Origin of the sequence: Nocardia sp. GCM10030253 (assembly GCF_042675075.1) — a bacterium.
In the GTDB taxonomy this organism is placed as follows: domain Bacteria; phylum Actinomycetota; class Actinomycetes; order Mycobacteriales; family Mycobacteriaceae; genus Nocardia.
Map to the genome: position 1 here is coordinate 74938 of NZ_JBHTDL010000016.1, position 54388 is coordinate 129325.

General features: G+C 65.0%; 61 protein-coding genes, 1 tRNA gene and 1 pseudogene (1 of these 63 cut by a window edge). 28 read left to right on the forward strand and 35 right to left on the reverse strand.

Annotation, left to right across the window (positions count from 1 at the left end; genetic code table 11):
* The first annotated feature begins 55 nt into the window (after window positions 1-55).
* The 8 genes from ACFQZZ_RS32320 to ACFQZZ_RS32355 all read left to right on the forward strand — a co-directional run bounded on the left by ACFQZZ_RS32320 (window position 56) and on the right by ACFQZZ_RS32355 (window position 8224).
* The gene (locus ACFQZZ_RS32320) at window positions 56-742 is read left to right on the forward strand and encodes a response regulator transcription factor (protein ID WP_378688368.1); all 687 of its coding nucleotides are present in this window, start codon (window positions 56-58) and stop codon (window positions 740-742) included.
* Window positions 743-753: 11 nt separating this feature from the next.
* Window positions 754-2229, forward strand: a complete 1476-nt coding sequence (locus tag ACFQZZ_RS32325; RefSeq protein ID WP_378688371.1) for an ATP-binding protein — start codon at window positions 754-756, stop codon at window positions 2227-2229.
* A 111-nt stretch (window positions 2230-2340) separates the two neighbouring features.
* A complete protein-coding gene (locus ACFQZZ_RS32330) occupies window positions 2341-3786 on the forward strand; it encodes a S1C family serine protease (RefSeq protein WP_378688374.1) in 1446 nt (481 codons plus the stop codon).
* A 122-nt stretch (window positions 3787-3908) separates the two neighbouring features.
* Window positions 3909-4403: a molybdenum cofactor biosynthesis protein B gene (locus ACFQZZ_RS32335; protein ID WP_378688601.1), complete on the forward strand. Its 495-nt coding sequence runs from the start codon at window positions 3909-3911 to the stop codon at window positions 4401-4403.
* A 687-nt stretch (window positions 4404-5090) separates the two neighbouring features.
* Window positions 5091-5765 carry an MspA family porin gene (locus tag ACFQZZ_RS32340; protein WP_378688376.1) on the forward strand — a complete coding sequence of 225 codons (675 nt, stop codon included), beginning with the start codon at window positions 5091-5093 and terminating at the stop codon, window positions 5763-5765.
* Between the two features lie 62 nt (window positions 5766-5827).
* Window positions 5828-6496, forward strand: a complete 669-nt coding sequence (locus ACFQZZ_RS32345) for an MspA family porin (protein ID WP_378688379.1) — start codon at window positions 5828-5830, stop codon at window positions 6494-6496.
* Window positions 6497-6818: 322 nt separating this feature from the next.
* Window positions 6819-7493 (forward strand): MspA family porin, encoded by a 675-nt coding sequence (locus ACFQZZ_RS32350; RefSeq protein WP_378688381.1) that lies wholly within the window; start codon window positions 6819-6821, stop codon window positions 7491-7493.
* A gap of 62 nt (window positions 7494-7555) precedes the next feature.
* Window positions 7556-8224 carry an MspA family porin gene (locus tag ACFQZZ_RS32355; protein ID WP_378688384.1) on the forward strand — a complete coding sequence of 223 codons (669 nt, stop codon included), beginning with the start codon at window positions 7556-7558 and terminating at the stop codon, window positions 8222-8224.
* A gap of 87 nt (window positions 8225-8311) precedes the next feature.
* Here ACFQZZ_RS32355 and mscL read toward each other — a convergent pair whose 3' ends face one another.
* The 4 genes from mscL to ACFQZZ_RS32375 form a co-directional block, all read right to left on the reverse strand.
* Window positions 8312-8716, reverse strand: a complete 405-nt coding sequence (gene mscL / locus ACFQZZ_RS32360; protein ID WP_378688387.1) for a large conductance mechanosensitive channel protein MscL — start codon at window positions 8714-8716, stop codon at window positions 8312-8314.
* A 110-nt stretch (window positions 8717-8826) separates the two neighbouring features.
* Window positions 8827-9531, reverse strand: a complete 705-nt coding sequence (locus ACFQZZ_RS32365) for an SAF domain-containing protein (protein ID WP_378688389.1) — start codon at window positions 9529-9531, stop codon at window positions 8827-8829.
* A gap of 79 nt (window positions 9532-9610) precedes the next feature.
* Window positions 9611-9907 (reverse strand): FmdB family zinc ribbon protein, encoded by a 297-nt coding sequence (locus ACFQZZ_RS32370; protein ID WP_378688391.1) that lies wholly within the window; start codon window positions 9905-9907, stop codon window positions 9611-9613.
* A 69-nt stretch (window positions 9908-9976) separates the two neighbouring features.
* On the reverse strand, window positions 9977-10567 hold the full coding sequence (locus ACFQZZ_RS32375) for a 5-formyltetrahydrofolate cyclo-ligase (protein WP_378688604.1): 591 nt from the start codon (window positions 10565-10567) through the stop codon (window positions 9977-9979).
* A gap of 111 nt (window positions 10568-10678) precedes the next feature.
* On the opposite strand from ACFQZZ_RS32375, the gene ACFQZZ_RS32380 reads away from it, so the two are divergent.
* The 5 genes from ACFQZZ_RS32380 (at window position 10679) to ACFQZZ_RS32400 (ending at window position 15458) form a co-directional block, all read left to right on the forward strand.
* Window positions 10679-11650: a UTP--glucose-1-phosphate uridylyltransferase gene (locus ACFQZZ_RS32380; protein WP_378688393.1), complete on the forward strand. Its 972-nt coding sequence runs from the start codon at window positions 10679-10681 to the stop codon at window positions 11648-11650.
* 130 nt (window positions 11651-11780) lie between these two features.
* Complete coding sequence (glp, locus tag ACFQZZ_RS32385) at window positions 11781-13040, forward strand: gephyrin-like molybdotransferase Glp (protein ID WP_378688395.1); 1260 nt, start codon at window positions 11781-11783, stop codon at window positions 13038-13040.
* A 12-nt stretch (window positions 13041-13052) separates the two neighbouring features.
* Window positions 13053-13703 (forward strand): GNAT family N-acetyltransferase, encoded by a 651-nt coding sequence (locus tag ACFQZZ_RS32390; RefSeq protein WP_378688398.1) that lies wholly within the window; start codon window positions 13053-13055, stop codon window positions 13701-13703.
* 450 nt (window positions 13704-14153) lie between these two features.
* Window positions 14154-15299, forward strand: coding sequence for a gephyrin-like molybdotransferase receptor GlpR (glpR, locus tag ACFQZZ_RS32395; RefSeq protein ID WP_378688401.1), 1146 nt, complete (start codon window positions 14154-14156; stop codon window positions 15297-15299).
* Between the two features lie 86 nt (window positions 15300-15385).
* Window positions 15386-15458 (forward strand) — tRNA-Ala (locus ACFQZZ_RS32400).
* Between the two features lie 358 nt (window positions 15459-15816).
* Here ACFQZZ_RS32400 and ACFQZZ_RS32405 read toward each other — a convergent pair.
* The 6 genes from ACFQZZ_RS32405 to ACFQZZ_RS32430 all read right to left on the reverse strand — a co-directional run bounded on the left by ACFQZZ_RS32405 (window position 15817) and on the right by ACFQZZ_RS32430 (window position 20606).
* Window positions 15817-16767 (reverse strand): sigma-70 family RNA polymerase sigma factor, encoded by a 951-nt coding sequence (locus ACFQZZ_RS32405; RefSeq protein ID WP_378688404.1) that lies wholly within the window; start codon window positions 16765-16767, stop codon window positions 15817-15819.
* Between the two features lie 10 nt (window positions 16768-16777).
* On the reverse strand, window positions 16778-17773 hold the full coding sequence (locus ACFQZZ_RS32410) for a hypothetical protein (RefSeq protein WP_378688407.1): 996 nt from the start codon (window positions 17771-17773) through the stop codon (window positions 16778-16780).
* 2 nt (window positions 17774-17775) lie between these two features.
* Window positions 17776-18003 (reverse strand): hypothetical protein, encoded by a 228-nt coding sequence (locus ACFQZZ_RS32415; protein WP_378688410.1) that lies wholly within the window; start codon window positions 18001-18003, stop codon window positions 17776-17778.
* 25 nt (window positions 18004-18028) lie between these two features.
* The gene (locus ACFQZZ_RS32420; RefSeq protein WP_378688413.1) at window positions 18029-19210 is read right to left on the reverse strand and encodes an NAD(P)/FAD-dependent oxidoreductase; all 1182 of its coding nucleotides are present in this window, start codon (window positions 19208-19210) and stop codon (window positions 18029-18031) included.
* 204 nt (window positions 19211-19414) lie between these two features.
* Entirely contained in the window at window positions 19415-20155 is a 741-nt protein-coding gene (locus tag ACFQZZ_RS32425; RefSeq protein WP_378688415.1) for an SDR family oxidoreductase, read from the reverse strand.
* A gap of 70 nt (window positions 20156-20225) precedes the next feature.
* Window positions 20226-20606 (reverse strand): DoxX family protein, encoded by a 381-nt coding sequence (locus ACFQZZ_RS32430; protein ID WP_378688418.1) that lies wholly within the window; start codon window positions 20604-20606, stop codon window positions 20226-20228.
* 76 nt (window positions 20607-20682) lie between these two features.
* Between ACFQZZ_RS32430 and ACFQZZ_RS32435 the strand changes: the two genes are divergently transcribed.
* On the forward strand, window positions 20683-21546 hold the full coding sequence (locus ACFQZZ_RS32435; RefSeq protein ID WP_378688419.1) for a sigma-70 family RNA polymerase sigma factor: 864 nt from the start codon (window positions 20683-20685) through the stop codon (window positions 21544-21546).
* A 981-nt stretch (window positions 21547-22527) separates the two neighbouring features.
* Here ACFQZZ_RS32435 and ACFQZZ_RS32440 read toward each other — a convergent pair.
* The 3 genes from ACFQZZ_RS32440 to ACFQZZ_RS32450 all read right to left on the reverse strand — a co-directional run bounded on the left by ACFQZZ_RS32440 (window position 22528) and on the right by ACFQZZ_RS32450 (window position 24517).
* Window positions 22528-22773 carry a hypothetical protein gene (locus ACFQZZ_RS32440; RefSeq protein WP_378688422.1) on the reverse strand — a complete coding sequence of 82 codons (246 nt, stop codon included), beginning with the start codon at window positions 22771-22773 and terminating at the stop codon, window positions 22528-22530.
* Window positions 22774-22954: 181 nt separating this feature from the next.
* Entirely contained in the window at window positions 22955-23338 is a 384-nt protein-coding gene (locus ACFQZZ_RS32445; protein ID WP_378688424.1) for a hypothetical protein, read from the reverse strand.
* Between the two features lie 228 nt (window positions 23339-23566).
* Window positions 23567-24517, reverse strand: a complete 951-nt coding sequence (locus tag ACFQZZ_RS32450) for a helix-turn-helix transcriptional regulator (protein WP_378688426.1) — start codon at window positions 24515-24517, stop codon at window positions 23567-23569.
* 63 nt (window positions 24518-24580) lie between these two features.
* Between ACFQZZ_RS32450 and ACFQZZ_RS32455 the strand changes: the two genes are divergently transcribed.
* The 3 genes from ACFQZZ_RS32455 to ACFQZZ_RS32465 all read left to right on the forward strand — a co-directional run bounded on the left by ACFQZZ_RS32455 (window position 24581) and on the right by ACFQZZ_RS32465 (window position 28185).
* Complete coding sequence (locus ACFQZZ_RS32455; protein WP_378688428.1) at window positions 24581-25741, forward strand: epoxide hydrolase family protein; 1161 nt, start codon at window positions 24581-24583, stop codon at window positions 25739-25741.
* Window positions 25738-26856 (forward strand): winged helix DNA-binding domain-containing protein, encoded by a 1119-nt coding sequence (locus ACFQZZ_RS32460; RefSeq protein ID WP_378688430.1) that lies wholly within the window; start codon window positions 25738-25740, stop codon window positions 26854-26856. The genes ACFQZZ_RS32455 and ACFQZZ_RS32460 overlap by 4 nt, the downstream gene beginning before the upstream one ends.
* A gap of 843 nt (window positions 26857-27699) precedes the next feature.
* Window positions 27700-28185 carry a hypothetical protein gene (locus ACFQZZ_RS32465; protein ID WP_378688433.1) on the forward strand — a complete coding sequence of 162 codons (486 nt, stop codon included), beginning with the start codon at window positions 27700-27702 and terminating at the stop codon, window positions 28183-28185.
* A 146-nt stretch (window positions 28186-28331) separates the two neighbouring features.
* Here ACFQZZ_RS32465 and ACFQZZ_RS32470 read toward each other — a convergent pair whose 3' ends face one another.
* Complete coding sequence (locus ACFQZZ_RS32470) at window positions 28332-28859, reverse strand: ArsI/CadI family heavy metal resistance metalloenzyme (RefSeq protein ID WP_378688436.1); 528 nt, start codon at window positions 28857-28859, stop codon at window positions 28332-28334.
* Between the two features lie 98 nt (window positions 28860-28957).
* Between ACFQZZ_RS32470 and ACFQZZ_RS32475 the strand changes: the two genes are divergently transcribed.
* Window positions 28958-29311 carry an Rv2640c family ArsR-like transcriptional regulator gene (locus tag ACFQZZ_RS32475; protein ID WP_378688438.1) on the forward strand — a complete coding sequence of 118 codons (354 nt, stop codon included), beginning with the start codon at window positions 28958-28960 and terminating at the stop codon, window positions 29309-29311.
* Window positions 29312-29654: 343 nt separating this feature from the next.
* Here ACFQZZ_RS32475 and ACFQZZ_RS32480 read toward each other — a convergent pair whose 3' ends face one another.
* From ACFQZZ_RS32480 to ACFQZZ_RS32490, 3 genes are read right to left on the reverse strand one after another with little or no spacing between them, the layout of a single operon-like run.
* Entirely contained in the window at window positions 29655-30332 is a 678-nt protein-coding gene (locus ACFQZZ_RS32480; RefSeq protein WP_378688441.1) for an arsenate reductase ArsC, read from the reverse strand.
* Window positions 30329-31078, reverse strand: a complete 750-nt coding sequence (locus tag ACFQZZ_RS32485; protein ID WP_378688443.1) for an aquaporin — start codon at window positions 31076-31078, stop codon at window positions 30329-30331. The genes ACFQZZ_RS32480 and ACFQZZ_RS32485 overlap by 4 nt, the downstream gene beginning before the upstream one ends.
* Entirely contained in the window at window positions 31075-31455 is a 381-nt protein-coding gene (locus ACFQZZ_RS32490) for an ArsR/SmtB family transcription factor (RefSeq protein ID WP_378688445.1), read from the reverse strand. The genes ACFQZZ_RS32485 and ACFQZZ_RS32490 overlap by 4 nt, the downstream gene beginning before the upstream one ends.
* A gap of 360 nt (window positions 31456-31815) precedes the next feature.
* On the opposite strand from ACFQZZ_RS32490, the gene ACFQZZ_RS32495 reads away from it, so the two are divergent.
* Window positions 31816-31983 (forward strand): hypothetical protein, encoded by a 168-nt coding sequence (locus tag ACFQZZ_RS32495; protein ID WP_378688447.1) that lies wholly within the window; start codon window positions 31816-31818, stop codon window positions 31981-31983.
* 31 nt (window positions 31984-32014) lie between these two features.
* Entirely contained in the window at window positions 32015-32872 is an 858-nt protein-coding gene (locus ACFQZZ_RS32500; protein WP_378688449.1) for a GNAT family N-acetyltransferase, read from the forward strand.
* Between the two features lie 1025 nt (window positions 32873-33897).
* Here ACFQZZ_RS32500 and ACFQZZ_RS32505 read toward each other — a convergent pair.
* Window positions 33898-34560, reverse strand: a complete 663-nt coding sequence (locus ACFQZZ_RS32505; RefSeq protein WP_378688451.1) for a DUF4386 family protein — start codon at window positions 34558-34560, stop codon at window positions 33898-33900.
* Between the two features lie 181 nt (window positions 34561-34741).
* On the reverse strand, window positions 34742-35692 hold the full coding sequence (locus ACFQZZ_RS32510; RefSeq protein WP_378688454.1) for an NAD-dependent epimerase/dehydratase family protein: 951 nt from the start codon (window positions 35690-35692) through the stop codon (window positions 34742-34744).
* A 151-nt stretch (window positions 35693-35843) separates the two neighbouring features.
* Between ACFQZZ_RS32510 and ACFQZZ_RS32515 the strand changes: the two genes are divergently transcribed.
* Entirely contained in the window at window positions 35844-36533 is a 690-nt protein-coding gene (locus ACFQZZ_RS32515) for a TetR/AcrR family transcriptional regulator (protein ID WP_378688458.1), read from the forward strand.
* A gap of 243 nt (window positions 36534-36776) precedes the next feature.
* On the opposite strand, the gene ACFQZZ_RS32520 is transcribed toward ACFQZZ_RS32515, so the two are convergent.
* The 11 genes from ACFQZZ_RS32520 to ACFQZZ_RS32570 form a co-directional block, all read right to left on the reverse strand.
* Window positions 36777-37349: a DUF3558 domain-containing protein gene (locus tag ACFQZZ_RS32520; RefSeq protein ID WP_378688460.1), complete on the reverse strand. Its 573-nt coding sequence runs from the start codon at window positions 37347-37349 to the stop codon at window positions 36777-36779.
* Between the two features lie 99 nt (window positions 37350-37448).
* The gene (locus ACFQZZ_RS32525; protein ID WP_378688463.1) at window positions 37449-38042 is read right to left on the reverse strand and encodes a DUF3558 domain-containing protein; all 594 of its coding nucleotides are present in this window, start codon (window positions 38040-38042) and stop codon (window positions 37449-37451) included.
* 68 nt (window positions 38043-38110) lie between these two features.
* The gene (locus ACFQZZ_RS32530; RefSeq protein ID WP_378688607.1) at window positions 38111-38623 is read right to left on the reverse strand and encodes a DUF3558 domain-containing protein; all 513 of its coding nucleotides are present in this window, start codon (window positions 38621-38623) and stop codon (window positions 38111-38113) included.
* 381 nt (window positions 38624-39004) lie between these two features.
* Window positions 39005-39775 carry an ESX secretion-associated protein EspG gene (locus tag ACFQZZ_RS32535; RefSeq protein ID WP_378688465.1) on the reverse strand — a complete coding sequence of 257 codons (771 nt, stop codon included), beginning with the start codon at window positions 39773-39775 and terminating at the stop codon, window positions 39005-39007.
* Window positions 39776-39963: 188 nt separating this feature from the next.
* Complete coding sequence (locus tag ACFQZZ_RS32540; protein ID WP_378688467.1) at window positions 39964-41124, reverse strand: WXG100 family type VII secretion target; 1161 nt, start codon at window positions 41122-41124, stop codon at window positions 39964-39966.
* A gap of 15 nt (window positions 41125-41139) precedes the next feature.
* Entirely contained in the window at window positions 41140-41619 is a 480-nt protein-coding gene (locus tag ACFQZZ_RS32545) for a hypothetical protein (RefSeq protein ID WP_378688470.1), read from the reverse strand.
* A 37-nt stretch (window positions 41620-41656) separates the two neighbouring features.
* Window positions 41657-42232, reverse strand: coding sequence for a DUF3558 domain-containing protein (locus ACFQZZ_RS32550; protein WP_378688473.1), 576 nt, complete (start codon window positions 42230-42232; stop codon window positions 41657-41659).
* A 213-nt stretch (window positions 42233-42445) separates the two neighbouring features.
* Window positions 42446-42742: a hypothetical protein gene (locus tag ACFQZZ_RS32555; RefSeq protein WP_378688476.1), complete on the reverse strand. Its 297-nt coding sequence runs from the start codon at window positions 42740-42742 to the stop codon at window positions 42446-42448.
* Between the two features lie 47 nt (window positions 42743-42789).
* On the reverse strand, window positions 42790-43698 hold the full coding sequence (locus ACFQZZ_RS32560) for an alpha/beta hydrolase (protein ID WP_378688478.1): 909 nt from the start codon (window positions 43696-43698) through the stop codon (window positions 42790-42792).
* Between the two features lie 496 nt (window positions 43699-44194).
* Complete coding sequence (locus ACFQZZ_RS32565) at window positions 44195-45202, reverse strand: HEAT repeat domain-containing protein (protein ID WP_378688481.1); 1008 nt, start codon at window positions 45200-45202, stop codon at window positions 44195-44197.
* A complete protein-coding gene (locus tag ACFQZZ_RS32570; RefSeq protein ID WP_378688484.1) occupies window positions 45196-45882 on the reverse strand; it encodes a HEAT repeat domain-containing protein in 687 nt (228 codons plus the stop codon). The genes ACFQZZ_RS32565 and ACFQZZ_RS32570 overlap by 7 nt, the downstream gene beginning before the upstream one ends.
* A 218-nt stretch (window positions 45883-46100) precedes the next feature.
* On the opposite strand from ACFQZZ_RS32570, the pseudogene ACFQZZ_RS32575 reads away from it, so the two are divergent.
* A pseudogene (locus ACFQZZ_RS32575) lies at window positions 46101-46571 on the forward strand (transposase); the annotation flags it as partial.
* A 73-nt stretch (window positions 46572-46644) separates the two neighbouring features.
* Window positions 46645-47193, forward strand: coding sequence for an Imm21 family immunity protein (locus tag ACFQZZ_RS32580; RefSeq protein ID WP_378688486.1), 549 nt, complete (start codon window positions 46645-46647; stop codon window positions 47191-47193).
* A gap of 257 nt (window positions 47194-47450) precedes the next feature.
* On the opposite strand, the gene ACFQZZ_RS32585 is transcribed toward ACFQZZ_RS32580, so the two are convergent.
* The 4 genes from ACFQZZ_RS32585 to ACFQZZ_RS32600 are packed head-to-tail and all read right to left on the reverse strand — an operon-like array spanning window position 47451 to window position 49087.
* Window positions 47451-47663 carry a DUF397 domain-containing protein gene (locus ACFQZZ_RS32585; protein WP_378688488.1) on the reverse strand — a complete coding sequence of 71 codons (213 nt, stop codon included), beginning with the start codon at window positions 47661-47663 and terminating at the stop codon, window positions 47451-47453.
* 56 nt (window positions 47664-47719) lie between these two features.
* Complete coding sequence (locus tag ACFQZZ_RS32590; RefSeq protein WP_378688491.1) at window positions 47720-47932, reverse strand: DUF397 domain-containing protein; 213 nt, start codon at window positions 47930-47932, stop codon at window positions 47720-47722.
* A gap of 58 nt (window positions 47933-47990) precedes the next feature.
* Entirely contained in the window at window positions 47991-48200 is a 210-nt protein-coding gene (locus tag ACFQZZ_RS32595) for a DUF397 domain-containing protein (RefSeq protein ID WP_378688494.1), read from the reverse strand.
* Window positions 48197-49087, reverse strand: a complete 891-nt coding sequence (locus tag ACFQZZ_RS32600) for a helix-turn-helix domain-containing protein (protein WP_378688497.1) — start codon at window positions 49085-49087, stop codon at window positions 48197-48199. Before ACFQZZ_RS32600 ends, ACFQZZ_RS32595 begins: the two co-directional genes overlap by 4 nt.
* Window positions 49088-49420: 333 nt before the next feature.
* On the opposite strand from ACFQZZ_RS32600, the gene ACFQZZ_RS32605 reads away from it, so the two are divergent.
* From ACFQZZ_RS32605 to ACFQZZ_RS32615, 3 genes are all read left to right on the forward strand, one after another.
* On the forward strand, window positions 49421-49804 hold the full coding sequence (locus ACFQZZ_RS32605; protein ID WP_378688500.1) for a hypothetical protein: 384 nt from the start codon (window positions 49421-49423) through the stop codon (window positions 49802-49804).
* The gene (locus tag ACFQZZ_RS32610; RefSeq protein WP_378688503.1) at window positions 49804-50142 is read left to right on the forward strand and encodes a hypothetical protein; all 339 of its coding nucleotides are present in this window, start codon (window positions 49804-49806) and stop codon (window positions 50140-50142) included. The genes ACFQZZ_RS32605 and ACFQZZ_RS32610 overlap by 1 nt, the downstream gene beginning before the upstream one ends.
* Before the next feature lie 393 nt (window positions 50143-50535).
* Entirely contained in the window at window positions 50536-50697 is a 162-nt protein-coding gene (locus ACFQZZ_RS32615; RefSeq protein WP_378688505.1) for a hypothetical protein, read from the forward strand.
* Window positions 50698-51002: 305 nt separating this feature from the next.
* On the opposite strand, the gene ACFQZZ_RS32620 is transcribed toward ACFQZZ_RS32615, so the two are convergent.
* Window positions 51003-52199 carry a glycosyltransferase gene (locus tag ACFQZZ_RS32620; RefSeq protein ID WP_378688508.1) on the reverse strand — a complete coding sequence of 399 codons (1197 nt, stop codon included), beginning with the start codon at window positions 52197-52199 and terminating at the stop codon, window positions 51003-51005.
* Window positions 52200-52454: 255 nt separating this feature from the next.
* Here ACFQZZ_RS32620 and ACFQZZ_RS32625 point away from each other — a divergent pair, with 255 nt between their 5' ends.
* Together ACFQZZ_RS32625 and ACFQZZ_RS32630 are read left to right on the forward strand one after the other, a co-directional pair.
* Window positions 52455-53150, forward strand: coding sequence for a DNA polymerase beta superfamily protein (locus ACFQZZ_RS32625; RefSeq protein ID WP_378688511.1), 696 nt, complete (start codon window positions 52455-52457; stop codon window positions 53148-53150).
* Between the two features lie 109 nt (window positions 53151-53259).
* A protein-coding gene (locus ACFQZZ_RS32630; protein ID WP_378688609.1) for a M15 family metallopeptidase crosses the window boundary here: on the forward strand, window positions 53260-54388 show its 5' portion. The gene runs 614 nt beyond the window's last position; 1129 of the gene's 1743 nt are visible here — the first part of the coding sequence; it begins with the start codon at window positions 53260-53262; the stop codon falls past the right edge of the window.

Genomic DNA, 54388 nt, shown 5'->3' on the forward strand with positions numbered 1-54388 from the left:
GTGTCGGAGGCTGCCCTCTCAGTCGACTCTCAGTCGGTGCGGTCAAACTGGTGGCATGCGCATTCTGGTAGTCGACGACGATCGCGCCGTCCGTGAATCACTGCGCCGGTCGCTGACCTTCAACGGCTACTCCGTCGATCTCGCGGTAGATGGCGTCGACGCGTTGGAGAAAGCAACCGCGCAGCGACCCGATGCACTCGTGCTCGATGTGATGATGCCGCGGATGGACGGGCTCGAAGTTTGCCGACGCTTGCGCAGTACCGGTGACGACCTTCCGATTCTGGTTTTGACGGCGCGGGATTCGGTTTCCGAGCGGGTTGCCGGACTCGATGCCGGTGCCGACGACTATTTGCCGAAACCATTCGCGCTGGAGGAATTGCTGGCTCGGTTGCGGGCGTTGTTGCGCAGGCGGGCCACCGACCCCGACGAGCTGTCGGAGACGATGACGTTCGCTGACCTGTCGCTGGATCCGGTGACACGGGAGGTGTCCCGTGGCGAGCGCGCGATCAGCCTGACCCGCACCGAATTCTCATTGCTGGAAATGCTGATGGCCAACCCGCGCCGGGTGCTGACCCGTAGCCGCATCCTCGAGGAGGTCTGGGGCTACGACTTCCCGACCTCCGGCAACGCGCTGGAGGTCTACATCGGATACCTGCGCCGCAAGACCGAGGCCGAGGGCGAATCACGACTCATCCACACGGTGCGTGGCGTCGGCTACGTACTCCGCGAAACACCTCCGTAGGCCGCCGGCTCATGGCGCGAACAATTCCCAAGCGACCCGCGGTCGCCGCACTCGGCCCGCCGGACTCGGCGGAGATGCGCCCGCCCATGCCGTTGACAAGATCGGTCTCGCTGCGGTGGCGCGTGACGTTGCTCGCGGCCTCGGTGGTCGCCATCGCGGTCGCGGTGACCTCCATCGCGGCCTACGCGATGGTGGCGCGCGCGCTGTATGCCGATGTCGACGCGCAGCTGAAAGCCCGCGCCGCCACCATGATCGACAACAATTTCGAGAGCCTCGGTTTCCAGTCGATCGTGCTGGCCGGCCTGTACTCCAACGATGTCGGCGTCGCGCTGGTCTTCCCCGACCACAAGCCGTACATGCCGCCGCAGCATACGATTCCGCCGGTCGGCAGCGAGGAACTCGCCGTCGCCGACGGCAAGCTGCCCTCGTCGCTGCGCACCGTCAGCAATCAGCGGGTACTCGCCATGCCGACGCATTCCGGTGCGACGCTGATCATTTCGCAGCGGCTGCAACCGACCCGCGAGGTGCTCGACCGGCTGGCGTGGTTGCTGTTCGTGGTGGGGGGATGCGGCGTCGTACTCGCCGCGGCGGCGGGCACCGCGGTCGGCAGGACCGGACTTCGTCCGATCGCGCGGTTGACCGCGGCGACCGAACGTGTGGCCCGCACCGACGACCTGACGCCGATACCCGTCACCGGTGACGACGAACTCGCCCGGCTGACAGAGAGTTTCAACACCATGCTGCGCGCGCTGACCGAGTCGCGCGACCGCCAGCGCCGACTGGTCGCCGACGCCGGGCACGAATTGCGCACCCCGCTCACCTCGCTGCGCACCAACATGGAACTGCTGATCGCCTCCAGCCGCCCCGGCGCGCCCGCGATCCCGGAGGAGGACATGGCAGGGCTCCGTTCGGATGTGATGGGGCAGATCGAGGAGCTGTCCACCTTGGTCGGCGACCTGGTGGATCTGGCGCGTGAGGACGCACCCGAAACCGTCTACGACCGAATCGATCTCGGCGAGGTGGCCGAGCGCGCGCTGGAACGGGCGCGGCGGCGTCGCGGCTCGATCGAGTTCGTCGCCGAGCTACGACCGTGGTTCGTCTACGGCCACGAGGCGGGTCTGGAGCGGGCGATCCTCAACGTCCTCGACAATGCCGCCAAATGGAGTCCGGCCGGGGCACAGGTGAATGTCACCATGCGCGAGGCAGGAAGGGGGCTGCTCGAACTCGCCGTCGACGACGCGGGTCCAGGCATTCCGGCCGACGAGCGCGAGCTCGTTTTCGAGCGGTTCTACCGGACCACGGTCTCGCGCTCGATGCCCGGCTCCGGGCTCGGCCTCGCCATCGTCAAACAGGTGGTGACCAAGCACGGCGGGACGATCACCATCGATACATCTCCGCGCGGCGGCGCGCTGATCCGTATCGTGTTACCCGGTGAAGGTGGTGCGCCCGGGACGAGCGCCGCCGCCGAAGAAGGACGCGATCAGTAGCCGAATAGATCCCCCGGTGGGAAAGATCTCGGACAACTGATAGCAGGGTCTCAGTCCGCTCTAAGCCGTCGCCGCCAAGCTGGTCGGAGACGTGAGGAGAAACGAGAAACCATGACCGAGGATTCCAAGCACCGGCCGGGGGAGCCGGGCGCTGCGAGTGCCGCCCCCGGCCCGCATTCGACAACGCAGATCCCGGCCGCGGGACAGCAGGGGCCGTATGCGCCGCCGCCCGGGTTGGGCGCGCAGCAGCCGCCCTACTACCCCGTCGGGCCCTATCAGGGCGCCGTTCACCACACCGCCCCCCATCAGACCGCTTCTCATCAGACGCAACCCTTCCCCGGCTATGAATCGGGCCAGGAGTACAACGCGTCATCGTTCGATCCGCCGATCCCGCCCGGCGGAATGCCGGGCGCGGCCTTCGGCCCGCAGCCAGGACCGGCGCGGCGTCCCGTCCGGATCGGGCTCGTCGCGGGTGCGGTGGCGCTGGCTCTGGTCAGCGGTGGCGTCGGCGGCGCGGTCGGTGCGCTGGCCACCCGGTCGGATTCCGGGCACTCCGCGGTGACCAATGCCCTCGATGCCCCGAAGCCCAACGTCAACAACGTGGCCAATGCCCCGGCGGGCACCACCCAGGCGGTGGCACAGAAGGTGCTACCGAGCGTGGTGATGATCAAGGTGGCAAGCAATCGGGCCGAGGGCGAGGGCTCCGGCGTGGTGCTGTCCTCCGACGGCCTGATCCTGACCAACAATCACGTAGCCGCGGGCGGTGGCGCCAACGCCAAGATGGAAGTGGTCTTCTCCGACGGCAGCACCGCGCCCGCGACCGTGGTCGGCGCCGATCCGGTATCGGATCTGGCCGTCATCAAGGTCACCGGCAAGAACGGGCTCACCCCGATCGAGCTCGGCGCCTCCTCGGGCCTCCAGGTCGGTCAGTCGGTCATCGCCATCGGCTCGCCGCTCGGCCTGGCGGGCACGGTCACCACGGGCATCGTCTCCGCGCTGAACCGGCCGGTTTCCACCAGCGGTGAGGGCACCCCCGATCCGTCGGTGAATCCGGTGATCGACGCCATTCAGACCGACGCGGCGATCAACCCTGGCAACTCCGGCGGTGCGCTCGTCGATGGCAGCGGAAAGCTGATCGGCATCAATACCGCCATCGCGAGCCTGGGCGCGGGTGAGCAGAGCGGCCAGCAGAGCGGTTCGATCGGCCTCGGCTTCGCCATTCCGGTCGATCAGGCCCGCCGGGTCGCCGACGAGCTGATCAAGACCGGCCACGCGACCTACGCACAGCTCGGCGTCAAGCTGCGGCCGCAGGACACGGTGGCACGTGTCCTGGAGTCGACCCCGGACGGCCCGGCCGCCAAGGCCGGCATCCCCGCGGGCGCTGTCGTGACCAAGCTCGACGACCGGCCCATCGATTCGGGCAACGCGCTCATCGCGGCGGTCCGCTCACATCAGCCAGGAGACAAGGTGAAGGTGACATACACCGACGAACAGGGAAACAACACCAAGACCGTCGAGGTGACCCTCTCCGGCGCGCCCGCGGACGGTGGCCGGTGATGCGCGTGCTGCCCGGGGGCTGGACGCCCCGGCTCGGTGTGGACGCCGAGCTGCTCGCGATGGACGCCGAGCTTGTAGGCGCGGGCGCCCGGCTACTCGAGGCGGACGCTACGGTGAGCACCATGGAAATCGATGCTCCTGTGGCTGGGCGCGCACTTGTGGTTGTCGTCGACGATCGAACGGCGCATGGAGGTGTGGATTCGCTCGGCCCACTGGTTACCGAGCTGCTGACCGAGGCGGGTTTCCTCGTAGACGCTTCGGTCACGGTGCAGGCCGACGAGGTGGAGATACGCAACGCGCTGAACACTGCGGTGATCGGCGGCGTCGACCTGGTCATCTCCGTCGGTGGCACCGGAATGTCCCCGCGTGATGTCACGCCGGAGGCAACCTCTCAGGTGCTGGACCGGGAACTGCCCGGCATCAGCGAGGCACTGCGCTCCTCCGGCCGGGTGGCCGGCTCGCTCGACGCGGGTCTGTCGCGTGGTCTCGCCGGTATCTCGGGCAGCACCTTGGTGGTGAACCTGCCGGGTACCCGGTCGGCGATCCGCGACGGTATGGCCACCCTCGGACCGCTCGCCAGCCGAGTGATCGGCGAGCTGTCCGGATTGGCCGAATAATTCCGGCCCCGGACTCATCCGAAGACCCTCGCCCGGCCGTGCGCCGGGCGAGGGACTCCGCGCGCCTGAACAAAATTTTCGGTGACACTCTGCCGGACACCACGCGCGACGAACGCGACCATGATTCCGAGGTGGGTTCGCCCTCCGATGATTGGTTACGTGCCCAGGTGCCGCCGCACCACGGCTGAGGCTCATCTACTGCCCAGCTACGTATAACGGGCCATTGATGCCGTTATTTATCTGTGATTTCTTTGGGCTGAAAAAATTCCGGCCGATACTTACGGCCTTGTCCCGTATTTGACGGATGTCCTCTATGCGACGTGGGCACCCATTCGCACCCAAGTCGGTCATTTTTCAGCTATTCATGCACGTCAAGCTACGTGTGCATAGCAACGATTGTGATTTACATCACATTGATATTTACGATTCTTTACGTTGCCTCACCGTTACCGAACGTTTAGTGTTCGCCGGGAGCCACCACATGCTGGACTTTGCAGGCCCGGAGCGGCGCGAATGCGCCGAACTAATGGAACCTGGCTCCGGTTCCTGGCCAGCTAGAGCTTTGCGCCGAGATAACAGCCGGTTACATATCGGCAACAAACGAAGCACACACTGAGCTGGGCCTGAGAGGACCACCGTCCAGCCTCGATGGTCGAGGTTGACTGTTTGAACCTGATGAGGGGAAGTATGAGCGAGAACCGCACCAACGGTCTGCGCCGCGGTGTCCGCGTCGCGGGCGTCGGCGCTGCCGCTGCCGTGGCCATGGGCCTGTTTTCTACCGGCGCTGCCAACGCCGACACCTTCGTACCGTTGCCGGACGGTCAGAAGGTCGGTCAAGGCGTCACTGTCAGCCGCACGGGTGAGCGCGCCCTGATTTCGCCGTCGCTGAGCGCCAATGGCGCCGGCCGTGTTGTCTGGGTTTCCGGCAACGCCATTGCCGACGTGACCGTCACTCCGGAAGGAGAGGTCGGACCCTACAACGGCGCAACCAACGCCCCGGGCACCAACAACTCCTCGACCCACGGCGCCTCGGCGCTCACCACGGGCTACATCGTCGGTTGCCAGGTCAGCATCGCCAGCGACGCGATCTCCGCCGGTGTCTCCGGCGGCGTCAACCTCAGCGGTGGCAGCCTCGGTGGTTCGATCGGCCTCAACCTCGGCCCCGGTGAAGTCAAGTTCGTCACGATCGACTCGAAGGACATCCTGAAGCCGGGCGTCTACTCGGTCGAGTACCAGGATGCGGAAATCGAGATCCAGGGCTGCGCGGGCTACGCCCAGGCGCGTTCCTACACCGTCGTCGAGATCATCGGTGACCACTACTCGAAGACCACCCTCTATGGTGCGCCGTTCAGCATCGGCTGACGTCGGTCGAATCCAACGAACATTCTTCTCGCTGAAGCGAACTCAACCCCTGAGGGAAAAACATGATCAACCGTAAGAACGTGGCGCGGATGGCCGGTGTCGGTGCCGCCGCCACCATCGCCATGGGCCTGTTCTCCACTGGCGCCGCGAATGCCGATACCTTCGTTCCGCTGCCGGGTGGCGAAATCAGCAAGACGCTGTCCGACGGCACTGTCGTCACCATCAAGCTGGTCGGCGAATCCGCCAACATCAACCCGTCCCTCGGCTCCACCCCGGTGCACCGCAACGCGTGGGTCTCCGGTAGTGCTCAGGTCGAGGTGTCCGGCGATGCCGGTGGCGCGATCTTCCCGGGCTACACCGTCGGTTGCCAGGTGAACATCGCGGGTGGCGGCGCCTCCGGTGGTGTCGAAGGCACGGCCGACTGGAGCGGCGATACCGTCACCGGCGGCGTCGGCGCCAACAGCGGTGGCAACCTGACGCTCGGCCCCGGCCAGTCGAAGTCGTTCTACATTCTGGACCTGGAACAGGCCGACGACTTCGGCAGCGAGGTCCACAAGAAGCGCAACAAGTTCAAGGGTGGCAGCGGCTCGGTCACCTGGGCCGATTCGACCATCGGCCTGACCGGCTGTGGTGGCTACGCACAGGCGCGCGCGTTCGTCAGCGTCGAGGTCGAGACCGACAACGTCATCACCTGGGTGACGCTGTGGGGCAAGCCTTTCAGCCTCGGCTGAGTCTTTGCAGGCCGATGGCCTGCGGCACACGAAACGGGTCCGTTGCTTTCGCAACGGGCCCGTTTCGCGTGTAGACCCCTTGTTGCCCAACATGATCGCCGATCGTATCGGGCGACGGCCTAGTTGCGGCGTAACTTGGGCGAATTTCCTGAGAGAAGTGAAGGAAACAAATAACATTGAAACCCCAAGATCGTTCATCAACGAGATGGTCGGCAGTTCCTATGGTGGACAGTCCATTCCAGCAAGGCCGTCTGACCTGAAAGGGAGATTTTCGGCCTCGGCAAACCCCGAGGCCGACCGCTAGAACCTGATGAGGGGAAGTATGAGCAACAACCACCCCGCCCTGTTGCGTCGCGGTGCCCGTATCGCGGGCGCCGCTGCCACCGCAACTGTGGCAATGGGACTCATGTCGAGCGGCGCTGCCAACGCCGATACTTTTGTGCCGTTGCCGGACGGTCAGAAGGTCGGTCGGGGCGTGACCATCACGCACACAGCCGAGCGCGCGCTCATTTCACCATCGTTGGCCGCCAACGGCGCAGGTCGCGTCGTCTGGGTATCGGGCAACGCCATTGCCGATATCTCGGTCACCCCGGAAGGGGAGGTGGGCCCGTACAACGGCGCCACCAACGCTCCGGGCACCAATAACTCCTCGACACACGGCGCTTCGGCGCTCACTACCGGTTACATCGTCGGTTGCCAGGTCGCCATCTCCGATAACGCGATTTCCGCGGGCATCTCGGGCGGCATCAACCTCAGCGGTGGCAGCCTAGGCGGCTCGATCGGTCTGCAGTTGGGTCCGGGCGATGTCAAGTTTGTTTCGATCGATTCGAAGGATGTCCTGAAGCCGGGCGTCTATTCCGTCGAGTATCAGGATGCCGAAATCCAGATCCAGGGCTGTGCGGGTTATGCGCAGGCGCGTTCCTACACGGTCGTGGAGATCATCGGTGACCACTACTCGAAGACCACCCTCTATGGTGCGCCGTTCAGCATCGGCTGACGTCTGTCGAATCCAACGAAAACTCTTCTCGCTGAAGCGAACTCAACCCTCGAGGGAAACCAATGATCAATCGTAAAAGCATGGCGAAGGTGGCGGGTGCCGGTGCCGCGGCAACCATTGCCTTCGGTCTGTTGTCCACCGGAGCGGCGCACGCCGATACCTTCGTTCCGCTACCGGGTGGCGAAATCAGCAAGACGCTGTCCGACGGCACCGTCGTGACGATCCGCCTTGTCGGCGAATCCGCCAACATCAACCCGTCCATGGGCTCTACGCCACTGCATCGCAACGCCTGGGTCTCAGGTACTGCCCAGGTCGAGGTTGCCGGTGCCACCGGTGGCGCGATCTTCCCGGGCTACACCGTCGGCTGCCAAGTGAACATCTCAGGCGGTGGCGTCAGCGGTGGTGTCGAAGGCACGGCGGACTGGAGTGGCGACACCATCAAGCCGGGTGTCGGCGCTTCCAGCGGTGGCAACCTGTCGCTCGGTCCGGGTCAGTCGCAGTCGTTCTACATCCTGGACCAGGAAGTGGCCGACGACTTCGGCAACGAGGCGCATAAGAAGCGCAACAGATTCAAGGGCGAGAGCGGCTCGGTTACCTGGGCCGATTCGACCATCGGCCTGACCGGTTGTGCCGGTTACGCACAGGCGCGGGCGTTCGTCAGCGTCGAGGTCGAAACCGACACCGTCATCACCTGGGTGACGTTGTGGGGCAAGCCGTTCAGCCTCGGCTGAGCGTAGGAGCCACCAACTCCGCACACCCGAACGGGCCCGTCGTCACCACGGCGGGCCCGTTTGCGTTTTCGCGGAAAGGCATTCGGTTCAGGATTCGTGCCGCCCGCCCGCGCTGTCCTTGCCCTCGGCGAGCAGGTCGCGGATTTGGCGCAGCACATCGGAATCGGTCAGGTCCGCCTCGCTGGTAGCGAAGCGCTTCTTGACGTGCATGGCGGGCAGCACCACCACGAAGTACAGCACCGCCGCGATGATCGCGAAATTGAGGGCCGCGGTGATGATAGGGCCGACCTGCACGAAGGTCGCTGGCTTATCGGCTACCAGGTGGAAACCGAGGCCGAGCTCGGTGTCGCCACCGAATACGGCCAATATCGGGTTGATGATGCCGTTGCTGAACGCGGTGACGACTGCGACGAACGCGGTACCGATCACCACTGCTATGGCCAGGTCAATGATGTTTCCGCGGAACAAGAAGTCCTTGAAACCCTTGAGCATTGCCGATATCTCCTCTTCGGATGGGGAGCTTTCCAGTCACGCTCGGCGGTTCATGCTGCCGGTCCGACCGATGCTAGTTGACCTTGTTGGCAAATGCTTGGCGAACATTCTCAATGGAAGATGACGGTGAGTGCGGTCCGCAGTGAGGCGCCCGCGACCGTGGTGGCATGCTCGGCATCCATCGCGACCAACACAATCCGTTCTGGGCTGCCGCGTCGATCGCCCGGCCCGGACACCAAGACCACGGCGGCATCGGTCGCCAGGGTTCGAGCCGGGCGGGCGGTAGGGCAGGCCGTTTCGATCGACCTGCAAGCAGTCGCTAGCGGGGGCTGTTCCTCGGCGCCGACGACATCGACGCGGTCTCCGGCCCGGAGGATCTCCGCGACCGCGGTGTCGGCGAGGCGGATGGGCACGATCCGGGCGTCGCGGCCTCCGGTGGCCACGGCGGCCAAGCGCGGGCCGACGGTGCGCAGGTCGGTAAAGACCTCACCGGTACGCATTGCCGCGGTCAGCGTCGCTCCGACAAGGCTGGACATGTCGGTGACAATGCCTGCCGGCAAGGCATCGGATTCGCGGGCGGCCGAGCGCAGGTCATCGGCCTGTATGAGATGGCCGGGTGGCAGGTCACGGCCCGCGATGACGATCTGGGTGCGTTCGGCGCCTGGATCACCGCGAATGAAGAGCGCCGCGGCGAGTGCGGTGAGGATGGCGGCGAGCAATCGCCTGGCCAGGAGGCTATCGGCCCATGGTGGCCGATTCCACAGCGCGAAGCGCAGTGCGCCGCCGCGACCGAGGTCGCCGAGTGATCGAGTCATGGCCGGATCCTATGGCCACAATCACACCTGCTCGGCCGCCTGAACGGCTAGCTGGGGACAGTTACGGGCTGTGGATAACTCAGCTGGCGACGGCCGTGCTCGTCGAGGTCGAGCTGCTGGTGGACGAGCTGGAATCCGAGCTCGTCGAGCTGCTGGATCCGCTGTCCGATTTCGCGGGCTCACTCGCCGTCGAGGCGCCGCCACGGCTGTCGGTGCGGTAGAAACCGCTGCCCTTGAACACAATTCCGACCGAGTTGAACAGCTTACGCAGCTTCCCGGAGCACTCCGAGCAGACGCTCAGCGCCTCATCGGTAAAGGACTGAACGATGTCGAAGCGGTTGTCACACTGGGTGCACGCGTACGAATAAGTTGGCACAGGATCCTCCGCAGGGTTCGTCAATCTGGCACTCTACAGCCGACACTGCCAACGCCGCCAATCGGTGTTTCATTCCGTGCTCTGATCTTCACCGAGTCGATGCAGGCCGCCGTGTGGTGTGAGAGCCCAGCCCATGCGCAGGTCATGCGGTTCCTCGGGCAGCCGGTCGACGAGTTCGTCGTCACGAACCACCGCGACCAGCCGTGCGTCCGGGTCGGCACCGGCCAGCGTCCGGTCGTAGTAGCCCGCGCCCTGCCCGAGGCGGACGCCGCGACGGTCCACCGCGAGCGCGGGCACCAGGATCAGTCCGGCCCTGCCGACCGCGGCTGTGGGCAGCATCTCGCCGGTCGGCTCCAGCAGTCCGAACTTCGCGGGCCGAAGGCACTCGACGCCGGTGTATTCGGCCCAGCTCAGCGGCCCAGGGGGGCCGGTGACGGGCAACAGCACGCGGGCTCCCGCGGCGCGTAGGGCCTCGAGCAGCGCGGTGGAACCGGGTTCCCCGCGCATCGGCACGTAGGCGCACACCCAGTCCGGAAGATCCATACCCGCGACGGCATCGGCCAGCGCGTGCGCCTCCGACTGCTGGTCAGCGGTTGTTATCGCGGCCCGTCGAGCGCGAATTTCGACGCGCAACGCATGTTTGTCACGCTGACCGGGCATCTCCACGGTGATCACCTTAAGCTCACCGGGACCCGGGTCGGCCTGACGGCCGTTTCCGGTGCTGCGCCTGACGGGCGTCGGGACGCCGCGATGGATGGATAGGGTATGCGTATGACAGCAGTGCCGGAGAATAAGACGGCCGGACAGACCGCGAATGACACGGTGGTGTCGTGTTTCCGCACGGCAGTGGTGCCCGCGGCCGGGCTCGGGACGCGGTTCCTGCCTGCGACCAAGACGGTGCCCAAGGAATTGCTGCCGGTGGTTGATACCCCCGGCATCGAGTTGGTGGCGGCCGAAGCGGCCGACTCCGGCGCGGACCGGCTGGTGATCGTGACCTCGCCGGGCAAGGACGGCGTGGTCGCACACTTCGTCGAAGACCTGATGCTCGAGAGCACGCTGGAAGAGCGCGGCAAGTTCCATCTGTTGGAGAAGGTGCGCAAGGCGCCGGGCCTGCTCGATGTCACCTCGGTCGTCCAGGAGGAACCTCTCGGCCTCGGCCACGCGGTCGCGCAGGCCGAGTGCGTCCTCGACGACGACGAGGACGCCATCGCCGTGCTGCTGCCGGACGATCTGGTGCTGCCCTGCGGTGTGCTCGATGTGATGAGCCGGGTGCGGCGCAAGCGCGGCGGCACCGTGCTCTGCGCCATCGATGTCCCGAAAGACGAGGTCAGCGCCTACGGCGTCTTCGATGTAGCGCCGGTGCCCGATGCGGTGAACCCGAATGTGCTGCGCGTCAACGGCATGGTGGAGAAGCCAGCACTGGCCGACGCGCCCTCCACGTTCGCGGCCGCGGGCCGATACCTGTTGGACCGCGCCATTTTCGACGCGCTGCGCCGGATCAAGCCGGGTGCGGGTGGAGAGTTGCAACTCACCGACGCGATCGCGCTGCTCATCGAGGAGGGCCATCCGGTCCATGTGGTGGTGCACCGTGGGTCGCGCCACGATTTGGGCAACCCGGGCGGCTATCTTCGTGCTGCGGTCGATTTCGCTTTGGAACGAGAGGAATACGGCCCCGCCTTGCGGGAGTGGCTGCAGCATCGGCTGAGTTCGGATTGGGATCCGCAGCTGACAACGTACGACTAACGCGGGCGGGCGTCGGGTTTCGCCGATAGTGGACCGTCGGGTACGAATGATGGTTCACCGTCGTGCGCACCGAACCCAGTTGCGCTGATGCGGAATCCGGGTTGGGTGCGAAGAGATCAGGAAGGGCTGGATGCGCTCGGTTGAGGATCAGCAGATCAAGGTGACCGCCGCGGCGGTAGCGCCCCGGCCGGTCCGGGTCGCGATCTCCGAGGCCCAGGGCCTGCTGTGTGCCGAGGACGTCGTCACCGAGCGGCCGCTGCCCGGCTTCGATCAGGCCGCGATCGACGGCTACGCGGTGCGCAGCGTCGATGTGGCCGCCGCCGGTTCCGATATCCGCAACGAGGACGGCGAATTGGTCGATCTCACGTTGCCGGTGGTCGGCGAGGTGGTCGCGGGCTCCAAGCAGCCGAGCAGGCTGCAACCGCGCCAGACCGTGCGGGTCGATACCGGTGCGCCGCTGCCGACATTGGCGGATGCCGTTCTGCCGCTGGACTTCACCGATGGCGGCCGGGCCAGGATCAAGGTGTACGAACCGGTGCGCTCCGGCGACTACGTGCGGCGCATCGGCGACGATGTGCAGCCGGGCGATGTCGCGGTGCGTGCGGGAACCATCATCGGTGCTGCGCAGGTCGGGCTGCTCGCGGCCGTCGGGCAGGACAAGGTACTCGTGCATCCGCGGCCGCGGCTTTCGGTGATTTCGGTCGGCGGCGAGCTGATCGACATCGACCGTACGCCGGGCCCCGGCCAGGTCTACGACGTGAACTCCTACGCATTGGCCGCGGCCGCCCGTGACGCGGGCGCCGACGTGAATCGGGTCGGCATCGTGAGTGCCGATCCGCGGCGACTACGCGATGTGGTCGAAGGTCAGCTGGTTCGTTCCGAGGTCGTGGTGATCGCGGGCGCCATCGGCGGCTGGGCATCTGACCAGGTCAGGGAGGCCCTCGAAGGTCTCGGCGAGCTGGAGATCGCGCGGGTCGCCATGCATCCTGGTTCGGTCCAGGGCTTCGGGCGGCTCGGCCGCGACGAAGTGCCCACCTTCCTGCTGCCTTCGAATCCCGTTGGCGCACTGGTGGTTTTCGAGGTGATGGTGCGTCCGTTGATTCGGATCGCGCTCGGTCGTCGGCATCCGATGCGGCGGATTATCCGGGCAAGGACCATCACGCCGATCACCTCGATGGCCGGACGCAAGGGCTATCTGCGCGCCCAACTCATGCGCGACGAAACGACGGGCGACTACCTCGTGCAACCACTGGGTGGCGGCGCCGGCGCCTCCTCGCATCTGCTGGCCACGCTGGCCGAGGCCAACAGTCTGATCGTGATCGATCCGGACGACACCGAGATCCGCACCGGTGACGAGGTCCGCGTCGCCTTTCTCGCGCAGCGTGGCTGAGGCGTGGAGACGATGAACGTTTTCCGGGTAACACAGCATCCGGGATGGCCCGCGCATCTGGGACCGGTGCGCGTCGCGGCCGGACAGGTGTCGCTGCGGCCGGTGCGGTTGCGCGACGCCGCGGCATGGAGCCGGATTCGACTGCGCGACCGGGCGCACCTGGAGCCGTGGGAGCCAACCGGACGCGGCGCTTGGGAGGCGCGCAACCACGCGTCGAACTGGCCGTCGCTGTGGTCGAGCCTGAAGGCGGAAGCCCGTCGGGGCGCGATGATTCCATTGGTCATCGAGGTGGACGGCACTTTCAGCGGTCAGCTGACCATCGGCAATATCGTGCGCGGGGCACTGCGCTCGGCCTGGATCGGCTACTGGGTAGCCAAGGATCTCAGCGGCCAAGGCGTGGCGACGGCCGCGCTCGCGCTCGGCCTCGATCACTGCTTCGGGCCCGCCGGGCTGCATCGGATAGAGGCGACTGTCCGCCCGGAAAACCTGGCCAGCCAGGCTGTGCTTCGCAACGTGGGGTTCCGCGAGGAAGGTCTGCTCGAGCGGTACCTCGATGTCGACGGGGCATGGCGGGATCACCTGCTCGTCGGCATCACCGTCGAGGAGGTGGCCGGAACGGTCATCGATCGACTGATCCGTGACGGTCGAGCGACCTTGCCGTGAAACGGCGTCAATAAATCCTTTTGCGCAACGCAACAACTGATTTCGTGACTACATGGGTAACTCATCGGGCACGCCCAAAACTCACCTTGCACCTGACTTCCGGCCCGGTACGAAGCTCCCAACCCACCTACGACCGGCAAAAGACGCGGAGAGGCGGGGGAGTGAGGCGGACTAGCGAGCTTGTGACAGGTGTGGCAGATGTGCACGGCGCGCCTGACGGATCTCGCCGCGACACGGAATTAACCTACGGACGTCGGTGGTGCGTCTTGCGCTATCGGCAGGGAGCCTGCGAGGCGTCCGGCGAACCCGCCGAAACGCTTGGTGGCGACCGGGGACGTCCGTCCGTCCGAGTGCGTTTTGCGGCGAGCGAACGCACCGCGATGGGGAGCGGAGCGCACCGGTCGAAGGCCGAACGGACAACCCAGGCGGGGACGGAGGTGCTGAGGCGAGATGCCCAATTCGATTCTGTGGATCGGCCTGGTCATTCTCTGGGTCTTCGTCCTGTTTCCGATACTCGCCGACCGGCACCCGAGAATCCGGCAGACGACCGACGCGGCGCTGGCGACCCGCGTATTGCACCGCGGTGGTTCCAAGCGGCGCACGAAGAGTGGACCGGCCGCGGGGCATGAGAGTGACCCCGATTATCGGCCGACCCGCGTGCAGAGAAAGCATCCCCATAGCAATGATCCGGAGGACCGGATGACAACACCGGCCGACGAGCCCGTCACCGAGATCGATGACGAAATGCCTCTTCGGGGCGCAACACTGGAGCTCGAGGGTGGCGACCCACCTGATTCCCGTTCTGCTGCATCCGATTCCGATATCACCGATGCCGACATCGACGAACTCGAGGACGTGGCGGCCGAATTCGATAGTGCTGAGCCCGAATCCGATGACGTCGACGGTGAACTCGATACCGAAACGGACAGCATCGACGTTGCCGCGGCTCGAATCGCTGCGAACGCCGACGCGGCGGCCGATGATGACCTCGTGGCCGAAGAGCGCACCGATCCGGCAGATGCCAGGATCCCCCCGGCGCGGTCCGCGGCGCCCGCACGCTACGTCGACACCGATGACGATTCCGAAACCGATTCGGCCGACCCGGACTTCGTCCCGACCCGGCGCGGCCGCGGCGGCTTCGACCCGGAGGCCGACGCGATCGCCCGCGCGGCCCGCTACACCTTCCGTCAGCGCGCCGTACTCGGCCTGATCCTGAGCGCCATCCTGTTCGGCGGCCTCGGCGTCGCGGTGACATCGCTGTTCTGGTGGGCCTGCGGCCTGTCGGCCGTCGTGCTGGTGATCTACCTGGCGTACCTACGCAAGCAGGTCCGCATGGAAGAGGAGATCCGCCGCCGCAGGGCCGCCCGCCTCGGCCGCGGCCGCGAGCACGCCTACGACCTGCCGCCGCACACCGAGCAGCAGACCTGGCAGCAGGCCATGGACCGCGACACCGCCCGCGCCCTGCGCCGCCGCTCCGCCCTGCTGGAGGCCGACGACGAAGACCCCATGTTCGAACACCTGGAAACCTTCGACGCCGCCACCGCCCGCGCACTCCGCAACCGCACCAGCGACATGCGGCGGGCCGCCGGTGAGTAACGGCATCTGCCCAGGTCAACCCACCGATTCGGAGTCTGCGCCGATCGCCTGATACAGTGTCACAGCGCGGTTCCCCGGAGCCGCACGGGGCTATAGCGCAGTTGGTAGCGCGTCTCGTTCGCATCGAGAAGGTCAGGGGTTCGATTCCCCTTAGCTCCACTCAAGGCAGAGCCTGCATGTAAGTACTGGCAGTCCCGAGGTCGATTTCACCATGGCCTCGGGATTTTTCTCTTGGCAGCGGCTTTCTGCCTGAATCCGGCGAAGTCAAACCCTAGGAGCCTCGGCAGGCTCCTGCTCGCAAACCATGATGCTTGAGCGCGGGTCGCGGCATGTCAGTGCGTTACCGGCTGAGATGACCTCTGCCCGTTGATCTTCCGCAGGCCCGCGCTTACCGCTTCAGACAGCGCGGGTCGCGGCTATTACGGTGCGTTCGAACCTATTGCCGACTGGCCGCAGCGCTTGCCGAATCGTTCGACGGGAACAGTCGAACGAACACAAGATCGAATGCCGAACGGCGCTACCACGATTCGATCAGCGGGATCTCGTGCTCGTGCCGCTGCCATTGCTCGGTGAGGCGAGCGAGCCGGTCCGGGTCGGTGATGCCGAGCACGCCTGCGATCTTGTCGTCGCGGATCTCCAGGATCGTGACGCCCACGACCCGGTCGTCGAGCGTGACGAGCATGGCCGGGCAGCCGCTGACCACGGTGGCGTGGATCGAGGGTGAGCCGCCGACGAGTTTGCGTTTGGCCGGCGACGGTTTGAAGGCCCGCATCGCGTCGGCGAGGCGCTGCGGGGTGGAGTACCGGATCAGCTTCTCGGCCAGGCCCAGCCCGAGGCCGGCGCCGTCGGAGATGCCGGTCGCGTCGTCGGTCAGCAGCGCGATCAGTTGTTCGGTCCGGCCGGAGGCGGCGGCGGCGACGAACGCCTCGACGATTCGACGCGCGGAGGCGGGGTCGATGTCATTGCTGTTGCGAGCGACGGCGATTCGACGGCGGGCTCGGTGGGTGTGTTGCTGACTCGCGGATTCGGTGATGCCGAGAATCTCGGCGATCTCGGAGTGGCTGTAGGCGAAGGCCTCGCGTAGTACGTAGGCGGCTCGTTCGACGGGCGAGAGCCGCTCCATGAGCGTCAGTACCGCGAGGGTCACCGATTCGCGTTGCTCGGCGGTATCGGCCGGACCCAGCATCGGGTCGCCGTCGAGGAGCGGTTCGGGCATCCAGGCGTCGACTGCGCGTTCGCGTCGCATCTTCGCTGACCGGAGCCGGTCCAGGGCAAGATTGGTGACGACTTTGGTCAGCCAGGCCTCGGGCACCTCGATGTATTCGCGGTCGGCGTCCTGCCACCGCAGGAACGCGTCCTGCACCGTGTCCTCGGCGTCGGCGGCTGAGCCGAGAAGACGGTAGGCGATCGCGGCCAGTCGATTCCGGCTGGCTTCGAAATTCGCCACGGTGGCGGTGTCCATGAGCATAGGCATGACCTTATGCAGAGTTGGCGGCCCGGCTTGCGCGAAGGCCACCAACCAGGCAGAGCACTGCACCGAGCACGATCCAGGCGACCAGGACGGTGACGGCCTGGGTGGCGCCGCGTCCGTCGAAGAAGGCGGTCGATCGCAGCAGTCGGCCGCCAGCGCCGGGGGGGAGTAGTTGGCCGAGCGTGCCGGACCAGCCAGGCAGCATTTCGGGTGCGGTTGCAGTGCCCGAGAGTGGGTTGCCGATGAGCATCATGGCGACGGCGCCGATCCCGATTCCGGCGATGCCGAGCATGGATTCGAGCCCGAGGACGGTCAGGGAGGTGGCCGCGATGGTCAGGGCGACAGCTCCGACGTTGGCCGGGTAGGACCCGCTCAGTGAGCCGAACCAGAATTGCAGGATCGCTGTCACGGTCAGGCCGCCGGTGACCGCGAAGGCGAGTGCTCCGGCGATTCGGCGGCCGGTGCCGTGGACGAGCCTGATCAGCAGCACTGCGGCCAGCAGACCGCCCATGACCAGCGGCAGTGCGCCTGCGGCCAGGCCCGCGCCGCGTGGGTCCTCGGCGGGCAGGGCGGCGAGGTCGCGCACAGCGACCGGGGTGCTGCCTGCTTGGCCGAGGCCGGTGGCCATGTTCTGCAGGGTCTGGGCGACTGCGGTGCTGGCGGCGGAGGCGAGAATGACCTGCGGGGTGCCGTTGCTGAGGTCGATCGCCCCGTACACCTGGCGGTCGCGGATGAGTTGTTCGGCGTCGGCGGTGTCGGCGACTTCGGTGATCTCGAACCCGCCCGGCAGACGTTGCTCGAGTGCGGTGCGTATCTGCGCGACCGCGGGAGCGGGTCCGGCGACGGCGATCGGCACATCGTGCACCGACGACCGCACCGACGGCCAAGCGAAGGCGACGAGTAGTACGCCGGTGATCGCCGTGAGCAGCGCGACTGCTCGGGTCACCGTTGGCCATCGTGAGGGAAGCGCGTCGGTGATGAGCGGCGCCAGCGGCGTGGTCATGTCTACTCCTCGAACAGCGGGGTTCGTGGCCGGTGTTCATCGCAGGGTGTGTGGGTCTCGGAGTCGAAGTGGGTGAGCTTGTGCGGGTTGCCGACGAAGTAGAGGCCGGTGATGCGGGTGTCCTCGACGCGCATCGCGATTGCTCGGTCGAGTGCCTCGTCAGCGGACGAGCCGAGTAGACGGTGGGCGAGCGAGGCCAGCCGATTTCGGCTGGCCTCGAAACGCGGCACCGCGGCAGCGTCGATGGGCAGGGCTCTATGCGGGAACCACGTCGTGCTCTCGGGTGGCCAAGCGGTACTTGTGATTCGGCATTCCGAAGGTCGGGTGGGATAGGCCCCAGACCGACATCCAGAGGGTTGCCGACTTGACGCGCACGGCCGTCCGGCCGGTCAGGGCCCCCGGCTTGGAGCGCGACTCACTGTCGACCAATTGGAACAGCGCGTCCTCGCGGCCGAGGCTGATGTGGTTGCCGACATAGGACTGCTTGGCCATCGCGATCTTGCGTCTGGTCCGGTCCCCGACGATCGCGGCCGCTGCCTGCCTGCTGGTGGATCCGGCGGTAGCGCAGGACATCGGCAACGGCCGACCGTTATCGCCGATGACGAAGGCGCTGTCACCGGCAACGTAGACATCCGGGTGCGAGACCGACCGCATCTGATTGTCGACCGTGATCTGGCCGTTGGGTTCCACCGCGAGTCCACTGGCGGCGGCGATCGGGTGCACGGCGAAACCGGCGGCCCACACCGTCGCGTCGGAGGCGAACACGGTGCCGTCGATGGCGACCGCCGACGTCGCCTCGACCCGCTCGATAGGGGTGTGCTCGTGCACGGTGATACCCAACCGGTCGAACGTGCGCAGCAGGTGAGCGCGGGCCTTGGGACCCAGCCAGCCGCCCAGTTCGCCCCGGGTAGCGAGGGTGACTCGAAGCCCTGGACGGGATTCGGCAAGCTCGGTGGCGGCCTCGATCGCGGTCAAATTGCCGCCGACGACCAATACCCTCCCGTCCTCGCCCAGCTCATCCAGGCGTGCGCGCAGGCGCAGCGCGGCGGGCCGCGCTGCCACATGGTGTGCGTACTCGGCCACGCCCACAACGCCAGGGTCGGCTGCGGTGCTGCCGAGCGCGTACAGCAGGGTGTCGTACCCGAGCCGGTCGATGGTCTCGTCGTCGACGACCGTGACAGTCCGGTTCTCGACGTCGACGTCGGTTACCCGCGCCACTCGCAGCCGAATACCGGTGCCCGCGAACACCTCCGCCAGCGGCAGGTGGCGAAGGTCCTGCCCGGCGGCGAGTTGATGGTTGCGCAGCCGCTCGACGAAATCGGGTTCGGCGTTGACGACGACGATCTCGAAGTCGTCGGCGTGGAGCTGGCGTGCCAGGTATGCGGCGGAGAAGGCTCCGGCGTATCCGGCCCCGAGGACGACGATGCGGTGCTTCATGATTCGCTCCTGTCTGGTTCGCGTGCTCCTTGAACGAGACAGCCCCCGAATTCCTGACAGCGCCAGACGGTGATCTAGATCACCCCCGACGAGGATCCCGGACGGCCGGACTGCAAAGGTCGTTTGGTATAGCCACTGGCAGTGGATGATTCGCGGTGCGCACTCCGTCAATGCGGGGTGCGCACAGTGCGGGTGAGGAACTGGTTACCAAGGAATGGGGCCGAGGCGGTCGATGAAGGTCGCGGTCGGTCCGTCGGCATCGATAGTCGCGAGTTCGATGATCGGGTCGGAGCCTTCGGTGACGGTCAATTGGCCGGTGTGATTGTTGATGTCGGTGGCGGTGTATTTGCCGTTGGCGATTTCTCCAGGGGTGAGGAGGTTGAATTTGATCTCCGGGAGGGCTTTGGCGTACCTGATGGTGATCATGTTCAGCGCTGCTTTGGAGGAGCTGTAGGCGAGCTCGTGGGATTTGGTGGAGGGCTGTGTGGGGTCGGTCGCGATCGTCATGGAACCAATGGCGCTGGACACCATCACGACTCGTGGGTTGTCGGCTACTCGTAGCAGGGGGAGGAACGCGTTGGTGACCCTGATGGGGCCGTAGACGTTGGTGTTGTAGACGGAGTGAACTTCCTCGACCGTTACCTCTGCGGGGGTGACGATGTTGCCTGCGGCGCCCGCGTTGTTGACGAGTACGTCCAGTCGGTCGGTGTGCTGGCGGACGAGGTCTACAGCGTCGGCCACCGACTGGCCCGAGGTCACGTCCAGCGGGATCATCGTCACGTTGACGCCGCGAGCGGCGAGCTGGTCGGCGGCTGCGTGTCCGCGTCCGGGGTCACGCGAGCCGAGGAAGATCGTCCAGCCTTGTTCTCCGAGTCGGCGGGCGGTCTCCAGGCCAAGTCCTTTGTTGGCTCCGGTGATGAGCGCCGAGGTTGGTTGCGGGGTCATGTGGTTTCTCCTTTGTGAAGGTTCCGGCACCGTCACACCAACGTGCCGGCTGGTGCGGATCGAAGCTGAGTCAGGCGAAGGGCTCGAGGCCGAAACGGCCCCAGGCCACGAAGACGGCCATGGCCAGGTAGAGCACCTCGGCGACGGCCGTGGCCCACAAACCGCGCCGGACCCGCACGATGATCGCCCCGGCGAAAAGCAGGGCCGTGCCGATCGCCGCCACCGGCACCAGGATCGGTGCGATATCGAGCACGGCGGGCAGGATCAACCCCATCGCGCCCAAGAGGTCCACGACCCCAAGAGCTTTCAGGGCAGCCGGGCTGAAATCCTCGGCCCACGTGGCATATTTGCCAGCGGCCAGAATCTTCTCTTTGGGGATCACAAGCTTGGCGCTGCTGGCAAGGAGCACGGCCGCCAGCACCCCGGCGACGATCCACAGAGCGACGTTCATGATTGACTACCTCCAAATATTCATGTCGGAACGGCTTCCTGCTTCTCTGACGGGTAGCGGCGAGGAAACCAGACACATGAACGGAAACGAACTGCTCGCGACGCGCTTCGAGGAGCATCGGAGCCACCTGAGGGCAGTGGCCTACCGGATGCTGGGGTCGCTCAGCGAAGCCGACGACGCCGTCCAAGTGACCTGGCTCAAGGCCGCCGGGGCCGAGACCGGCGACGTTGTGAACCTGGCGGGCTGGCTGACAACCGTGGTGGGCCGGGTGTGCCTGGACATGCTCAGGTCCCGCGAGTCCCGCCGCGAGGACTCCCTCGACGAACACGGCGCAGGTCTCGGGGCGCGGCCTCGGACCGATCCCGAGGAGGAGGCCCTGCTGGCGGACTCTGTCGGCTTGGCGCTGCTGGTGGTCTTGGACAAACTCTCGCCGACCGAACGTATCGCCTTCGTCTTGCACGACCTGTTCGCCGTATCGTTCGCCGACATCGCGCCGATCGTCGACCGCAGCCCCGAGACGACGCAGCGGATCGCCAGCCGGGCGCGTGGACGGGTGCGGGGCAACTCCGGGTCGGGCAGCGACGACCGGATGCGGCGATACCGCGCCGTCGAGGTGTTCCTGCGGGCCGCGCAGAACGGCGAGTTCGAGGCGCTGCTGGCGATGCTCGACCCGGACGCGACCTATCGCACAGACGAGGCCGCACGCCTGCTGGGAGCGGGGACCGACTTCGATGGTGGCCGAGTCCTAGCCGAAAACTTCTGCGGAAAGGCGCAGGTTGCTCGCGCGATCATGCTCGACGGCGAGCCGGGCCTGGTGCTGGCCCCGCACGGCACACTGGTGCTGGTGATGACCATCCGATTCGCAGGCGAGCGCATCGCCGGGATCGACGCGGTCGCGGACGAGGACCGATTGTCGAAAATGGAACTCACGGCGCCATAGCCCGAGCTCGAACCTGTCCGTGAATGGACACTGCCCGCCGCCGAAGTCAGTACGCCGGACGGGTCTGTCGCGCTCATGCCGAATTCACTCAACTCGGCATTTCAGTGCGTTCGCAGCCTGATGCAGTCAGGGCTCTGGCTGCCCGCTGACGGTGCGTCGGACGTCAGCATCGGCGGGCGGAGCCGGGGAGTAGCGCAAGCCTCGAATACCTACCCTCCACCGGCTCCAGCCTGCGCAATCCCAGCTGGCGGGGATTGCGATTCAACCACTCACCGGATCAGATCCACCGCCTCTGAGCGTATTTCAGTGGGCGGTTACATGGAACGATGGGCGCTTTCAGCGTCCGGCACCCTACTTCCTGGAAGGCACGAGGCAGAGCAGTACTGCGCTCTGTAGTCGTCCGCGATCCGATGGTCGTCTGGAAAAATCCCCCGCCTGAGTAGACATTGCAATGGCACGTTACGCATGGCCGGGAGTTTGCTCCCCCCACGAAATTCCAGCGGCGGTGACGCCGACACCATTCGAAAGTGGCAGTCCGGCCTAGCATCTCCTTGGCCCGCACTGCGACATTGCCCTGGACTGACGTCGTCACTGGTTGCATGGTCCACAGGTGCGCATCTCGAAACATGCTCAGCAGGTACTTTCCCTCGCCCTCTAGCAGCAAGGCCGCGGCCCGGTCGAGCGCTAGCGCGGCCTGCGCTAGGTTCCACTCAGTTGGGAGAGATCGGAGCAGAGACATCCTTTCCCGTCTCATCTCCGGTGTTCCGACGTCTTCCAACGGGATGCCGGAGGCAACCAGCCGGAGGACTTCGCTTGTTCCGATCTCTTCCAAGGTGATACCGGAGGCAACCAGCCGGAGGACTTCGCCCTCGAGCGGGGGCAAAGTCTCGCACAGTGTCTGGAGGAGGACGTGCCGGAACTGCTCGTTCGTCTCGATGACGAACTCGGTCGCGGTCGGGTCATGGTGTGCGCGCCGGCGGGTCACAGGGCCTCCTCGGCAGATTCGTCCTCGACATCGTCTCCAGCATTACCTTCATTGCCGGTTGTACCGGCGTCTTCATCCTCGGGGCCACGGAACCCGAACGCGGCAGCGAAAGCCTTGAAGATCAATGGAACATCCTTCGCCTCGGCACGTACCAGCGCGACAACACTCACCACCGATACCAGGACGAAGAAGGCAAGAATCGGCCAAATGCCATGGGCCAGCAGCGGTTGGACGATTTGCACGGAGCCCTCCTTGGGCACAAAAGAAGCCCCCAGCTCATGCTGAGGGCTTGCGGTTGATGGGGGAGAGAAACAAAAAACCTCAACCGGAGTGGTTGAGGTTGAGGGCATAGCACTGCCCGACAGCGAGGACGGTAACAGTGCGGCCGCCGATATGGCAAGCCCAGGGTTACACGGTCAGAGGCTATCGTTCCCGGCCTTGGGTATCGCGTCGTGGGATCCCGCGTCGTTCAAGTGCGGCGCTGATCGTGTCTGCGGTGACGTCGAACCGTGCCCCGACCCGGGCGAGAGATTCTCCGGTTTGGTAGCAGTTGATGGCGTGGTCGATCTCCTGCTGGGTTAACCGACGGGGAGATCTGATCTTCGCTCCTGCGGTGCGAAGGATGGCGAGTACGGTTCCCTTGCCCAGGCGATGCTTGATGACGAGTTGGTTGACGGTGCTGCCCGCTTCGTACTGCGAGGCGATCGCCGCTCGGTGCTCCTGGGTGAGACGCCGCCGAACCGCAGGCGGCTTCGGGGAGGCGTTGCGTCCGCCTCTGCCCTGGTCATCGGCCAGTCGTTGCCGCATTGATTCCAGGGTCGTGGTTAGGGTGGCCTGGTTCGAGTAACGTCGCATTAGGTCCACACTTGGAGGCTTATGCTCATGGAGAGCATGAGCCTCTTTCGCGTTCCGCGTGTTTGTGGGGGGCAACCCCCCCACAGCCCGCCCGGCGGGCTTCGCCCCGGACCCCACCCATGCTCGCCAGTTCGATTGATCCCGCGTGCGAGCGGCCGAGCCTGACACCTAGCCGTCAGGCTACACATTTGTAGGTGCTATTGCCCTGTGGAAACGTTGTGCGGTGGTGAGTAGTTCGCGGGCTAGCTCGGGTGCGTTGATGACGTCGAAGTCGATGGTGAGCGCGCCGAGTAGAAATGCGAGCGAGCGAGGGTCTTCCGAGCCGATGTGCAGCAGACAGTGGTGGTTGTCGATGGGTTCGAGGCGGCCGTAGGCGGCTGTCGCGTGCGCCGCGTCGGAATCGGCTGGGGTGTGTAGACGGATGGTGACCTGGTAGGGCCAGCGTTGGGCGATGCCGCGTGCTACGAACGCGGCCGGGTCTCCTGGCAGCTCGTGCGGAATGAACCGTGGACCGGTGGGGACTTTCGGTCGCATCCGATCGACCCGGAATGTGCGCCAGTCGTCGCGGTCGACATCCCAGGCCACCAGATACCAGCGGCGACCCCAGGTCACCACGTGGTGTGGCTCGACGAGTCGAGTGGTGTCGGATCCGGCGTACTCGAACCGCAGGCGTTGATGATCGCGGCAGGCCGCAGCGATCGCGGTGAGTACTGCTGGTTCTACAGTGGGGCCGCTACCCGGGGTTTGAACGGTGGCGATCTGCAAGGCGTCCAAGCGATTACGCAGTCGGTCGGGCAGTACTTGCTCCAGCTTGACGAGTGCGCGCAGTGCGGTTTCGCCTTGGCCGGCGACGCCACTGCCGGTCGCGGTGCGCAGGGCGATCGCGATGGCCACCGCCTCGTCGTCGTCGAGCAGTAGCGGCGGAAGTTCCGCGCCCGCGCCGAGCCAGTAGCCGCCGTCGATGCCCTTCGCGGCGTGCACGGGATAGTCGAGGGCGCGCAGCTTGTCGATATCGCGGCGCACGGTGCGGGTGGTGATTCCCAGCCGGTCGGCGAGGTCCTGCCCGGACCATTCGCGGCGGATCTGAAGAAGAGCGAGCAGTCGCAGCAGGCGGGCGGAGGTTTCCTTCATACCGGAAATCCTGCCAGGACTATAGGACCGAAGTTGTCCTATAGGGCCTCTAGGGTTTGCCTTATGAACAACGAAGCCATCACCCCCTTCCGCATCGACATTGCACAGTCCGAGCTCGAGGATCTGAGCAACCGGCTTGCCGGTGCGCGGTGGCCGGACGAGCTGCCCGGGGTCGGATGGCAGTATGGGATCCCGCTTGCGTATGTGCGAGAGCTGGCCGAGTACTGGCGTACCGGCTACAACTGGCGCGAGCACGAAGCGACGCTGAACAAGATTCCGCAGTTCACTACCGAAATCGACGGGCAGAACGTGCATTTCTTGCACGTCCGCTCATCCGAGCCGAACGCGCTGCCACTGATCCTGACGCACGGCTGGCCCGGCTCGATCGTCGAATTCCTCGATGTCATCGGCCCTCTCACCGATCCGGCTGCCCATGGCGGCGATCGGGCGAACGCCTTCCACGTCGTCATCCCGTCTATGCCCGGCTTCGGTTTCTCCGGGCCCACCACCGAAACGGGTTGGAACACAGGTCGAGTCGCGGCGGCGTGGGCAGAACTGATGCGGCGCCTGGGTTATCAGCGCTACGGCGTCCAGGGTGGCGATATGGGTGCATTCGTCTCCGCCGAGCTGGGGCGGATTGCTTCCGATCAGGTCGTCGGTGTGCACCTCAATGCCGCCACCTTCGGGTTCATCCCGTTCGGGAAGGTCTCGGAGGAGGAGCTCGCGACCTTCACCGACGCCGAGAAGGCTCGGCTGGAACGGCTCGGCCACTTCCTCGATGACGAGAACGGATACTTCCAGATCCAGGCAACTCGGCCGCAGACGATCGCCTACAGCTTGGTCGACTCACCGATCGGGCAATTGGCCTGGATCATGGAGAAGTTCAAGGAATGGACCTTCCCCGCCGCGGACCTGCCCGAGCAGGTCATCGACCGCGACCGGCTACTGACCAACGTGATGCTGTACTGGCTCACCGGTACCGCCGGCTCGGCCGCGCGGATGTACTACGAGAACATGCACGTCGCGGGTTGGCATGCCGAACCGTCGCCCACACCCATCGGCGTCGCGGTGTTCGCGCAGGATGTGGCGATCCGTCGCTTCGGTGAGTACGGCAACAACATTGCGCACTGGTCGGAATTCGATCGCGGTGGACATTTCGCGGCGATGGAGGTGCCGGATCTGCTGACCGCCGATGTCCGCCAATTCTTCGGTGGACTGAAGTGACAAGGACTTCGATACTGGACCGGCGAGCGATCAACCGCGCCACCTTGGCGCGGCAGTTGCTGCTGCGCCGCGACGATATGACGGTTATCGAGGCCGTCGAGCATCTGGTCGGCCTGCAGGCGCAGACCCCGCATAGCTGGTACGTCGGTCTCTGGTCGAGGCTGGCCGATTTCACCCCCGAGCAGGCCGCCGAGCCGCTCACCGACCGCCGACTGGTGCGAATCGCGTTGATGCGCTCGACAATTCACTTGGTGACTGCGCGAGACGCGGCAAACCTGCGCCCGCTCATTCAGCCGGTGCTGGACCGCGATCTGTACCACAACCACACGCACGGCAAGCCCATCGAGAACATCGACATGACGGCCCTGATCGCCGCCGGAGTCGACATGTTGCGAGAGCGGCCGCGCACCAACAAGGAGCTCGGTACGCTGCTCGGCGAGGGTCGGCCGGACTGTCCCCCCGCCTCACTGGTCTATGCCCTGCGCAATCAGGTTCCGCTGGTGCAGGTTCCACCCCGCGGGGTCTGGGGTCGTAGCGGCCCGATCGCGCACACCACTCTCCAGACCTGGCTCGGCGCGGAGCCGACGCCCAGCCCGTCGATCGACCGGATGATCCTGCGCTACCTCGCAGCGTTCGGGCCGGCCACCGTGGCGGACGTACAGACCTGGTCCGGCCTGACCCGGCTCCGCGAGGTAATCGACCGCCTCCGCCCCCAACTGACCACCTTCGGAAGCGAGCACGGTCGGGAACTATTCGATCTGCCCGCCGCACCGCGTCCCGACCCGGAAACCCCCGCGCCACCGCGATTCCTCTACGACTACGACAACATCCTGCTGTCCTACGCCGACCGCAGTCGTGTTCTCACCGACGATCACGCCAGGCAGAACTACCGCGCCCAGCGCCCCACCCCGCAGCTCCTCCTGGTCGACGGATTCACTGCGGGCGACTGGACAATCGCCCGCGATAAAACAACCGCGAAAATGACCATTCGCCCCTACAGTCGGCCGTTCTCCCCGTGCGACGCGGTCACCATCGCAGCGGAGGCCACCGCATTACTGGACTTCACCGACCCGACCGCCGAAACCCGAGACGTGGTCTTCGGCCCGCCGCGCTAGTCGTATGCGAGGAGACCGATTCCCTTAGCTGAATAACGTTCCGCCACAACAGATTCGCTATCCGCAGTCTGCCATTCTGATAGCTTGACTCTGGGTCTGAGGGAGGACATGGTTCGAGTGCCGCGACGACTTTTCGATCCATCGAGCAGACGCACCAATGATCGGCCGCGCAGCGATCATCGGGTGCGGTATCGGCGGAGCGAGCACTGCGCTTGCGCTTGCGAAGGTCGGTGCCCGCGTGGAGGTCTACGAGGCTTCGGCCCGGTCGGCGGATGGGGGCGGATGGGTTACTCTCGGGCCCGCGGCCTTGACCGCGTTGGACCGGCTCGGACTCGGTGAACAGGTCCGGCACGTGGGCTTTCCGGTCGTCAGTGTCACCACGGTCGATACGATCACCGGGCGAATGAACTCGTTTGTGCGGAACGAGCCCAGCCATCGCTGGCCGAGTACCCATGTGCGGCGACGGGACCTGTTGGCGGTGCTCCGTGATCGGCTCGGACGTGGGCGTCTTCTGTCACTACAACACTCGGGCAGATCCGGCGGATGTTGCAGGCGATCTGGTAGTCGGCGCCGATGGTGCTCGGTCGGCCACCCGGCGCATGCTCGGCGACCTTCTGCCTACGCCGTGACCCGGCGACCGATCACGCGCGCAACCTACCGTCCGAGCCCAGGACGGCCACCCACGCGAGTCACCGCTGCAGAGTTGGAGTTGTGACGCTGCTCGGCACAACCCCGATGCAGAAGACCACCGCGTAGGGCCGGTCTGGCATCGGCACTCTCGCCCGAAGCCACCCGAACGTGGCGGTAATGGCGGGAGGTACTTGTCTATGAGACAGTGCCGTCGTGGCGAATCCTCCATCTCAGCACCTAACCAATCCTGAGGCGCTGTACCAAGCTGTGGCGGAACGGCGTCTTCAGTACGAGAACCTGCTCTGGCAAGTGCCCGCCGTCAGTCTGACCGCCCAAGCTTTCTTGTTCAGCGTCGCGCTGAGCGCGAATATCGACTCCTTTCCTCAGATTCTCGCCGGTTTGCTCGCGCTGAACGTGTCGGTCATCTCGATCATGCTCATGGCTAGCCATCACCGAGCCGAAAGCCGGGATGCTCAATGGCTGGAGCGCTTTGAGCAGCAGGAACTGGGCGCGGGTGCTTGGAGCGCACACGGCGCAGCATTCCGGCCGCAGTACATCGCGGATCCCGACGCCGGCTGGGTCGCCAACCTGATACATCTCAGGCTCATGTTCCAGGTATGGGTGGTCGGTCTCGGAATGTTCGGCCTCGTAGCCATCTTGATGATTGTGAAGACCGTTATAATTCTCGCCGTCTCCTGACTCGGGGTGATTCGTTTCGACCACGTCCTATCCACGCGGTCTCCGAGAAGGGGTCGTCGTGATCCACGAGTTCGGTCCGATAGCGTTGTGAGCGCAATCAGCAGAAAGGCCCGCTCCGCGAGGACCGGGTCCTTCTGCTGGCAATGTCAGCCGCAGCAACCGGTGCCGGAGGCTACGGCCGAGCTCTTCGCTTGGCTGCCGCAGCACGCGCCCTCGTCGGCCGCCTCCTGCGCGGTTCCGCAACAGGGCCCTTCTGTGGCTTCTGTGTTCGCTGCAATTGTGGTGGTTTGTGGTGCGGTGCCGAAGGTTTCGCTGTCTGCGAGCACTGTGTAGACCTCCCATCGCTCGCCACCGGGTGCGGTCACCCACACCTTGTCCTGGGTGGCGAAGCAACATGTCGTCGCCATCTCCTCCTCGGTGAATACCCCCGCTTCAGACAGTCGGGCGATCTCGGCGTGCACCTGCTCGCTGGACTCGACTTCGACGCCGAGGTGGTTGATGCTGCCGCCCTTGCCCGGGTTCTCCAGCAGCACGAGCTTCAGCGGCGGCTGCGCGATCGCGAAGTTCGCGTAGCCCGGCTTGCGTTTGGCGGGTTCGACACCGAAGAGCGTCGAGTAGAACTTCACCGCCACGTCTACATCGTCGACATTGAGGGCGAGCTGAACACGGGACATGATGACCTCCACCTTTGAGATGTATATCGAATTGGTTGGGATGTCATGATCCTGCCCACCTTTTCGACATATGTCAAGACCCTCGGTACTCTGATGTCATGCCCAAAGCATTGCCCGTCATCGATGTGACCGCACCTATCTGCTGCGCCCCGGTCGCGGCCGGACCGGTCGACGACCAGGCTGCCCTCGAAGTAGCCCTGCGCCTCAAAGCCTTGGCCGACCCCGCCCGCGTCAAACTCATGTCACTGCTGCTCGCGAAGGGTGATCAAGCCACTGGGCAGCTCGCCGAGGCCGTCGGACTGGCGGAATCCACGGTCAGCCACCATCTGGGCCAACTCCGGGCCGCCGGGCTGATCGAATCGACCCGAAACGGCATGAGCGTCCATCACCAGCCGCTTCGGAACGCGTTGTCCGCCTTGTGCGTCGTGCTCGACCCGAACTGCTGCACCTGAACAGCGCTATCGAGTTCTACATCGACCGCGACGGCGTCCCAGACCTGGTGCATGCGCCCCTGACATCGGCGGCGTCATCCTCGACCTCTCCGTGGGCCGACAACTCGCGAGAACATCTTCGGATCCCAACTACATACCCGACCACGGGTTCGCCCGGTCCGTAGGCGGACTGCGGTCGCCGGATCAGCGGCCCTTCGGTGTCGAAACCGGCCGCCATCTGCACAATTTGCTGCCGTGCCGAGCAACTCGCCGAAGTGAATGACGCGAACGATATCGCTGGCTCGATCTGATCGCGGATCGGCAGGACGCTGGGCAGGTTGTCGTGGGCTGGTCGACCTTTCGATCAGGAAAGGGTGGTGGGGATGTCGAGTTCGGCCAACAGGTGGCGGACTCGGGTTTCGATCTGTTCGCGGATCGGGCGGACGGCGTCTACGCCGAGTCCGGCGGGGTCTTCGAGAGCCCATTCCTCGTAGCGTCGGCCGGGGTAGAGGGGGCAGGTGTCGCCGCAACCCATGGTGATGATGACGTCGGCGGCGCGCACGATTTCGTCGGTCCACGGCTTGGGGAACTCGCCGGTGATATCGATGCCGACTTCGCGCATTGCTTCGATTGCGGCCGGGTTGATCTCGTTGCCGGGCTCGGAGCCGCCGGACCATGCGACGGCCTTGTCGCCGGCGAGGTGGGTGAAGAATCCGAGCGCCATTTGTGAGCGTCCGGCATTGTGTGTACACAGGAACAATACGGTGGGTGTGCCGGTGTGCGCTTTGCCTTCGACCTTTGCCAGTGCTTGCAGTTGTTGGCGGGAAAATCGCTCCGCGAGCAGTGGCAAGAAGTTCAATACCGTTGCGCGATTGGCGAAATGGTCGTAAGACGAATGCAGGAATCGTTCGACGGTCTCGACGCCGATGACCCCGTCGAACTCACGTTGCAGACGGCTGGCTGTGGTTTTCAGCGCGAGCTTCTGGTCGATGGTCAAGTCGTGACGTGTGTAAAGGGTATTGGCGGCAGGGCTTTCGGTCATGACGAACTCCGGTGATCGGCGAGACGGGTGGTGTCGTGGGGGACGGTCACGTTGTCGGCGGTCGCCGCGAGGCTGGGGTAGAGCCACGTGACAAGCGCGAGTCCGATAGCGGCGCCGATGATTTGAGCGGCGATGTAACCGGGCGCTGACGCTGGTGCTATTCCGGCGAAGGTGTCGGAGAAGATGCGGCCGATCGTGACCGCGGGGTTGGCGAAGGATGTGGAGCTGGTGAACCAGTACGCCGCACCGATATACGCACCGATCGTGGCTGCCGACAGGGCGGCGCGACGGGTGCGGGCCAGGGCGAAGACGACCGCGATCAGTCCGCCGGTGGCGACCGTTTCGCCTACGAGATGACCCGTGGTGATTCGGTTGTGGCCCGACACCTGGAAGGCGGCCAGATCGAACATGACGTTTGCCAGCACAGCGCCGACAGCAGCTCCCGAGATCTGCGCGAGCACGTAACCTGCCAGCTCACCACCGGAGAGACCGGTGCTGCGGCGGCGGCCGAGCAGCCAGTCCGCCGCCGACACCACCGGATTGAAGTGCGCTCCGGAAATCGGCCCGAACACGAGGATCAGCACTGCGAGCCCGAACACGGTCGCGGTCGAGTTCTCCAAGAGCTGTAGCCCGATGTCGCCGGGCGACAGTTGTGCCGCGGCGATGCCGGAGCCGACGACCACACACACCAGCAGCATGGTGCCGAGGAACTCGGCGGCCAGCCGCCGTGGATTCGTGGCGTTCATGCGCACATCCCGGCGGATTCGCCGACGCCGCCGAGCAGGTGCGAGAGCTGTTCGAGCACGCCGGGCTCGATGCGGTAATACACCCAGGTACCGCGACGCTCGCTGGCCAGCAGCCCGGCTTCGCGCAGCACCTTCAGATGGTGGGAAATCGTCGGCTGACTCACCTCGAACCCGGTGGACAGGTCGCACACGCACGCTTCCTGTCCGGCGTGACTCGCGACGGCGCTGAACAATCGCAGCCGCACCGGATCGGACAACGCCTTGAATACCGCCGCCAATTCCACCGCGGCCGCGGTCGTCAATGGTTCCCTGACCAGCGGCGTCATCGCACACAGCGGCGCGCCGACGTCGGTGATCCCCAACCCTTGTTTAGACATGTACCGATATTGACCAATGTCGAAATAAGAAGCAAGCAAACATCTGGTGAACCGCATAGCCGGCGAATCAGCGGAGCGGACCGTGCTGCTCGGGGCGGAGTGCCGCGTGCAGCTCGACGACCCGGACCTGCGCGGCGCGATGCGTCCGGACGTCACCACCGACGTGGTTTATGGCAGTGGCGATGTGCCCGCTCGCGCGGACACGGCGCGACTCGTGGGCGATGCCGCGGCACGGTCTGAACGGGTCGGCGCTAATTCCGTGCGCAGGACGATGATGCCGGGTATCGGGGGCGATAGGTTCGCCGTCTGCGGCGGGCATTCGACCGGCCGCACCGACCATCGCGCGGCTATCGTGAGGGTATGGGCGTCATGGGTGAGCTGTTCCCGGGCAAGAAGCTGACCGACGAGGGCAGCGAGGACAGCGACGGGCAGACGCACCGCCCTCGTTTCGACATCGATCTGGACACCGGCGTGGCCAGATTGCCGAGGTCGGTTGCGCCGCAACCCGCGGACGAAACAACCGAGTAGCCGGTGACCGAACCCTGGTAGACATGCAGCCATGTCGCCTCAACTGGGTTTGTTTGCCGGAACGGTACTTTCGGCCCGCGTCGAGCGCGCTGAACGGTCGTTGATCGAGGAAGGCGCTCGTGCGGCCGCGCGTCGAGATCCGCGGGAGCGGGTTCTTATGGTTCCGCTCGGCAGTGGACTCGCGGTCTGGGCGGGTCCGGGCTCGCCCCTGGACAAGGTCGTCGGCGTCGGTATGGGCGACGAATTCGACGACGCTGCGCTGGATGCCGTGGAACAGGCTTTCGCCGAGCGCGGCGCGCCGGTGCAATTCGAGGTCTCGACACTCGCCGATCCCAGCGTTGCCGAACGTCTGACGCGCCGCGGCTATGTGCTGTTCGGCTTCGAAAATGTGCTCGGCCTGCGGCTGAACCCAGGTAGGCAGGCGCACACGGCAGAGGCGGTAGCGATCTCCGATGTCGGGCCGGAGGAGTTCGAGACGTGGCTGAACGTCGTCGTCGACGGCTTTGCCGCACCCGACACCCAGGGCATCGCGTCCCATGAGAAGTTTCCGCGCGACGCCATCGAACACTCGGTGCGCGACCTCACCTCGTCGAGTGGCTTCGTGGGTTCGCTCGCTCGGATCGACGGAGTGCCCGCCGGCGGTGCGAGCCTGCGCCTCAGCGACGGCGTCGCCCAACTTTGCGGAGCGGCGACACTGCCGCGTTTCCGACGTCGAGGCGTGCAGGGCACATTGCTGGCGATGCGGCTCGCCGCCGCCGCGGCCGCGGGCTGCGACCTCGCCGTCGTCACCACCCAGCCCGGTTCGAAGTCGCAGCAGAATGTGCAGAAGCTGGGCTTCCAGTTGCTTTATGCCCGTGCCATTCTCGTGCATCCGGCTCCGGCGACTTGATTGTGCGCTCGGCGAGGTGCTCAGCGAGAGGTCTGCCTGGGCCCGAGCGGGGTGCGTTTCGGGAACGAACGCACCCACCGGGATGGCGTCCCGGAAGGTTCGCCCACCCGGGGACTACCGGGCAGTGCTGGGCACGTCGGGTGCCGTACCCGGCTTACCTCCCGCAGTCAGGTTCGCGGTGTCGAGTTCCGGCGTGGTCATCTGGCTGTGGTTGCGTCTCGAGCAGTGATCCACCGGCAGAAGTCGCACCACCTCACACCCCGTGTCCCCACCGCGCACCCGGTATACGGGGTGTTTGGTTGGGACACGGGGTGTTTGGACCGGGTGAGGGCGATGGGGTTGGGGTAAGCATTGTTCGTTGCTCCGGAAAGGTGCGCCTACCCGGGGATTACCGGGCAGTGCTGGGCGTGTTGGGTGCGGTACCCGGCTTACCTCCTGCGGTCGGGTGTGTGGTGTCGAGTTCCGGCGTGGTCATCTGGCTGTGGTTGCGTCTCGAGCAGTGATCCACCGGCAGTCGCACCACCTCACACCCCGCGTCCCGACCTCACACCCGGTATATGGGGTGTTTGGTTGGGGCACGGGGTGTTTGGACCAGGTGAGGGCGATGAGGTTGGGGTAGCGCATTGTTCGTTGCGCCGGAAAGGTGCGCCTACCCGGGGATTACGGGGGCAGTGCTGGGCGTGTTGGGTGCGGTACCCGGCTTGCCTCCCGCGGTCGGGTGTGTGGTGTCGAGTTCCGCCGTGGTCATCTGGCTGTGGGGGCGTCTCGAGCAGTGGTCAGAAGGCAGTGGACACCCCGCGTTGGCACTTCACACCCTGTGTAGGGGGTGTCCGGTAGGGACGGGGGATGAGGGGATGCGGGTGGGTGGGTTGCCGTCGTGCTCTGCCGCCGTCTACACCGGTGAAACACGTGGGCGACCGGTTGATCAGGCGAGCGGGAAGAGCGGGAAGAGCGGGTCGCCGGGCGCGGTGTTGTTCGAGGCCGTCGTGCTCTGTTGCGCGCTTGGGTGCGCGATTGCCGAGTGGTCAGTGGGCGGGAGCTGATGATGTACTTGGCAATTCGTGGGTGCTGACGCGCGGCTTTCGGGTGAGCAGGACTGCCAAGGTGAGGAGCCAGCCGCTCCACAGCAGGTATCCGATGAAATTGAGCTGTTGCACTGCGGGCACGCCCCATGGTGCGGCTAGTCCGGTGAGGATGAGCAGCGCAGCGCCGATACCAAGGGTGGCGAACCAGCGGGGTAGTCCGCGCCGGGCCAGGCAGGTGGCCACGATGATGGTCCATATCGCTGTGCCGAGGTAGCCGATGGTTTCGCCGAGAATTGTGCCGAGTACACGGTTGAGCAGCTCGAATGTTTCTGTGGCCGTGGAGCTCTCCTCGGCGCGGGCGGCGTCGGCCGCGAGTGAGGGTACGAGCAGCGGCCAACGCAGCAGCCCGATCGCCTGCACCAGTCCGGCCGCGACACCGGCCAGGACGCCCCAGCGCATGGCCGGTGCGTCATCGAGACCGCCGATCAGCACCGCCAGTGGTATCAGGAGTATCGCCCCGAAGGCGAGCAGTGCGAACCATGCGATGGTAGCCGCCTCGTGCTGCCGGAACAGGGCCAGTACTTCTGTGCTCGGTTCGGACAACACCTGCGGGTAGTCGAATACCGTTGCCAGCCCTGCGAATCCGGCATTGACGATCACCATCGCCGCGACGAGCAGTCCCGAAATTCTGCGACGAACCCGGGGTGCAGCGCCGTGCTGGATTCCGGTGCCGAGAACTCCAGATTCTGCGGGTGTCGGTTGCGGCCGTCGACGATCGCCAGGTGCTCGACCCGTTCGGTGACGAACAGCTCGCATGAACTTGATCATCGAAGTCGGGACGGACTCATTTCCGCTGTGCGGGAACATGTTTGCCCGGGTCACGCAGTGCGTCGATGGTTGCTGCGATGGCCGCCTTCGTTTCGGTGGGTTGAATTCCGAACGCGGCCGTGGCAGCCGACGAGTCGACGACGAACGGGCGGTCGAATTGATAACGCACCTCGCGCATTTCGCGAGCTGAGGTGTTGAAAAGCCCAGCTGCCCACAAGATCGACGCGGGCATCCGAGCCACCCGTGCGGCCGGCGCGCCCGCTGTCGTTGCGGCAAGGTCGGCCAGGGCGCGGATGGACATCGGCGCAGCGGTGGGTGCGTGCCAGGCTCGGCCCCAAGCGTTCTCATCGTCGGCGACCGCGACAAGTGTGCGCGCCATGTCGCCGATATAGGTCCAGCTGTGTGGTGCGTCCGGATCGCCCGGGAACAGTGCTTTCTTCCCCGCGAGCACGGCGGGCAGTACAACGACCGTGAACGCCGAGTTCGCCTCGGCCCCGAGATAATCCGATCCGCGCACCTCGGCCGTGCGAATCCGGCCCGCCTGGTGGGCAGCGAGCGCCTCGGCCCAGATCTGCGCGCGCACACGGCCTTTCACGCTGTTGGGCCGCTGTGGCTGCTGTTCGGTGATCGGAGCGTCGGTCTCGCCGTAGCCGTAGAGGTTTCCGACACTGATCAGCACTGCGCCGGTCGCCTCGGCTGTCTGCGTGACGGCGGCGGCCAGCGGCGGGAAATCGGTTGCCCACCGGTGATATTCGGGTTGAGCACACTGATACAACGCGCTCGCGCCCGTGCTGTGCGTGATCAACGCGGATGCATCGGTGGCGTCGGCGGCGATACGCTCGATTCCGGGATGTTCCGGACCGGTGCCGCGCCGAGTGATCAGGCGAACGCGGTCGCCTCGTTCGGCAAGCAGTCGGGCCGTGGCTGTACCGACCGGGCCTGCTCCGATGACGATGTGCAGTGACATGGGCTTCTCGATTCTGACTGGCGTTTCGTTTCGAGAACACTGTTCTCTGATGTCTTCGACAGTAGCCTCGGACGACATCCTGAGTCAAGAACATTGTTCTCTAAAGCATCTGCCGTTCTCCGATGGGTTACTTGTTCTCTATACTTCGGGCATGTCCGCACCATCGCTGCGCGCCCGCGTACGCGCCGAAATGACCGAGGAGATCAAGGCGTCGGCCCGCCGTCGGCTGGCCGTCGACGGCGCGAACCTGTCGCTGCGCGGCGTCGCCCGCGACATGGGCATCGTCGCCTCCGCGTTGTACCGGTACTTTCCCAGCCGCGACGACCTGCTGACGGTGCTGATCATGGAGGCGTATCAGGCGCTCGGCGACGCGGCGGCGGCAGCAGAAGCCCAGATCCCCGCGCACGAGTCACGCCGCAGATGGCTTGCGGTCTGCTCGGCGGTGCGCGCGTGGGCGGCCGCGCATCCCGCCGAGTACGGCCTGCTCTACGGCAGTCCGGTACCCGGTTACGACGCACCGAAAGACACGGTGACTCCGGCGGCGGCCGTGGTTCTGCTCTTGGCCCAGATCGCGGAAGCGGCCGCAGACACTCTCGCGCCGATACCGGCGCCGACCCCCTTACCGGCACCCGTGCGCGCGGATTTTCGCATCTTGATCGAGCAACAAGCCTCGGAACTGCCCGAAGAGGTGCTCGACCGAGTCTTCGTCGGCTGGACCCAGCTGTTCGGCCTCGTCAACTTCGAAATCTTCGGCCGCCTCGACGGCACCATCGAGGCCCGCACCGAATACTTCGACTATCACATGAACCTCATGGCCGACCTAGTCGGCCTACCGTCCTGACCACCTCGGGCAGACGCACGACGGTGCAGGGCGACTCAGCGAACAGTGTCGAGTAGAACCGCCACGTCCACGTCGTCGACGGACCGGGCGATCGCGCAATGGCCATAGAACTCCCGCCACAGTGCTAGCGCGTGTCGGTGTCGCCGAGGCGGTGCCTTCTGGCCGGTCTTGACTATCGGGTTCACCAATGAGCGTGTCGCAGTGCCATGTTCGGTCCCTCCCGGTTCGGTCCGTGAAGCACAATCAGGCGGTGGCAGGCAGACTCGGCACAACATTTTCCGCCAAGCGTCGAGCGAGCACGCACGAGTCGGTGCTGCCGGTGTCGCGGTTCGATGGCGGATTGTTCAGGTTGAATTCGAGGCTTCCGCCCTTCATCTCCACGTCCACTGTGCACGCCTCTTTGATGAAGGGGCCGTCGAACTGGCGTGTCGAGATCGCCCGCCTACCACCGATGGTGAATTCGGTGGCCTCGGCGAAGTTGCGGCTGCGGATGAGATCTACGGTGAGATTTGTCGTTCGAATGCTTACCGCATATCCATTCGGCCTTACCCATCGACACCCGCGCCATATGACCCCGCCGCCCGCATCGCTCTCGGCGACGGATTTCATGCCCAGCTTTTCCGAGTCAAGCACGCTTTGTGGAACGTCGTTGCAGGGGTTGTAGCTGCGCGGTACACCCTCCGCAAGCGATGGTCGCGTGCTCGTCGAGGTCGCTGGCTTGGCTTCTCCGCCGGTCGATGGCCCACATCCTGACAGCAGGACAACAGCGCCGACGGCAAACGCGGCACTAAGCAGTGTGCTTCCCCTGCTGGTCATGGTTCCTTCCAGTCGCCGGCTGTCGGCAAATCGATCTCGATGAAGTCTTGTCGTCGTTGCCGCGTGGGTCCCCTCCCGGTTCGGTCTGTGCGGCAGTGGTCAGGAGGTGGCGGGCAGGCTGGGCACAACCTTTTCCGCCAAGTCACGAGCCATTTGACACGAGTCAAGCTTCCCGGTTTTGGTCGACTTCGGGTTGGTCATGTTGAATTCGAGGCTGCCGCCCTTCATCTCGACGTCTACGGTGCACGCTTCCTTGATGAAGGGGCCGTCGAACTGGCGTGTCGAGATCGCCCGTCTACCACCGATGGTGAATTCGGTGGCCTCGGCGAAGTTGCGGCTGCGAATGAGATCGATGGTGAGGTTGGTGGTTCGGATACTCACTCCATAGCTGCTCGATCGAACCCACGCGCAGCCGCGCCACATGACCCCGCCGCTCCCGTCGCTATTGGCGAGGGATTGCATACCGAGCTTCTCCGAGTCCAGCACGCTTTGCGGAACGTCCTTGCACGGGTTGTAGCTGCGTGGGACATCCTCCGCGAGCGGTGGTCGCGTGCTCGTCGGGGTCGATGGCTTGGCGTCTCCGGCTCCACATCCCGACAGCAGGACAGCAGCGCCGATCGCAAACGTGACACCAAGCAGTGTGTTTCTCCTGCTGGTCACGTGTTGCTTCCGGTCGCCGGTTGTCGGCAACATTGATCTCGCTGGAGTCTTGTCGTCGTTAGCATGTGGGTCCCCTCCCGGTTCGGGCTGTGCGGTAGTGGTCAGGCGGTGGCGGGCAGGCTGGGCACAACCTTTTCCGCCAAGCGCCGGGCGAGCACACAGGAGTCGATGCTGCCTGTGTCACGATTGGATGGCGGGTTGTTGAGGTTGAAATCGAGGCTGCCGCCCTTCATCTCGACGTTCAGGGTGCATGCCTCTTTGATGAAGGGGCCGTCGAATTGGCGTGTCGAGATCGCGCGCCGTCCATTGATGGTGAATTCGGCGGCCTCGGCGAAGTTGCGGCTGCGAGTGAGATCCACAGTGAGATTGGTGGTTCGGATGCTCACGGCGTATCCGTTGGATCGGACCCACGCGCATCCGCGCCACTTGACCCCACCACCCGCGTCGCCATTGGCCAGGTCCTGACCGTGCAGCTTCTCCGAGTCCAGCACGCTTTGCGGTACGTCTTTGCACGGGTTGTAGCTGCGTGGGACATCCTCCGCAAGCGGTGGTCGCGTGCTCGTCGGGGTCGATGGCTTCGCGTCTCCGCCGGTCGATGACCCGCAGCCGGACATCAAGACAGCAGCGCTAGCGACAAAGGCGGCACCGATCAGTGCGCTTCCCCTGCAGGGCAAGTGGTCCTCCCAATCGCCGGCTGTCGACACTGTTGATCAAGGCCGGCCCGGCTCCCCGCCCCCTGTTCAGCTGGGTTGACCGTACCGGCACGGTTTGGCGGTGTGCAAGGCGACAACTGGCCGGGATGCGCCGAGTTTCTGTGGCACGCTTGCATTTTCGGTCTAGATTTCGCCGCGACTGTTGTAGGGGTCTGGGCGCTATGGGTGGAATGCCATGGTGCGCAGAATTGTTCATACTGCGGGTGTCCTGTTGGCGCTGACTGAGCGCGGTCAGTTCGGCGTTCCTGTCGGATCCGGTGTTCGACTGCCCCGCTTACCGCGCTACCAGCGGTCCTCTTCGGCTTCGCGGAGTCGTTGGGTGACGCGGTCGATCCAGCCGGTGAAATGGGTGGTGAGGTCGGTAGGGGTGGTGGGGCGGACCGTGATGTGTTGGCCGCGCAGTTCGGTGTAGCGACCGTCGTCGCTGATGTCGTGCCATTGCACGGTGTTCAGTGGGTCGGTGAGTTTGTTGACCGGGCCGGTGTAGAGGAGTGCGGATCCGCCGCCGTCGGCGGGGCGGTGCAGGAGGCGTTGGTAGCGCTCGCGTGGAGTGTTGCGGGTGATGCTTTCGAGGTGGCCGTTGGGGCGGCCGTACAGGTCGTCGGGGTGGAAGGTGTCCGGTGGTTGGGTGCCGGGTTTGCAGGGTGGGAGGGCGCTGGCCAGCTGCGCGGTGAGGTGGTCGACGGGGAACAGGCGGCACCGGATGGGGCCTATGGTGTCGCCGAAGGTGGCTTGGGCCAGCGACATTGCGCGGTGGTCATTGCGGGCGCCGACGACGCGGTACACCCGGACGCCACCGTTGGGATTCTTGTGTCGGGTTGTGCCGCCGAAGATTTCGATGCGCATGGTCGAGGTGGTCAAGGTGTGCAGGGCGAGTTGGATCTCTTCGAGTTCGTCGCGGGAGTAGCGCTCGCGCACGGTGACGCGGTGGGCGTCGAAGTCGTCGCGGTAGGGGAAGCGACTGGTGAAGCGGAGTGGATTGGGGAACCGGTCGTTCGCGGGGCCGAACCATAGCGCGGCGAAATCGTCGGGCTCCCAAGTCCATTCAGCCATCTAGAGATTCCAATCGGTCGTGCGGGGTGAATTTGCGCTCGGCGCAGTACGGCGAGCAAGGAGCGGTGCTCCGGTTCGATCGACGGGGTGCGTCCGCGCTGGGCAGGAAGCGCACGGCCAGGTGCCGCGCAATCCGTTGCCGCGCAGGCCGCGCGGATGCGCCGGTCGGACCAGAGCCAGCGCAGTGGTCAGTTGCGGGTGGGTGGCGGCGGGGGTGCGGCGTCTCCGCCGATCACGCCACCGGGAAGGGTGGGCGCGATTTCGCCGATCAGTTCCGCCGTGTTTTCGGCATTGATGAGATAGTCCGGCGTGTCGTGGGTGTTTTCCTCATCGGACTTGCCCCGGCCGGCGCCGGAGCCCATGCCACCCATTCCCGGCATGCCGTTGCTGCCTGCGAGTCTGGCGGCGGCGGCTGCTGGACTGGTGCCCGTCGGTGTGGCGGGGACGCCGGGGACGCTGCGGCCAGGGCTCGGGGTGTTCGGCGTCCCGGGTGAGCCGGAGCCGCCGGGAGAGCTGGGCAGCCCGCTCGGGGTGCCCGCAGGCGTGGTCGGGGTGCCGGATTTGGATGGGTCGAGCGCGGTCGGGGTGGTCGGAGTGCTGCTCGGGTCTGTCGAGGTCGGATTGGTCCCGGACGGGTTGGTGTCCTCGGACGTCGAGTCATCGGTCGACTCGTCCTCGGTTTTGTTCTCCTCGGGATTCTCGCCTTCCGATTCCGTCGGATTCTCATTTGTGCCAGGGCTATTGGGGTTTCCCGTACCGGTGGGGTTCGTTCCCGGGTCGGTGCCGGTGGGTTTGGTCGGCTCGGAGATGTCCAGGGGGCTGGTGGGGTTGAGTGCGGTGGGCAGCACGGGGACTCGTCCGTCGAACTCGGCGAACTTCTTCACGTAGTTCTCGAGCATGGCGGTGCGAGCGCCTTCGGTTGCCTCGTTGCGGGTGTTTTCTTCCTCGGCGGCCCGGGGCGGCCACACGTTCGCGGTCCAGGAATGGTGGTTGGCCTCCGGGATCCCGCTGGCGACGCTGCGGATCGCGTCGGCTGCGGCCTCCATGTCGTTGGACATTTGGGTGATCAGCGGGGTCAGTTTGTGGGCGTCCGTGGTGTAGCGGGTGATCGCGTCTTTGGCCTTATCCGCCGCCGAGCCTTCCCATGACTCGGCGATCGAGCCTTGGACCGAACGGGCGAAGGTCTCGAGCCCCTGGTCCCATTGGGTGGCCACGTTGGAATAGGTCATGGCCGCGTCGTGGGCGGGTGTGGGATCCAGTGGCGTGAACGCTTCCTCGATGTCGGTGCGTTCCCAATGGAATACGTTCTCCCCACGTGGAGGGATTTGGGTGGACTCGTTGCCGGTCAACAGATCGCCCTTTCCTTACATACCTGGCCAGGAGAAGACCTTCGGCGTAGCCGGTGGCTGCTGCGGAAGGTTCGACTCCAGGTCCTGGTATTTGGTGGCCTGATCGGCGTCGACGCTGGTGATGCGTTCGCGGACGGTCCGGAACAAGGTTTGGAAGTCTTCGATGACCTTGTAGTGCGACTCCATGACCGCATAGACGCTGTTCGGGTTCTGCGTGCTCTGCGACTTCTCCCGCCAGCGCTTGACCATCGTCTTGCCGGACACCAGATCACGTTCGCCTTGCGGGGTGAAATGCTCACCGAGATCCCACTTATCCTGGTTAGAGATGCGGGTCATGGTTGTTTGAATCTGGCGGATGACGCCTTTGAAGTATTCGCAGTCGCGGTCGATGTAGACGAACTTCTCGAGATCCATCCGCACCGTCAGCCGACCCTCACGGGCCTCGGTGATGAGGTTCGCCAACGGTCTCTCTGGCGTCTTGTCGTCATTTGCCATGGGGTCCCCTCCCAAAATTCGGTCCGTGAGTCAGTGGTCAGGCGGTGGCGGGCAGACTCGGCACAACCTTTTCCGCCAGGCTTCGAGCAAGCACACAGGAGTCGGTGCTGCCTGTGTCGCGGTTCGATGGCGGGTTGTTCAGGTTGATATCGAGGCTGCCGCCCTTCATCTCGATGTTCAGGGTGCATGCCTCTTTGATGAAGGGACCGTCGAACTGTCGTGTCGAGATCGCTCGCCGACCGCCGATGGTGAACTCGGTGGCCTCGGCGAAGTTACGGCTGCGAATGAGGTCGACAGTCAGATTTGTGGTTCGGATACTCACCCCGTAGCCGTTTGGCCTTACCCATTGACAGCCGCGCCATCTGACCCCGCCGCCCCCATCGTTATTGGCGACAATTTTCATTCCAAGCTTCTCTGAGTCCAGCACGCTTTGCGGAACGTCCTTGCACGGGTCGTAGCTGCGTGGCACGTCTTCCGCCAATGAGGGCCCAGCGCTCGTCGACGTCGAGGAGGGTTTGGCGCTTCCGTCCGTCGATGACTCACAGCCGGTCAACAGGAGAAGAGTGCCGAGTGCGCACGCGATCCCGAGCGGTGTGCTCCCCCTGCTGGTCATGTGGTTCCTCCCGGTTGCCGACTGTGTCGAGGATATCGATCAGGGTCGGCCCGGCTCCCCGCCCCCATTCAGCTGGATCGACCGTACCGGCCGGTCAATCAGCGTGCAACCGTCCCCAGGGCGGGTTCCAGCGAAGTAGAAGGTGTGCGCTGCGGGCGCGGACCGCGACCTGGGTGCCTTCTCGATACGCAAAGTGCCGCCGTGTGATCACAGCTAACGCAGGCGCGAATGCAACCCGTCGAACCGGTTCCCCAGCACTGTGTAGGCATCCAGCCACCCGCTGCTGGCCGCGATCTCACACAGCGGCCCGGTCGGCACGAATAGGAATGAAAGATCGGGTAACCGGCTCAGATCTCCCTGCCGGATGCGCCGGGCATGATCGGTCAGATCATCCACGAGCTCCCGCTCATCCGGGTACCGAGATTGCCAGATCAGCTCCTGCGGCGTGCGTTTCACGATCGCCAACACCTGATCAAGGATGCCAACGATCTCCACCGCGGCCGACTTCATCCCGCCAGCATGCCATGCCCGGACCGAACACCGAGCGACAGTTTGCGTCAGCCCACGCCGAGCGCATCGAGGATCATCGGGCGCGCCGTCGCGAGCGCTTGCTGCCAGTACGGCCACGTGTGGGTTCCGTTGACGACGTCGACGCGAGCGGTGATTCCGAGCGCGGTGATTCGATCACGGAACATCTGGGTGGCGGCTGTCGCCATCGCCTCGAGGCCCATCGCGTTCACCGTGTTGCCGACCCCGTACGGCAGGTCGAGCGGACCGGGCACGCCATTGCCCGCCCAGACGTATATCGGCAGTCCGCGCAGCAATTCGGCCTGCACAGTGGCGTCGTTGCGGGTCCAGGCGGGGTCCTTGGCCGGGCCCCACATGTCGTCCACGTTGAAGTTGCCTTCATCCCACATGGCAACGCGCATCGCTTCGTTCCAGAGCGGATACGTCGGATGCACGAAGCCGGAAAAGGATCCGGCGAACTTGAACTGGTCGCGATGGTGGCCGGCCAGCGTCAGGGCGGCGTTGCCGCCCATGGAGGCCCCGACGATGGCGTTGTTGGTGCGCGAAACGCCGTACCGTTCCAGGAACGTAGGCAGCTCCTGGGTGAGGAAGGTCTCCCATTTGTACGTCGTCGTCTGACGGTTGGTACTACTCGGCCGGTACCAGTCGGTGTAGAAGCTCGAGTGACCACCGACCGGGAACACCAATGTGACGTTGTCGCCTGCGAATTGGCGCAGCGCGTCGGTATCGGTCGTCCACTGACTGTGGTCGGCGGGCGCACGGAAACCGTCGAGCACGTACAGGGCCGCGCTTCCGCCGCGGCGCGCCCACTGCACCTGAACTTTGATCGGCCCCATGCCGGACGGCACGAAGAGCTCCTGGTAACCGCCTGCCGGTGTGCGCAATATCGGTGCGTGGACCGGGGCGGCGGTAGCCACCGCCGCACCGATCGACGACATCAGCGCAGCTGTCGCTATGACAGCGCCGGTCTTCCGCAGCCAACCACGAATTCCCCGCTTGTCCCCAGATCGCGCTGCTCCACCCACCCCGTATACCTCCTGTTTGTTCCCCGGTCGGTGACCGAGGAGACCCGAATTCGACTGCCGTTCAGGCCAAGTCGCTGTCCGCGCGCTTGCGGTCCCGTCACGCCCCGGTGCGGAAGGACCATCATAGGTTGTGTCGTGATCGCTCTCGAGCCGCCGTGAACGTACAGCGCACGGGTGAACTGTCGTCAGCGTGTACGTGCGCTCGAGGCTCGCTCGAGAAGATGCTGTCCCGAATGTGGAGTTGTAGTCAGAGAAATCGTCAACTCTGGTGTCACGCTCCTCCTTCATACAGTGGCTCGAACGCTGTCGTCACCAGTGGGGAGGGCAGCCCGGCATTTCGAGGTCTCCCACACGAATCCGTGGCAATGGCTCGAGTAGAGGTCCGCGGAAGGCCCAGTTGGTTGTTGGTCTATAGCCGCTCTTCGAGCACTTTCACGAGGGCCGAGGCAATGAGGGCCACGGCCCGATCATCGTCATGGGTCAGTTGCCGCAGGGTAGTGAGCGCGATAGTCCCCGGCATCTCGGCGAGTGCCTGTGTCAGCCGCATCCGCACCGCCGAATCCGCTGTGTGGCCGGCGAGTTCATCGACTATCGCACTCATGATCCGGTCCGCCCACTCGGCGTCGCATGCCAAGGTTCCCAGTATCTCGGCCGCCTCGACATCGTTCGGGCCTTCGACCACCGTGCCGACGAGCGTCGGCACAGCTCGGGTCACGCCCCGCGCACCCAGTGCCAGAGCAGCATGTCTGCGGATCGTCGGGTCCGTATCCTCGAGCGCGTCCGTGAGCACCGCGGTCGCCTCGTCGCCGGGTAGTTCGGCGAGGGCCAGGACCGCGCGCCGCCGGATGCCGACGTTCTCCGAGCTCATGGCGGGTATCAGGCTTGTCACACCGTCACCGCCCGCCCTCGCGAGTGCCCACCGCAGGGCCCCGGCAACGTTCGGATCGGATTCGATGAGGACCGCCTCGGCCAGCAGCTCGGCGGGCATCGGCAGGTCCTCGGCCGGGGCCAGGACGGCTTGCTGCCGCCGCGCGGCACTCGGCGATGCGAGTCCGTGCAGGAGTTCGACGATGCGTGCGACGTCCTGCCAGCTGGAGGGCTCGGCCGTCTCGACCGTACGGAGCCGCTCGAGGAGCTCCTGCTCCCGGTTCAATCGGTCCTCGGTTTTTCGGATGAGGTCGCCGACCAGTGCGGACGGGGTGAATCCGGGATCGTCGAGAGCGGATCCGATCTGGCGCAGTGACAGTCCCAGGGATCGCAGCCCCTCCACGTGGAAGATCCGCCGGATGTCCTCGGCAGAGTATTCCCGGTAGCCACCCACGGTGCGGCCTGTGGGTCGTACCAGCCCGAGGGAGTCGTAGTGCCTGAGCATCCGGGCGCTCACCCCCGAGCGGCGCGCCACCTCACTGATCAACATGCAGTTGCCTCCTCCTGGTCCGGACCGAGCGCGACGACCCGTCGTGCCTCTTCGACGGCGAAGTCGAATCCAGCGTCCGGGTCGTGCAGCAGCCGCCGGGTGGCGCTCGCATGCGCACGCACCGTCGGGTTGTGACTTGCCATCGCCGCCTGCAGGATCGGCTCGATCACGTCGCCGAGCGCGACGAGGGCACGGCTCAGACTCAGCCGTACGTCGCGGTCGCCGCGGCCGAATTGCGTGGCCAGTTCCGCGGCCAGACCTTCCTTCTCCCCGTGGGGCGCGAGAACGACGGCAGCGCGCCATGCACTCCGCGCGACCTCGTCGTCGCAATCGTGCAGCAACGACCGCGTGATTGCGGGCCACACGTTCTTGTCCCCGATCTTCGACAGCGTATGCAATGCCTGGCTCCGAGCCTGTGCGCGTTCGGAGCCAAGTTCCGCGCGCAGCTTCGGAACCGTAATCTCTGACGGGAGGCGGGTCAACGCCCACGTGAGCATGTCGCGCACGAAGAAGTCCGGCTCGATCGCGCACCGTTCTACGAGTACATCGACGAGACCGGGTACGGGATGCGTACCGATTGCCAGGGCCGCCTTCAGCCGCGTCGACGAGTTCCCAACGGCCAATGCGTCGAGCAGCCGCGTGTCCTGTGAATTCCTGTGTGTCGAGTTAATGGGGACCACCTCCGACCGCTAGTGAAGGCCTTCTCACAGTGACAATGTCAAGTACACGGGCAAGACGCGATGAACATCGTCGTACTCCACGACTACATTCGGGCCAGCCTGCTGGAACTCATGGCTGAATCCCGGCACCGCAAACCCGAGAACCTGCGCCGCTACTTCGAGCCCTCCGCCCACGCCATGCGCGACCTCACCAGCCTTATCGGCCCCGGAGCCGAACGAAATCAGCGCATCCTGGCGCGTCGCGGCGATGAAGGACATCTACAACGCCGAGGACATCGACAAGGCGCAGTTGGCGGTGAAAGCGTTCGACATCGACTACGGGAAGAAGTATCCGAAGGCGGTCGCGAAAATCGTCGACGACCTCGACATGCTGCTCGAATTCTTCAAATACTTGGCCGAGCACTGGATTTACCTGCGCACCGCCAACCCGATCGAATCCACCTTCGCCACAGTGCGATTGCACCAAGGTCACCAAGGGACCGGGCTCCCGCGCGGCCGGAATCGCCATGGCCTACAAGCTGATCGAAGCCGCCCAGGCCCGTTGGCGCAAGGTCAACGCACCCGAACTTGTCGTCCTCGTCCGCAACGGCGCACTGTTCCACAAGGGCGAGCTCCTCGAACGCCCCCGCGACATCACACCCGAATCATCAACCGAACCGGCCGAAACCACCGGAACGGAGGTCGCCTGAAACTCAGGATCCAAGTAGTTGACAATTACGGGCACAAGAAACCGACAGACAAACGAACAAAGAGCGAGCCGTCATGCTTTACACCTGGGTCGAGTCCGCCGGAGGCCCCCTGCTGATCGCCCCCGAATCAGAACTTGGTCACTGGGGCGGAGCAACCGACTTGGACGGCCCCGTAGAAACCTGGGGCGACTACGGCAGAGCCTGCTCGGTCGAGGGATACATCGGCCTGGTCACGATCGGCTCTCAGCAGGCATTGGTCCTTGGAGACGAACCCGCTCGCACGACATATCTCCCAGCCGAGCGGGTGTTCCTGCGATGGGCAGCGGCCGACTCCGAAGAAGAACTCGTCGCCGCAGCGCGGCAAGCATTACAAGAACGCATCACGTGGGATCAAGACGAAGACCTCGTCTGGGAAATACGAGAGCCCGTCATGCTTTTCGACTCGGCCTGGCCGGGAGCTGAGATCGAACTCGACAACCAGCTCCGCATCGCCCTCGATCCAGGGCATTACCGAGTCCGGGCAACCTACATCAAGGACCCCGGCAACTGGATGATCCTCGTTCAGCTCCAGCCAGCCGTCGGCAAGCACCTCAACGACACCACCCCGACGGAAGTCGCCTGAACCTTGCTGATCCACAGGTCTTGACAATATCTCGTCAGGGATCGGCCCAGGGTTATGCATCGACCAATCGCGGCGGTCTCAGTGTCAGTGGTGTAGCCGCACTCGCCAGCCCGAATCCTCGTGCCCTGGACGGCAACTGGCGAAATCATCCACCAACTGGGCCGGGGAGGAAACAGAATCTCGAGATCATGGCCAACTGGCCACGCATTCTGAGATTTGGCCATCACTTTTGAGACCCACCATGTTTTGTGTCTGGCTCAGGCGGGCCGGTTGAACTCTCCGTTAGTGACGCCAGCGGTGAAGGTGTCCCATTCGCTCGGCGTGAAGATCAGTGCCGGGCCGGTCGGGTTTTTGGAGTTACGTACGCCGACATTGGCACCCTCGAGCCATGCCACCTCGACACAGTCGGTTTGGCCGCTGCTGTGGCTGCTCTTGAACCAGGGCGCACGGGATAGGTCAATGTTGTTCACGCTCAGGCTCCTACGTAGCACGGGCCGCTGTGAGGGGTTCGGTGTTTGTGTCTGGTTCAGGCGGGGCGGTTGAACTCTCCGTCGGTGATGCCAGCGGTGAAGGCGTCCCATTCGCCCGGGGTGAAGACCAACGCCGGACCGGTGGGGTTCTTCGAATCGCGGACGCCGACGCCGCTGCCTTCGAGCCATGCCACCTCGACACAGTCGCTCTGACTGCCACTGTGGCTGCTCTTGAACCAGGGCGCACTGGATAGGTCAATGTTGTTCACGCTCAGGCTCCTACGTAGCACGGGACGCTGTGAGGGTGTTCGGTATTTTGCGTCTGGCTCAGGCGGGTCGATTGAACTCTCCGTCAGTGACGCCAGCGGTGAAGGCGTCCCATTCGCCCGGCGTGAAGATCAGTGCCGGGCCGGTCGGGTTCTTGGAGTCACGTACGCCGACATTGGCACCCTCGAGCCATGCCACCTCAACGCACTCGGTTTGGCCGCTGCTGTGGCTGCTCTTGAACCAATTCACTCCGGACAAGTCAGTATTCACGCTGCGTAACTCCTTGCTGCCCGCCTGAGCAGGTCTCGCGATCTCGTTCCATCCATGCATGTACTCCGTATGGCCGTAGCAAGCTCAGCATAACGCCGTACATCGTCGGCACTCTCGAGGTAAAGATCCGCCTTACCGGCACCTTCGAAGTAGACCAACGGTGGCTCAACCGGCTCGCCCTTGGTATCAGTGCCGAAGTCGAGGATCGCGAACGGACCGTGCAACAGCCCCCGCATGGATCCGCTAGTGAACGGGTGTATCTGAAGTGAGAGATTTGGGAGTTTGCTGATCTCGGCCAGGTGCCGAAGCTCTGCGGCCATGATGCGAGGGTTGCCGACGACCCGGTGTAGAGCCGATTCGTGAAGCAACAGTTCAAGCCTCACCGGGTCGGACTTGCGGGTGAGGATGGCTTGCCGTTTGAGTCGCAGTTCAACCCGACGGTCGATGTCCTCCTGACTGCTATCGCTGTAGAACGCGCTGATCAAGGCACGTGCGTAGTCAGCCGTCTGCAACAAGCCCGGAACGATCTCATGGTACGAAATCAGCTGGCGTGCAGAGGCTTCGAGCCCGAGATACATATTGAATGTGGAATCGCTGTAGAGACCGTCGAACGCAGTGTGCCAACTCTTGACCTGTGCTTGCTCAGCGAGTTTGAGGACGCGGTCGGTTTCGTCCGCCGCCACTCCGTACGTCTCGCACAGGGCTCTGATCTCGCGAATCTTGACCTTCGCCACTTGGGCGGTTTCGATGCGGTGTAGCCCACTCTTACTTAGCTCGGCCAGCCTCGCGGCTTGGTCGAGGGGCAGTCCCTGCCCCTCGCGGGTTTCGCGGAGGAATCGCCCTAGCTGTCGCCGGGGAAGGGTCGAAGCGGCGTCTTCGCCGGTCAAAGTTCTTGCACCCCCTGCAAATCTGGGACGGTCACGACTCGAATGTGGAACGCACTGTACGTCTGAACCGGGATACGTCCTGCGGATTTGGGACAACTCTGTTTGGGAATCCCAGATACCTCGTCTCATCGTATCGCTCGTGGTGTGCTTGGTAACAGCGTTCGGATGACGCCGCAGGTCACAGCCTCGGAAAGTCCCCAAATTGCAGGAACTGCACCAACTTCAGCTAAGTGCATCGTGGCTCGGAATCCACGCCTACGAGCAAATAGCGATGGTTGCTGCTGGTCACCCGAATGCCCCAAACCCGCACACCGACCAGGTTCCGGGGGAACCATGACACACACGCAAGTCATCAAGTCGCCGCCGCCGCCCGCGATGAGCGACAAACCGAAAGCCATTGGCTTCGTACGCAATGACGTGTCCGGGCTGGATGCGCCACGCCACGCCACGGACGTCCAGCGGCACGCTCACGCACTCGGCTACCAGTACGTGTACACCGTGCGACCACCGGTCGACGTCGACGACCCGATCGGGTACGTGCTCGGTATGGCGGCCGGGCTCGGCGTCGACGTGATCGTTGTCTTCGACCTCGGGCACGTGAACTGCCTACCGGCGTTGATCTGCGATGAGGGTTTCGACCTGGAAACCGTTTGCCGGCAAAGCATGTGGGCCCGCACCGCACAGCCACTGCCTGGCGTCGCGATGGGGGCCGCGTGATGCGCGAAGAAACGATCGTCACCCCACCGACCATCTGCGGCTCAGCCGAAGTCGAGCTGGCGCACCGGCAGATGCGCAGACACCGTGCATGCCGGATCGACCGGTGCGCGTGGAAATGGGTGGCGTACTACACGCTCGTGCACCACAGCCGGATCGCGCCGCAGGAGTTCAGCCCGCGCGAACGCGCCCACCTGCGTGGCATTGCCTTTCCGATCGACACCATCGAACGGTGCCAGCCCGATGGCGCACCCGAACTTCCCACATTCCAACAGGTGCTCGACGGGCTCGCGCAACTAGCACTACCACCGACCTATCCGGGCAATGGCTGCGAGCGGTGAACGGCGCATGGGCACCTGGCAGGTAATGCACAGCATTCTCGCGGTTGTCGGGAGCGGCGCGTGCGCCATAGTCGGAGTCGCGTGCGTGTGGCCGGTCGACAAGCCACGCCGCCACCGGGCTGCCCGAGGCCGCTGCCCGATACGGCCGGTCGAATGGCCGAAGGCGTGGACATGTGGCCCACCCGGTCGGCCGTTCACCCTCGCCGACGCCCATCTGGCAATGCAGCTGCACCGCGATCACGACTGCGAACGCAAGCACGCCGCGTTCGACGCACTGGTAGCCGCCGGACGCATCCATCCCGATTCATCACGCCGACATCGACTTTGGGGGAAGCCCTGGTGAACGAGAACGAAAGGCGGTCACGGTCCGTGACACGGCAACAGGATTCGTTTGTGGCGCGAGTGCGTTTCCTCGAGGCTCGGGCCGAGCAGGGCGGGTACCTACTCGTCCATGCCGAGCATCCACCGAGCGGCTGGACACTGTTGGCCGCCGAAGACGGCGAGCCCGTCTACAGCGGCAGCCTGGATCAGATCGATGCGTGGTTGAAGTCGTAGCGGCCGCCAGGTGCCGGGAGATGGTCCTGGTCGGCCGCGCTCGCCGGATCGAACATCGCCGCTACCAATGACATTCGAGACAGGGGGCTTCGGTGCGGAGTGCGGTGGAGTCGGGCAATGGTTTGTGGCCGCACCAAGCCGAGGCTGCCGAGAAGGTCTGTATCGAGCTGGGCGAACGAGGGCGGGCGACGGTTGTGGCCGCGTGCGGAACCGGTAAGACGCTGATCGGTGCGGAGTGCTAGGTGCGCCTGATTCCCTGGGGCTACCCGGCAACCTGTGCGACCTACAGCATTCCGACAGCTTCCCTAGCTAATCGCGTCGATCAGCAACTTCGCTGCCAACGTCGCCCCGTCGGCGCGGATCATGCCGGCCACCACGCCTGCGCGCGCTCGGGTGGTGGACGTCAATGCCGTGTCGAGAGCGGCGGAAAATGTCGCTGTATCGGGACCAGCGTCCTCACAGGCCGCGCCAATGCCGAGACCGACCACCCGGCGTGCCCAGTACGACTGGTCCATCATCTGGGGTACCACCACTTGAGGCACGCCGGCCCGGGCGGCGGTCGTTGTCGTGCCCGCGCCGCCGTGGTGGATGACAGCGGCGACCCGAGTGAACAGCGCCTGATGGTTGACCTCTCCAACGGCCATGCAGTCGGGGAGGTCGTCGATCGCGGCCAACTCGGCCCAGCCACGGGAGAGGAGCACACGGCGGTTGTGCGCGCGGATTGCTTCGATCGCGACCCCGGCGATGCCGTTGTGCACCAGCATGCTGCCGAAGCCGATATACACCGGGGGTGTACCCGCGTCCAAGAACGCCTCCAATTCGGCGGGGAGGGGGCGTTCGTCGGGCACGATCCAGGCACCGGTCTGTACGACGTCCAGACCGGGTGATTCTGGCCATGGCCCCAGAACCGGGTCCGCTGCCAACCACGGGCGGTCGGTGATCACATGGTCGCGCACACTGCCCACCGGTGGCAGCCCGAGCGCCGCCCTGCGGGTATCCAGTGCTTCACCGAACTCCGCGTTCCACCCCTGGGCGTCGATCTCCCACTGCAGTTGGTTACCAATCGACTCCGGCGCAGGCCGATCGCCCGGCATCCGCGGCATCGGCGGATGATGTGGCGAGGGCAGGCTGGTCGGCTGGTAGCTCGCGTACTGGTAGTGGATTCCCAGCTTCTCAGCGACCGACCGACCGGCGATCTCCGTAATGCCGGTTGCTATTACCGCATCGCATCCTGCGGCTGCTGTGGAGATCGTGTCGAACTGATATGCGGGCCACTGGTCTGCGTAGTCCAGCCGATCCGCCAGCGAGGCTTTTGCGCCATGCGAACCGGGCATCGGCGGCCCCAACGGCACCAGCGGCACACCCACCTCGGTGAAGCGCCTCGCGAAGTTCGGTGGCGCGCACACCCGCACCTGGGCTCCGAGCTCCCGCAACCGCAGCGCGAGTCCCAAGGCCGGCTCGATATCGCCGCGCGTCCCGCTCGCCGACAACAGCACCCGCAACGCCACTCCTTATTCGCGTGTTCCGGCGTGGACCGTAGTCGGCCATAGGAAGTCCGACGATCAAAGTGTCCCCACCGGTGACGACGGCTTCGGAGTGGTGACTCGTCAGGCTCGCTGCGGTTGTGACGAGTGGCTCGGCTCCTTTCGGGCAATGCGCCCGGCGACCTCGTGGGTGTCTACGGCGGAATATTCGGTGTCGTTTCCGATCCGAGTCACGGATACTCGGCACATTCGGAGGCGGGGAGAGGATGCGCGATGAGCGATCGGAACGATCTGTTGCTGGAGGGTGTCGTCGGGTCGTTCGCCTACGGGCTGGACACGCCTGCCAGCGACGTCGATTATCTCGGCGTCTATGTGGAGCCGACGCGGACCTTCCTCGGCCTGCACCCGCCGACTCGGGATCGGGGTACCCGGCACGGCCGAGATGGTGCGGACGCCACCTATCACGAGGTCGGCAAAGCGGTGGGACTGATCCTGTCGTGCAATCCCACTGTCAGCGAGATCCTGTGGCTCGACAACTACACCGTCGCAACCGATTTCGGTACCGAGCTGGTGAGCCTGCGGTCGAGTTTCCTGTCGGCGCAGCGAGTTCGGCACTCGTACTTCGGCTACGCGATGGCACAGTTCCGCCGGATGCTGCATCGCCGTGAGACCCAGGGACTGCACGATCCGCGGCTGGCCAAGCACGCCAGACATACCCTGCGGCTGCTGTGGCAGGGGTACGAGCTCTATACGACCGGAGTGCTGCCGGTCCGATTGCCCGACCCCGAGCCCTACTTCGAATTCGGCCGCCAGATGATGGAGGAATCCGGCGAGGCCACGGCGAAAGCGCTGATCGCGGAGTACGAGCAGAAGTTCGACACCGCGAAGACTGTATTGCCGCAGCGTGCGGACGAGGCTCCACTGGAGGATTTTCTGCAGCGGTTGCGTCGCGCGCATCTGGACAATTGATCGGACCGCGAAACTGGCACGGCACGACGGCTCGTGTCCCATACTTGACTCGCGAGTTTCGTGCCGGCCACCACCACCGGGGTCTGTTTCCGCGGTTGCAGAAGTGGTGATGGCGCTAGTAGACCGCCTCTCAATTCGCGGCCCGCGTCTGCCTGATGCGTGGGAAAGTCCGCGGAAGTCAGCTTCACCGAGAGCCGTGATCAACGGTGAGAGGGAAGTGATCGTCATGCCTGGTAACCGCATAACCGAGAATGGTTGGCGCGAGTGTGATCGTAGGGACTGCGAGACGCTTCTGGTCCCAGGCACTCGAAATGTGCGCATCGAGATCCGGGACGGTGACGCCGCCACGATTCTGACCGCCTGGGCCGCGTGGTGGCACCGCAATGTTCGCCCGATAGATGTCTACAGACCTCGCGACTACTGGGGCTGGAGTGAGGATAACGACGTCTGGAACTCCAACCACTTGTCCGGCACCGCCATCGACCTCAATGCCACGGCCCTTCCTTGGCAACGCCACACTATGCCGCAGCACCAAATAGACACGGTCGAGCGTGGGCTGGCGTTGTTCGAGGGCACCGTGTTCTGGGGTGGGCACTGGAACCGGGTCGATGAGATGCACTGCCAGATCGGGCTGCCTCCGACGAGCCCGAAGATCGCCGAGTTCGCCGACCGGCTCCGCGAGGGCTATCTGAACATCTTCGGCCCGCCTGACCCGTTGGCCTTCCCGTTGCCGGCAGGCTATTACTACGGGCCACTGGAGGGCCCGATGGAGTCGATCTCCGGGGAGCACGAGAGCACCTCGCAGTGGGCCAAAGACGGGCTCGGCCGCTGGCAGGCGGCGCTGGACCTGCCGGTCACGAAGAAATGGAACGATGGGCTCACCCCCAAGGCCGCCACCACGTTGCAGATGGAGAAGGGCTGGCCGCCCAATCCGCTGTTCGGCTACGGCGGAGTCTATGAAGGTGAGTGGAATGCGGTGATCAAGGACGGTTGGCGTCTGCCAGAGGACTGGGACCCGGACAAGATCCACGGCCATGAGCCACCGATCACCGAGTGGGGCGACTACAGCCATTACCAGGCCGCATATGTCAACGACTCCTACCCGTACAAGGTAATTGCCTTCCGCGCCTCCATCGCCGATCAGGCCGACGAGAAATTCTTGAAGAACATGCGTATCGCCAAGGAGATGGTGGCCCGCGGCAAGCTCGAGAAGATCATCGCCTATCACTTCTGGGTGC

Bases quoted from the DNA above. Each gene is read 5' to 3' on its own strand.
- ACFQZZ_RS32320 (WP_378688368.1), top strand. From the start codon at position 56: ATGCGCATTCTGGTAGTCGACGACGATCGCGCCGTCCGTGAATCACTG.
- ACFQZZ_RS32325 (WP_378688371.1), top strand. From the start codon at position 754: ATGGCGCGAACAATTCCCAAGCGACCCGCGGTCGCCGCACTCGGCCCG.
- ACFQZZ_RS32330 (WP_378688374.1), top strand. From the start codon at position 2,341: ATGACCGAGGATTCCAAGCACCGGCCGGGGGAGCCGGGCGCTGCGAGT.
- ACFQZZ_RS32335 (WP_378688601.1), top strand. From the start codon at position 3,909: ATGGAAATCGATGCTCCTGTGGCTGGGCGCGCACTTGTGGTTGTCGTC.
- ACFQZZ_RS32340 (WP_378688376.1), top strand. From the start codon at position 5,091: ATGAGCGAGAACCGCACCAACGGTCTGCGCCGCGGTGTCCGCGTCGCG.
- ACFQZZ_RS32345 (WP_378688379.1), top strand. From the start codon at position 5,828: ATGATCAACCGTAAGAACGTGGCGCGGATGGCCGGTGTCGGTGCCGCC.
- ACFQZZ_RS32350 (WP_378688381.1), top strand. From the start codon at position 6,819: ATGAGCAACAACCACCCCGCCCTGTTGCGTCGCGGTGCCCGTATCGCG.
- ACFQZZ_RS32355 (WP_378688384.1), top strand. From the start codon at position 7,556: ATGATCAATCGTAAAAGCATGGCGAAGGTGGCGGGTGCCGGTGCCGCG.
- mscL (WP_378688387.1), bottom strand. From the start codon at position 8,716: ATGCTCAAGGGTTTCAAGGACTTCTTGTTCCGCGGAAACATCATTGAC.
- ACFQZZ_RS32365 (WP_378688389.1), bottom strand. From the start codon at position 9,531: ATGACTCGATCACTCGGCGACCTCGGTCGCGGCGGCGCACTGCGCTTC.
- ACFQZZ_RS32375 (WP_378688604.1), bottom strand. From the start codon at position 10,567: ATGCCCGGTCAGCGTGACAAACATGCGTTGCGCGTCGAAATTCGCGCT.
- ACFQZZ_RS32380 (WP_378688393.1), top strand. From the start codon at position 10,679: ATGACAGCAGTGCCGGAGAATAAGACGGCCGGACAGACCGCGAATGAC.
- glp (WP_378688395.1), top strand. From the start codon at position 11,781: ATGCGCTCGGTTGAGGATCAGCAGATCAAGGTGACCGCCGCGGCGGTA.
- ACFQZZ_RS32390 (WP_378688398.1), top strand. From the start codon at position 13,053: ATGAACGTTTTCCGGGTAACACAGCATCCGGGATGGCCCGCGCATCTG.
- glpR (WP_378688401.1), top strand. From the start codon at position 14,154: ATGCCCAATTCGATTCTGTGGATCGGCCTGGTCATTCTCTGGGTCTTC.
- ACFQZZ_RS32405 (WP_378688404.1), bottom strand. From the start codon at position 16,767: ATGCTCATGGACACCGCCACCGTGGCGAATTTCGAAGCCAGCCGGAAT.
- ACFQZZ_RS32410 (WP_378688407.1), bottom strand. From the start codon at position 17,773: ATGACCACGCCGCTGGCGCCGCTCATCACCGACGCGCTTCCCTCACGA.
- ACFQZZ_RS32420 (WP_378688413.1), bottom strand. From the start codon at position 19,210: ATGAAGCACCGCATCGTCGTCCTCGGGGCCGGATACGCCGGAGCCTTC.
- ACFQZZ_RS32425 (WP_378688415.1), bottom strand. From the start codon at position 20,155: ATGACCCCGCAACCAACCTCGGCGCTCATCACCGGAGCCAACAAAGGA.
- ACFQZZ_RS32430 (WP_378688418.1), bottom strand. From the start codon at position 20,606: ATGAACGTCGCTCTGTGGATCGTCGCCGGGGTGCTGGCGGCCGTGCTC.
- ACFQZZ_RS32435 (WP_378688419.1), top strand. From the start codon at position 20,683: ATGAACGGAAACGAACTGCTCGCGACGCGCTTCGAGGAGCATCGGAGC.
- ACFQZZ_RS32445 (WP_378688424.1), bottom strand. From the start codon at position 23,338: ATGCGGCAACGACTGGCCGATGACCAGGGCAGAGGCGGACGCAACGCC.
- ACFQZZ_RS32450 (WP_378688426.1), bottom strand. From the start codon at position 24,517: ATGAAGGAAACCTCCGCCCGCCTGCTGCGACTGCTCGCTCTTCTTCAG.
- ACFQZZ_RS32455 (WP_378688428.1), top strand. From the start codon at position 24,581: ATGAACAACGAAGCCATCACCCCCTTCCGCATCGACATTGCACAGTCC.
- ACFQZZ_RS32470 (WP_378688436.1), bottom strand. From the start codon at position 28,859: ATGTCCCGTGTTCAGCTCGCCCTCAATGTCGACGATGTAGACGTGGCG.
- ACFQZZ_RS32475 (WP_378688438.1), top strand. From the start codon at position 28,958: ATGCCCAAAGCATTGCCCGTCATCGATGTGACCGCACCTATCTGCTGC.
- ACFQZZ_RS32480 (WP_378688441.1), bottom strand. From the start codon at position 30,332: ATGACCGAAAGCCCTGCCGCCAATACCCTTTACACACGTCACGACTTG.
- ACFQZZ_RS32485 (WP_378688443.1), bottom strand. From the start codon at position 31,078: ATGAACGCCACGAATCCACGGCGGCTGGCCGCCGAGTTCCTCGGCACC.
- ACFQZZ_RS32490 (WP_378688445.1), bottom strand. From the start codon at position 31,455: ATGTCTAAACAAGGGTTGGGGATCACCGACGTCGGCGCGCCGCTGTGT.
- ACFQZZ_RS32495 (WP_378688447.1), top strand. From the start codon at position 31,816: ATGGGCGTCATGGGTGAGCTGTTCCCGGGCAAGAAGCTGACCGACGAG.
- ACFQZZ_RS32500 (WP_378688449.1), top strand. From the start codon at position 32,015: ATGTCGCCTCAACTGGGTTTGTTTGCCGGAACGGTACTTTCGGCCCGC.
- ACFQZZ_RS32505 (WP_378688451.1), bottom strand. From the start codon at position 34,560: ATGGTGATCGTCAATGCCGGATTCGCAGGGCTGGCAACGGTATTCGAC.
- ACFQZZ_RS32510 (WP_378688454.1), bottom strand. From the start codon at position 35,692: ATGTCACTGCACATCGTCATCGGAGCAGGCCCGGTCGGTACAGCCACG.
- ACFQZZ_RS32515 (WP_378688458.1), top strand. From the start codon at position 35,844: ATGTCCGCACCATCGCTGCGCGCCCGCGTACGCGCCGAAATGACCGAG.
- ACFQZZ_RS32520 (WP_378688460.1), bottom strand. From the start codon at position 37,349: ATGACCAGCAGGGGAAGCACACTGCTTAGTGCCGCGTTTGCCGTCGGC.
- ACFQZZ_RS32525 (WP_378688463.1), bottom strand. From the start codon at position 38,042: ATGTTGCCGACAACCGGCGACCGGAAGCAACACGTGACCAGCAGGAGA.
- ACFQZZ_RS32530 (WP_378688607.1), bottom strand. From the start codon at position 38,623: ATGTCCGGCTGCGGGTCATCGACCGGCGGAGACGCGAAGCCATCGACC.
- ACFQZZ_RS32535 (WP_378688465.1), bottom strand. From the start codon at position 39,775: ATGGCTGAATGGACTTGGGAGCCCGACGATTTCGCCGCGCTATGGTTC.
- ACFQZZ_RS32545 (WP_378688470.1), bottom strand. From the start codon at position 41,619: ATGGCAAATGACGACAAGACGCCAGAGAGACCGTTGGCGAACCTCATC.
- ACFQZZ_RS32550 (WP_378688473.1), bottom strand. From the start codon at position 42,232: ATGACCAGCAGGGGGAGCACACCGCTCGGGATCGCGTGCGCACTCGGC.
- ACFQZZ_RS32555 (WP_378688476.1), bottom strand. From the start codon at position 42,742: ATGAAGTCGGCCGCGGTGGAGATCGTTGGCATCCTTGATCAGGTGTTG.
- ACFQZZ_RS32560 (WP_378688478.1), bottom strand. From the start codon at position 43,698: ATGTCGTCGATCGGTGCGGCGGTGGCTACCGCCGCCCCGGTCCACGCA.
- ACFQZZ_RS32565 (WP_378688481.1), bottom strand. From the start codon at position 45,202: ATGTTGATCAGTGAGGTGGCGCGCCGCTCGGGGGTGAGCGCCCGGATG.
- ACFQZZ_RS32580 (WP_378688486.1), top strand. From the start codon at position 46,645: ATGCTTTACACCTGGGTCGAGTCCGCCGGAGGCCCCCTGCTGATCGCC.
- ACFQZZ_RS32605 (WP_378688500.1), top strand. From the start codon at position 49,421: ATGACACACACGCAAGTCATCAAGTCGCCGCCGCCGCCCGCGATGAGC.
- ACFQZZ_RS32610 (WP_378688503.1), top strand. From the start codon at position 49,804: ATGCGCGAAGAAACGATCGTCACCCCACCGACCATCTGCGGCTCAGCC.
- ACFQZZ_RS32625 (WP_378688511.1), top strand. From the start codon at position 52,455: ATGAGCGATCGGAACGATCTGTTGCTGGAGGGTGTCGTCGGGTCGTTC.